This window comes from Bacteroides sp. K03 (assembly GCF_019734355.1).
GTDB classification, from domain to species: Bacteria; Bacteroidota; Bacteroidia; order Bacteroidales; family Bacteroidaceae; genus Bacteroides; species Bacteroides nordii.
In genome coordinates, this window is the sequence record NZ_JAASHC010000002.1 from 173015 (window position 1) to 230685 (window position 57671).

Consider the following 57671-nt stretch of genomic DNA (forward strand, 5'->3'; position numbering starts at 1 on the left):
CAGCCAAATAACTTGCCCTTTATTACCGATACAACGTACCCGTATCTGGGACGTTTTTGTTTCAGAATCGAGCATGCGGGAGAAAGCATTCCGGTAAGGAACAATGTCCTCCGGATAGGCATACCGATAGAAATCATCAATATCTTTAAAAATGATACCTGCCTCTTTTAATCCTAATATACGAAAGTAGTCATCTGTAAAACTACATTCACCTGTTGCAATATCATATTCCCACAGTGCAATTTGGTGTGCAGACAAAACAGAGGTCATTTTTTGAAATTTGTCTCTTAGTTTTTCAATATATTCTTCTTTGAAAAAAGAATCAGCTTCAGCTATCATAAAAGTACATTTTGTTTTGTTGTATGGATAGCAAAGATAAGAATAATAAAGAATAACTTGCATTAAAAGTTATTCCTTTTTTCTACAGAAAATCCTATCTTTGCCTTTCAAAATGAAAAAATAATGAATCAAGACACCATTTGTGCTATAGCCACCGCCCAAGGAGGAGCTATCGGAAGTATCCGCGTCTCTGGTCCCGATGCCATAACTATTACTGAGCGTATTTTCACTCCAGCTAAAGTAGGGAAGCAACTATCTGATAAAAAGCCATATACATTAACTTTCGGACATATATACAATGAGAAAGAGATTGTGGATGAAGTACTTGTCAGCTTGTTTCGTGCCCCCCACTCCTATACTGGGGAGGACAGTACTGAAATTACGTGTCATGGCTCTACCTATATTCTTCAGCAGGTGATGCAACTGCTTATCAAAAACGGCTGTCGTATGGCTCAACCCGGAGAATATACACAAAGAGCTTTTTTGAACGGCAAGATGGACCTCAGCCAGGCAGAAGCTGTGGCAGACCTGATTGCTTCAACCTCTGCTGCTACCCATCGTTTAGCCATGAGCCAGATGCGTGGCGGCTTTAGTAAAGAATTAGCTGACCTCCGTGGAAAACTTCTCGACTTCACATCTATGATCGAACTCGAGCTGGATTTCAGTGAAGAAGATGTGGAGTTTGCAGACCGTTCCGCATTACGCCATTTAGCAGATGGGATAGAACAGGTTATCACTCGCCTGGTTCATTCGTTCAGTGTAGGAAATGCTATAAAAAATGGTGTTCCGGTAGCCATCATAGGCGAAACCAATGCAGGAAAATCGACCCTATTGAATGTTCTGTTGAATGAAGATAAAGCCATCGTCAGTGATATTCACGGCACAACCCGTGATGTCATTGAAGATACTGTAAACATAGGCGGCATCACTTTCCGCTTTATAGATACTGCCGGAATTCGTGAGACTAATGATACTATCGAGAGTTTGGGTATTGAACGTACCTTCCAGAAATTAGATCAGGCCGAAATTGTGCTTTGGATGATTGATGCAACAGACGCGAAATCACAAATGGAAGAGCTTTCAGGTAAAATTCTCCCACGTTGCCAAAATAAACATCTGATCGTAGTATTTAATAAATCTGACCTGATCAGAGAAGAACAAAAGAAAGATATAATTTCTCTTCTATCAAGTTTCTCCAAAGAAGACGTGAGTTCAATCTTTATTTCTGCAAGACAACGATCAGGTACTGACGAATTACAACAAACACTGATCGAAGCCGCCCACCTCCCAACGATCACACAAAATGATGTAATCGTCACAAATGTCCGCCATTATGAGGCTCTATCCCGTGCACTGGATGCCATACACCGAGTACAAAACGGATTGGATGCGAATATTTCCGGAGATTTTTTAGCACAGGATATACGAGAATGTATCTTCCATCTGTCGGATATAGCAGGAGAGGTAACAAACGATATGGTACTTCAAAATATATTTCAGCATTTTTGCATCGGAAAATAGGTGGTGATTACTAACGATTAGCATAGATTACTATTGATTAATAAGGCGTTCATTTTGAGCGCCTTTCTTTTTGCTCGTATTAGCGATAGTTGAAAAGATGGAGTTTTTTGTCATTCCCCATCTTTTCACTTTTATATAGCGTAAATTTTCATATCTTTGTGGAATAACAGACGTAAACATCAAAAAATAATTTGATATAAACCGAATAAAAAAAGTCCTCGAAGAGAAAGGAATCAAGCAAACATAGCTCGCAGAGAAAATCGGCAAAAGTTTCAGTCAGACCAATGCGTATGTTTGCAACCGCCGCCAACCCAGTTTGGAGCAACTCTTCGAAATTGCTAAAATACTTGGTGTGGACGTGAAGGAATTAATTGATGATAAAAAAAGAAATAGATATGGCTACAAATAAGCATGCTGTAATTAGATATCAAGCCTTAGATAGATGCTTTAGCAATTTTGCACGTCGATTCTACATCAAAGACCTAATTGAAGCCTGTAATGATGCTATATATGACTTTACAGGGAAGGAAGATGGCATAGAACGTCGCCAACTATTCGATGATATTAAATTTATGGAGAGTGAGGCCGGGTATTCTATTGAGTTAGACAAAATAAAAGATGGAAAAAAGAAATATTACCGTTATTCAGATAAAAATTTCTCCATAAACAAACAACCTCTAAGCCTAACTGAAGCCGAACAACTAAAAGATACTATAATGATGTTGAACCGCTTCAAAGGGTTGCCGCAATTTGATTGGATGGAAGAGGTTTTGGCTCGTTTCGAAGATACTTTCAAACTGAAAGCGAATGTAGCCAGCGTTGTTAGTTTTGAACAAAACCCATATCTGAGAGGAATAGAACATTTTACGGCGCTTTTTAATGCAATAATCAACAAGCAAGTGCTTAAAATTGAATATAAAGCATCATTTGGTGAGTCTCAACAATATGAGATTCATCCATATTTTCTGAAGCAATACAATAACAGATGGTTTCTGTTCGGGATTAGCCAGCTAGAAGGACAAAACAAGTTGATGAATATGGCCATTGACCGTATTGTTGGTTTCGAACCTATGCATCAAGTAGAGTATATAGAAAACAAGGATATAGATTTTGTAGAGTATTTTGACGATGTAATTGGAGTTACTGTCCCAAATAACAAATCAATAGAAAAAATACGCCTTAAAATTGATAAAGCTAGATACAGCTATATTGAATCTAAGCCGATACATCCCACACAGACAGTAAAGGAAAAAAATGAAGAATATGCTGTAATTGAGTTAAAGTTAATACTAAACTATGAGTTTGAAACCCTTTTGCTTGGTTTTGCAGATAGTGTAGAGATACTTGAGCCAGAATCACTTCGAGAGACAATTTCTTCACGTGCAAGAAAGATTATTGAAAAGAATATTAGTTGTGCAGATACACCGCACGGCGATGCATAATCTTTGCCCTGAAAAAGTTGTTTAATTTAATATTTTATTTGTTATGGACCTTGAGATTAGAGAAAAAGAGTACAGAAATATAGCAATGCACCTCATACAGAGTTTGTATATGAGTGGTAGTAATGTCATTGCTACATTAGGTTTTTTTATAGCTCTGTCAAAAAAGGGACGGCTTTTTGACTATATAGATATAGCTAAATTTGATTATATCTATAATGAAACTATACAACTTGATCATGATACTACAATTAGACTATATGATGTGTGTGGTATGGTTCCTTTGAATAGCACTGTGCTAGCAATCGTAAGAGTTATGGATAGTATTCATAACATAGATCATGCAAGGTTATTTGAGGAGGTTATTGCTATATACGCTTCACAGGAGGAACGGAAACGAGATGTGTTTTTCCAACCTAAGGAGCTAACTCATCTTGTTTCGTCCATTCTAAAAGAAAATAATGTCAAGTATGTGTACAATCCTTTTGCAGGTGTTGGATCGTATCAGCTGGACAACAAAGATGTTTGCTATACTTCACAAGAGTTAAACCATGATACATGGATAATTGGTAAGCTAAGAATGTTTATGAATGATATCTACTATGATTATACATGTGAAGACTCAATATTGAAGTGGGCGGGAGAAAATAGAAAGTTTGATGCAGTTGTCGCAACACCTTCATTCAAAATGCTTCTGAGTAAAGAACAGGAGTCTATCCTTTATTGGGAAGATTTAGGCTTTCATCATAAAACAGTGGAAACGCTCTATTTTTCACGGGCTATTACAAGCATCAAAGAAGATGGAGTAGTAATTGGAGTTGTCCCAAGTAGTTTTCTTTCTGACACCACTTATGCTGCGCGTGGCTTCCGTCAGTATTTTATTGAAAATGGACTAGTACGAGAGGTGATACAGTTGCCTGCAAATATTTTTAATGCTACTGCTATCAGCACAGCCATAGTAGTTTTATCTAAGAGTAGCCAAAATCAAATTAGATTTATTGATGCTTCAGAATGTTATACTAAAAGAGGGAAAGGTAATATTCTCGACTGGGAACAGATTGTTGAACAGCGTAAGCACAGGAATAGTGAAAATATTCGCTTGGTGAATAATGTTGACGTATCTGAGCAAGGATGCGACCTAACCCCATCACGTTATTTTGAAATTGCAGATACTATACATGAGGGATATGAAGCAATACCATTAAAAGATCTCACTAGTATTCACACTGGGAATAGGCATGATAGCAGTGAAGGACATTTTGTCAATATTGGAGATTTGTCATCAGACGGACTTTATAGTACAGTCGAAATAGACAATCTGCCATTTGGAGAATTAAAATCAAACTTTAGACGTATCACATCTCCTGTATTATTGATTTCAAAGGTCCGATTCTTAAAACCCACATACATTGAGGCATCACCGACTAATCCTATTTATATTAGCCCTAACATCATGGCTCTTAGTGTAGACTCGACAAAGGTTTATATTCCATACTTGGCTTATGAGCTATCTCTCAAATCCGACAGATTGCATAAAGGAGCGGTTATTCCTAATTTTCAACGTAAGGATATTCTTAATCTGAAAATTGCCATCCCATCTCTATCTTCTCAGGGAGAGGTACTGTCTCAAGAAAGAGCAATTATTGAAAGCCTCACTCTCGCTGATAAAAATGCAAAAATTAAAGAGCATGGATTAGAGGAGATAATAAAGATGCGAGAGCAGGAGTTATTTAGGTTAATAAACCTTCGTAAGCATCGAATTAATCCTTACTTTTCGGGTATGCAAGACAACTTAGTCTTACTAAGAGATGAGTTTAAGACGTCAGGTGCTATTACTCTAAATCACAAAATTACGCCAAATTATACGGTTGAGGAGTTGCTGAATAATTTTGAAAGGCAGATTGCAGATGTGAAAAACCTTTTCAAAGATCTAACTTCACAACTTGATATTGGAAAAAGCAAGCCTTTCCCGTTTATCAATTTTATTCAATCATATAAATATATAGGCAAGAACCCTAATCTAAATTTAGTAGTTGAAATTAGAAGTGATGGCTCAATAACTGATTTAGAACGAGAAATAGTATCGTCAGAGAGTAGTTTGAAAGAGCTGATAGACATTGTAATTGAGAATGCTGAGCGTCATGCTTTCATTGGTCGCACTCATGGTAGTGTTGATATTCGATATGGAGAAGATGGTGATGGCATTTATATTCAGATTCTAAATGACGGAATACGTTTAGACAAAGATTTTAATGAAGAGTTATCATTCTCAGAAGGATATAAATATGGCAAGAGTGGGAATACTGGTAAGGGGTTATTTAGGGCAAAACAGATTTGCATTGCTTTAGGAGCTGATATAAGCTGGATAACTGACGATACGAGTGTTTTTGCAACAGGTATTTTAATCTCAATTAAAAATGTTTAGATTATGGAGATAAAAGTTTTATGGCTTGATGATGAGTTTGATTCAGAAGCGCTCAAATCAACGTTTATCAGAATGGAAAAGCATTTTAGATTGATTAAATGTTACACTAAGGATGAATTTCTTGATAAAATTGAGAGTGAGGAATGGGATGCAATTGTATTAGATGTGCTTGATACCAACGGTCGTGATTCTGGGTTTCAAACGGCCGTGAGGCGAATTCTTAAAGGATACAAAGATGAGCCGTGGTTTGTCTTTTCAGGACAGGAGAATGTTACCAAAAAAGAGAGCGATATTCGTGCTATGCTCGCAGAAGAAGATTGTCAAAGAGAATATGCTGACATCCTTTACATCAAATCTGAGCATAACGAGAAACTTATTAATGACATTAAGAATGCGGTGAGCGAAAAGTCTGCTTGGCAGTTAAAGAATAAATATAGCAATGTTTTGAGTGCTTTTGATGATAACATTCAAGGGAAAGAGCAGCTATTCGATATCTTACTAACGCTCCACGGCCATAAGCACCTTGATCATCAAACTTATTATACCCAACTGAGACTTATTTTGGAGTGGATGTTTCGTGATGCAAACAAAAGGGGATTATTACACGACAAGTGCATTGATGAGAAGAGAAAGGTTAACCTCACAGAATCAAGTTTATTTATGGCAGGCAAACCTACCAAATATCTTGATGTTTATTGCGATATTCCTCATTTTCCCAAAATAATAGCAGCTAATGTAAAAAGTATATTAGAGATAACAGGAGGTGCTTCACATACTGCTGAACCAGATGAAAAAGAACTCATTAATCTTCAAGCATACTGGGAGCAAGTCAATACACCTTATCTGCTATATAGCTTAACCTTTATGCTATGTGATATTTTAATATGGTATAAGGAATATGCGAATAGAAATAGTGACAACACAACGAATAGGTCGCATTGGAGAGAGATTGCTCAAAGTGGTACTCAACTTACAGGCAAGATTACAAATATAACCCAAAGTGGATTGGCATTTCTCAAACCCGAAGGCTCAAAAGACTCCAAAGAAAATTGTGGTATTCAACCTAAGCTGTTATATAACCTTTTAGGATTAGATACAAGCAAACTTCTTATCGTAGAGTATGAAGTTCAAAAAAAGAAGAAAAGAGATTCTGATGAGGAAGAAGATATACGTGTAGCAACGAGAATAATACGCAAATTTGAGTAGCTATGCAGTTGCAATGCACAACAAATAATTAACTTTGCAGAAAATAAATAGAAATAAATATGACTCCACAAGAATTAGCACAAATGATATGGAACATCAAGGAGATTATCCGAGATGATTATAATGACAAGAATGTTGATGAGGTAATTTTACCTTTTACGCTGTTACGCCGTTTGGATTGTGTAATGGATGTTAATAAAGATATTGTTAAACAAGTCATTGACACACTGCCAAACAATATCAAAAAATACGAAAAAGAGGATATTGAAAAGTATCACACTATGCTATCTAATATACTTAAGCCCAAAGGTGTTAGCTTTTATAATATTTCTGGATTTAGCTTGGCAAATATACTCGCCAACCCTAAAGCTTTGGGAGATAACTTCAAAACATACCTTGAAGGATTTAGCGAAAATGTAAAGGATATTCTCTACAACTTCACCGGAGGTAAAGAGAAAGGACTCTCTCCTATCTACGAAACATTGCTCCGTAAAAATCTTCTCTTCAATGTTGCTCAAGAGTTTGTTACTAAAGCTGACTTGCATCCCGATAAGGTAGACAACCATACTATGGGTACTATCTTCGAGATAATTATCCGTATGTCAAAAGAGAGTACAAACGAGACAGCGGGACAGTACTACACGCCTCGTGAGATTGTCAAATTGCTGGTAAGTTTGATTTTCTGTGGTGAAGAGAATGATTTGAAAAGTCCGGGCAAGCACTTCTCGATATATGATCCTTGTTGTGGAACGGGCGGTATGCTCACTGTTGCTAAAGATTATATGCAGCAGGTCTCTGGGCGTAATGATATGAAAGTTTATATCTATGGGCAGGAGATAAACGAGCAGACCTATGCGATTTGTAAGTCGGATGTGTTAATGAAGGGCGAGAATGCCGATAACGTAAAGCAAGGTAATACTATATCAAATGACCATCTAATTGGTAAGAAGTTTAGCTATATGATTACAAATCCTCCATTTGGCGTTGATTGGAAAAAGGATAAAGCGTATGTAGAAAATGAGGCGGAAAGTGCTGATGGTCGTTTCTCAGCAGGACTGCCAGATACGAGCGATGGTTCATTGTTGTTTTTGATGCATATGATTAGCAAGATGGACGAAGGTGGGTCACGTATCGGGATTGTTTTGAATGGCTCTCCGCTGTTTAATGGCGATGCGGGTAGTGGCTGGAGTAATATCCGCAAGATGCTGCTTGACCGTGATTTATTGGATTGCATTGTGGCTCTACCTAAGAATCTTTTCTACGGAACGGACATCACTACCTATATGTGGATATTAGATAACAACAAACCAGCATCACACATCGGGAAGGTGCTTTTAATCAATGCCAATCAACCTGAATATATATCACCATTGTCTCGTAGCTTGGGCAAGAAACGATATGAGATTAATGAATTGGGAATGGAGGACATTGTTAAGATTTACAGTGGCTATGAGGCTTGTAGTCGAGTATTCAAACGAGGTGAAGAGACCGAAACCATTGAGATTGCAAAGGTGATGAATATGGAGGATTTTATATATACCAAAGTGACCGTGGAGCGTCCATTGCGTTTGAAATATGATAATTTATTAGAGAAGATTGAAGCAGAACTTACTAATCCAAAGTTGTCGAGTGCTGACAAAGAGAAAATTGAATCTGTAGAAAAAGCGGTTCGTAAGGCTAATCTAAAGGAGGTTCTTTCTGACTCGGCTTTCTTTCAGTGGTTGAAGAAGAACAGTAAGTTGAAGCTAACAGCTGCTCTTATTAAAAAGCTCCGCTCTATACTAGGTACTACGGATGAGACTATGCCGGAGGTTACTGCAAATCCGTTTGATACGGAGTCTGGTTTTGTGCCTGATACGGATTTGAGAGATACAGAGAGCATTCCGTTGAAAGTTGATATTGAGGAATATTTCAAGCGCGAAGTATTGAAGTTCGCACCCGATGCATGGATGGATCGAGAGAAAGATAAGATCGGTTGCGAGTTTCCGTTTACCAAACTATTTTATGTCTATAAACCCCTACGTAGTGTAGAGGAAATTTTGAGTGAGATAATGATGTTAGAAGAGGATATGGACGGTGCGTTGCAACATATTTTAGAGGCATAAGTTATGGCGAAGCGTTATGAAAAATATAAAGATAGCGGTATCGCTTGGATTGGGGAGATACCGGAGCACTGGAGCGTAAAAAGACTTAACGATATTGGCAAATACAGAAAAGGACCTTTTGGTAGTGCATTGAAAGTAGATTCATTTATTGACAAATCAGATGATGCTATAAAAGTATATGAGCAACAAAATGCGATAAAAAAAAGTGCAATCATAGGGGCTTCTTATATTTCCAAAGAGTATTTTGAAAATAACATGAAAGGCTTTGAAGTATGTGCTAATGATATCATTGTGAGTTGTGCAGGAACGATAGGTGAGTTATTCGTACTCCCTTCCAATATCGAAAAAGGAATAATAAATCAAGCCTTAATGAGAATGAGGATGGATTGTCGCTATGTCAATTTGTCTTTTTTCTTATATATATTTGATATACTATTGAGAGTAGAATCTGAACAAAGCAGTAATGGATCGGCAATGAAGAATATTCCACCTTTTGATATACTTAAAAAGATTAGAATACCATTAGCTAATATTTCAGAACAAGAGCAGATAGCGAAGTATTTGGATTGGAAGTGTGGGGAGGTTGATAGGATTGTGGAGGTGCGTGAGCGGCAGATTAAGTTGCTTGACGAATTGCGTACATCGGTTATTAGCCGTGCTGTAACTCGTGGGCTCAACCCCAACGCTCCGCTAAAAGATAGTGGTATTGACTGGATAGGGCAAATCCCAGAACATTGGGAGATTTGCAGATTGAAGAATGCTTGTTCTCTCAAAGGACGCATTGGATGGAAAGGGTTGAGGTCAGAGGAGTTTGAGCAAATAAGCTATGCATATTTAGTGACAGGGCAGGATTTCCATTCAGCAATAATTGATTGGACTAAATGCTATCAGATTAGCAAAGAGAGATATGATGAGGATCCATACATTCAATTATCTAATGGTGATTTATTAATAACAAAAGATGGTACAATAGGAAAGATTGCAAAGGTAAGTAATATGGACAAACCATCTTGTTTGAATAGTGGAATATTTGTGATGAAACAAACAAAAGCATTATTTGAACAGTCATATTTGTATTGGTTGTTAGAATCCTCGTTATTAAAAGAGTTTAATAATTATACAAGCACAGGAACAACTATTCTACATTTATATCAGAATGTTTTTGAGAATATGCCATTCATTATCCCAAGTCTTTCCGAACAGCAACAAATTGCAGAGTACCTTGATAAAAAAACAGAGGAGATAGATAGCACCATCGATAAATTCAAAGTGCAAATAGATAAACTCAAAGAGTACAGACAAGCACTCATTACAGAAGTGGTAACAGGCAAGATAGATGTTAGAGGCATCGAAATACCTACACCCAAAAGCAACTAACAGATAAAGAACCCTCTAAACGATATATATTATGACTCAAAGTAACTATATGATAAACAACCCGACAGAGACGGTGTTTGAAGATGTTATTGCGGCTCACCTTGCCTCAAGTCCACTATATAATCTCCGTACATCGGCTGATTTTGACATCAACCGAATGTGTGACCCCGTGATGCTCCGTCAATTTATCGAAGAGGGGCAACCGGAAACGTGGGCAAAGCTCTCAAAACGATTTGGGACGGAAGCTCTTGATCAGGTGATTCGTGAATATAACCATCAGGTAGACAATAACGGAATGCTCAAAACGCTCCGTGACGGATTTACGCTACAAGGCATAAAAATTAAGCTGCTACAATTCAAGCCCGACCAGAAACGTAACACGCCATTTGTGGCTCTATACAATAAGAACTGCTTCTCTGTTGTGCGTCAAATGCGGTACTCTACCGCTACAAAAGACAAAGGTAATGAGCTTGACTTGGCGATACTCATTAATGGCATTCCGTTTATCACTTGCGAACTCAAAAACGAAGGTACGGGACAAAACATTGTCAATGGTATGGAGCAATACCGCAACCATAGAGACCCTAACAACAGAATGTTAAAAAGTTGCTTGGTGCATTTTGTAGCAGATAACAATCGTGTAATGATGACTACAAAACTGTGTGGAGAGAATACGATGTTCTTGCCCTTTAACATCAACACCGACAACCCTATTATCGAAGGCAAATACGCAACGAGTTATATGTGGGAAGATATATTTCAGGCAGATAGTCTGCTCAATATCATTCAAGATTTTATCAAGCAGTATATCCCCAGAAAAAGTAAAACACGAGAGAGAGTAACCATCTTCCCTCGTTACCATCAGTTGCGTTGTGTTCGCAGAATCATTGCCGACATTAAAGAGAAAGGTAATGGCGAGAGCTATCTCGTGCAACACAGTGCAGGTTCAGGCAAGTCGAAAAGTATTGCGTGGCTTGCTCATCAACTTAGCGACCTGTTTGATGTAGAAGATAAGCCCTCTTTTGACAGTATTATAGTGGTAACGGACCGAATTATCCTCGACAAGGCAATCGCCGACGAGATAGAGGATTTTGCAACTGTTGCCGGAGTGGTAAAATCGGTAAAAAGCGGCTCTTCAAAACTTGCGACGGCACTTGAGAATGGGAACCGTATCATAATCACCACGATTCAAAAGTTTGCAAATGTTCGCAAGCACCTTGGTGAACTCAAAGGTAAACGTTTTGCAGTTATCATTGACGAGGCGCACAGCTCGCAAAATGGCGAAAACGCTAAAGACGTGAAAATTACACTCACAGACAAAGAACTTCTGCAAACAATTGTAGAGGAGAATGATGCGGAGATAGAGAACGATACCGATCGCTTGTTAGCTGAAATTCAAGCAGCACGTGGACAAATGGATCACATTTCTTATTTTGCCTTTACTGCTACTCCGAAAAAACAGACATTGGCTCTATTTGGACACAATGGAGAGGCATTTGATATTTACTCAATGCGTCAAGCTATTGATGAAGGGTTTATATTGGATGTTCTGGAGAACTACACCACCTTCAAATCTATGTTTGAGATTGTAGGAAAACAGATGGAAGATGAGAACGACGAGGAATATGATAAGAAAAAAGCTATGAAGCTTTTGATGCAGCATGTAAACGACCATCCATATACTATCTCATATAAAGCCGATATGATGCTTACTCACTTTATGAATAAGACTATTCACAAAATAAACGGAAGAGCAAAAGCGATGGTTGTCACAAGTTCTCGCGCCAATGCGGTAAGATACAAACAGGTAATAGATAAAATCATCGCAGAGAAGTATGGAAATCTAATATCTACTCTCGTGGCATTTTCTGGCAGCGTTGAAATAAACGCCCATACATATACCGAAGAGAACATGAATGGCTTCGGTATCAAGGATGCTGCAATACGTGATAAATTCAATGACGATAAATGCAGAATACTTATCGTAGCCAATAAATTCCAAACAGGATTCGACCAACCTCTATTGCATACAATGTATGTTGATAAGCAACTAGGTGGGGTGCAAGCAATTCAGACGCTGAGCCGACTTAACCGCTGTGCCGAATGGAAACAGGACACTATGGTTATCGACTTTGTGAATGAACAGGAGGAGATTCAGAAGTCATTCCAACCATACTATCAAACAACACGTTTGAGCGAGCCTATTGATACGCAAAAGCTCTATGATTTTAAATCAGAAATAGATAAATACAAAGTCTTTACGGAAAAACAACTTAACGAAGCAATAGAGGTATTGATAGATAAATCGCAAAAGCCAGAAGTGCTTTCACCACTATTCAGAACTATTATTGAAGAGCGTGTTGATCCCATGGAGAACGAAGAGAAAGTGAAGTTTCGTAAGCTTGTTGATCGATATGTGCGTCAATATACATTCCTTTCGCAATTAATGACATTTATCGATCCTCAATTAGAAAAATATTACCTGTTCTGTAAACTGCTATATAAGTTCTTGCCATACACTAAAGAAACTCTCCCTCTTGATATACTAAACCGTATCAATCTCGATAAATTCAAGATAGAGGAGTCAGCTAGTGGAACTATTCTGCTTGATAAAGAGGATGGTAACTTAAAATCAGGCGGAGATGGACGAGTAAATGCACCTAAACCGGGAACGCTCGGAACATTACAAGATTTGCTCAAAGAGATCAACGAACCGTATGCAGGTTTTCTACAAGAGAATGATAAGTTGATATACTCTTTGTTGCTTGAGGTACTTCAAGATGAGGATATTCAAAAAGCCTTCAGTGCTCAAAATACAGTTGATGTGTTAATTGAACTTGTGAAAGACAAGTTTACAGCTAAAGGTTGGGATAAAATCAATGAATATGTTAGTCTTATGGAGGTTATGTCTGGTAATCAGGCTTTTTCAGAAACTTTCTTCAGAAAGGCATTTGAGTTCCTTGCTGCGGCAACAACCAAATCAAATAGACTTAGTTACGACGAAGTAGTTCTCAAACAATTGATGTACGACAATCTTATCGGGGAATTTGAAGAGCTGGCAGGAGTAACCTATCGTGATCTTGAAGAAGTTATAGATTGGCTCTTTAAGATATTTAATGCTACAACGATTGAAAGTCTTGACGGACTCAATGAAATAGTAAAAGAGACTTTCAATAATCTATATCGTGCAGAGAATAGAGATATTGATTTACAGATATATTTTCAGACATTGGTCACTAAGTACGAAGCACTGTTGCGCAAAATATATTATATGAAAGAAGGAAAAGAACTTGTATCCGATAAGACATCAACAGGTTTAGTAAATGTAGTATATCAATTCCCAGATATTCAACGATTGTATAAAAATAAGGACCCTAAACTGGCTAATATGAGTACATTCTATAACTTACTTTATCAATGGCGAAATGACCAGGCACATCAAGCTCCAATTTTAAAATCAGGTGAGTTATCACCTGCTTTACATGCAATTGCTGCAATGTATGTCTATGCTGCAATGGTGAGTGCAACAGATATAGAGGTTGCTGGATATTAGTATTCTCAAGTAGTACATAGCTAAAGAGTTCAAGTTTTCTTGAGCTCTTTTTTTATTATGCAGATTGAATGAATTCATCCATATCACCTTTGTTGTGAAATTATTAATCATTTAAACGGTGATATGAAAAAGATTCTACTCTCTCTAATTGCCGCTGTCTCTATAACATCGTGTACATTTGGTCCATATTTGACTTATAATGTCGGACTATCCAACGTGGAGGCTCCTGCTGATGCAAAAACACAGTATGGAGATACTAAAATTATTAAACTTGACGTAGAAGAAAAAAACAACTACAAGTACGAGGATGCCTACATTGATATAATGTGGATCGTCACTTAGTGATATTGTGATACCGAACGATAATGTATATTACGTCAACGGACAGTATGGTGGATGGCGCAAAGGCAAATTATTCAATTTCCCTATTGACAAAAATAATATTGAGGAGCCAAAACAACTTTTCATTGGTAAAACTGTCCGCATATTATTCCCTATAATCATTCAAGATGTAAAGAATGAGTATGTTTTTGAGTTTAGAGTCGAAGATATTATTCAGAAAAAGTAATCTGTGCAGATAGAATGCACAACAGCAATATATCTTTGTATCAAATCAATAGTTCAGGATTTTCAAATAAGTAGTTTGCTTATATCAGCCGTGCAGACTACCCTTAACACAAGCAGGTTGATTCATCTAATTCTTTCATTTTATGGATTATTATTACGTAAACAAGAATGCTCAATCAACGGGTGAGCATGAGGTGCACAAAAGCACATGTAGTTATTTACCTCACAGTTCAAATCTAATTGGACTAGGTTATTTTTCAAACTGTGCGGATGCAGTTAAAAAAGCAAAAGAGTATTACTCTAATGTAGATGGTTGCTACTATTGCTGTCCAAGTTGCCATAAACGGTAAACAATGCACCAACGGAGAAAACAGGTTTTCATTATACCTGTAAATAATGAACAGAGTGATCCTTTCTGGAAAATTTGGGGTTATTAAAACTTGAATGATATGAGAGCACCAATTGGTACTACCGCATCTACAGGGCAAAAATGTCCTGAGAGTGGCGTATGGCAAGTGGTTGGAACACCTTCAACAACCGCTCCTATAGCCAAAGGTAACACTATGCCTCCATACGGAGGAAGAGCTGTAACATGGAAACTCATCCAGTACGCTTAATGTGTTACACAATAAAAGGGATTGTTTAATTACTAAATGATCCCTTTTCTCTATTATCGTATTAAAAAGATGGAAGCTATCGGCAAGTAAGAGAATAGAATTTCAAAATTCTTACTTCATATCCTTGAGTCTATTTCTACGTTAACAGTATTCCGCTAGATAGTTTTTCTTGGTGTCGGGTAATAAGAATGAAGCTTCCATAAGTTGTTCGGTTAGTGGATCCATACGAACAATCTATTGCCTTTGTAAAGAACCATAGCGATATTTTCTGCGGAGATGTTTAAGAAGCTATCTTCATATCGTTTTAAAGAATACAGGAACAATCGTTTAAACAGCTTTGGGTGAATTTTCATCAGTAAATGGAGTTCTACATTTATCAAATGTCACAGCTGGTACCGGAGAACGTTCTTATATGAATTACTCTAAAATGTCGGTATAAACGAATAGCGCACATTAGAACTTATTCGAATTAATAATCGGATAACAGTAAAAGAGGTAGCAGACTCTCTCTCACTTTCCTTACGGCAGGGTGAACGTATTATGTCTATATTAAAGGAGAAAGACTTAATTAAACATATTGGCTCTAATAAGTCGGGATATTGGGAAATATTTGTAACAGTTCAAAAAGAGGGAGACAAGAGGTAGAACGAAAGATTGATTACTATAATCTTGAAATGATAATCTCAGTAGGATACCGTGTTAACTCCCTGTAAATAATACATGACAAAAGTATTTACGATAGACTAAACTGTACAAAAGCACTACAAATAATCAAATATGAAGTATGCTTGTACAAAAGTTCTTCACTTTCTTTGAAGCATTTGCTTTATTTTTCATACATTTGCCTCTGCAAAGCATTTGTAACCCCAATGCGGAAACACCCACTAAATCAACCCTCTAAAATTGATTGGAAACTTCCGCAAATGGACTGAAAAAATGCGGTACAACACGTATATCGAAAAGTATGAAAACCAGCACATTGAATTTCCCGGTACTTTCAATGTAATTGTAAAAATAAGGCTTGTACCGTTTAAAAGAGCAAAACGCTGACAATTAATAGTGCGAATATGCTGCATCGGGAAATAGGTGGTGATTACTAACGATTAGCATAGATTACTATTGATTATATGACAGCTAAGAAACCGACTACATTATCACATATTCCTTGTTATGACAGCAGAGAATAAAATAAAGTATTTTGAGAATCGAGAAGATTGGCGAATATGGCTTGCTGAAAATTTTGAAACTGCCAATGAAATATGGTTTGTATTTCCCAGTAAATCTTCAGGCAAAAAAAGTGTTACATACAATGATGCTGTTGAAGAAGCCCTTTGTTTCGAGTGGATTGACAGTACAATAAAGTCGCTTGACAAAGAGCATAAAATTCAGCATTTCACGCCTCGAAATCCTAAAAGTACATACTCACAAGCCAACAAAGAGAGACTCAGGTGGTTGATGGAAAACAGGATGATACATCCCAAATTTGAGGATAAGATACGAAAGGCATTATCCGAACCATTTATATTTCCCAATGATATAATGGACAAGCTGAGAGAAGATAAAGGATTATGGCAAAATTATCAACGCTTTTCCGATGCATACAAACGTATTCGTATTGCATACATTGAAGCCGCAAGAAAACGACCGGAAGAATTTGAAAGGCGATTACACAACTTCATCGACAAGACGAAAGATAATAAAAGAATCACAGGCTTCGGAGGAATTGATAAATACTATTAAATCCAAACAAAATATCAGCATAGAAATTAGATCAGTGGTCATAAAAATACGATCACTTTATATGTGGTCACATTTTTGTAATGTAACCTATTAATATATAGCAATAATCACTACCAATGAGTTATTCGACAGCTATATTCAGGTGACTAATTTCACCGTAAAATAATCTATTCCCCTCTTATAAGAAAGGCAATCAGCAAAGTATAGCTATTTGATTACTATCCTATTTGCAATAGTAATAATTTGTATCATCAGCAAATAATCAGAGATAACTTTGGAATGTACTAATCTCAAAATTGTGAAGCACGAAGCTGCCAGAAAGCTACAGCAGCCGCAGCGGCTACATTGAGCGAATCAACACCACGCGCCATGGGGATACGAACTACGTAGTCAGCCTCAGCAATCGTTTCACTCGAAAGCCCCTCCCCTTCGTTACCCATCACGATAGCCAATTTGGATTCACTCATCAAGACAGGGTTATCAATGGAGATAGAGTTATCCGTGAGCGCCATAGCAGCCGTACGGAAGCCCCATTTTCCCAAGTCACTGAGAGGACCATCCATCCAAGTCCATGGCACAAAGAAGACGGCTCCCATAGACACCCTGACCACACGGCGGTTCAACGGGTCGCAGGAATTACGCGTTAGTAATACAGCATCAATTCCAAGAGCGGCTGCCGAACGGAAGATAGCACCAATGTTAGCTGCATCGACAACACTGTCAATTACAACAATACGCCGGGCTTCCCGGCATACCTCTTCCATACTACGTGGAGCAGGGCGGCGCATGGCACAGAGAACGCCACGTGTCAGGACATAACCGGTCAGCGTAGCAAGCAATTCTCTGCTACCGGTATAGACAGGCACATTATCACAACGCTCAATAATTTCAGCAGCATCACCGACAATATGTTTGTGTTCACACAAAATGGCTAAAGGTTCATAGCCGGTATCCAAAGCTCGCTTGATAACCTTCGGACTTTCAACTATAAAAATCCCCTTATCAGGCTCGGTACGATTGCGTAACTGAGTTTCAGTAAGAGTGCTGAATACCTCAACTCCCGGATGAGATAAAGATGATATTTCGATAACAGGCATACTATTGCTTATAATTTTGAATTAAACATGCAATCGCTTCATTCACAAAACGATTCATTTATAAATGGCTACCTTAATAACTCCGTCCAACTTATTTTCAAATATACGATAGGCTTCCTCAATCTCCTTCAACGGAAATCTGTGCGTAATAAGAGAGGTTGTATCTATCTTACCTTCCTCAATCAGATTAAGAATCTCGGCACAGTCGCAGCCATCCACTCCACCTGTTTTAATAATCAAGTTCTTGCCATATATATCGGGCAAAGGAAGAAGTTGAGGTTTATCATAGAGAGCTACGATAGTAACAATGGCATTGGGACGGGCACACTCCCACGCCAAGCGGAAAGTATCTTCACTACCAGCTACCTCTAATACAACATCAGCACCACCATGGTCACTGTTTTGAATCACAAAGTCTTTGCAGTTTTCTGATTCCACTACCAACACATCAGGATAATGTTCACGCACGAACCGGATTCTTTCCGGAGACTTTTCACAGACAATAATACGCCGCGGCTTCTTCAACATCACACACAATAATGTACAGATTCCGGTAGGACCGGCGCCAATGATAAGAACAGTATCGTCCTCGGAAATCTCTGAGATACGGGTTGCCCAAAAACCTGTTGCAAGCACATCGCCAACAAACAAAGCCTGTTCATCACTGACTGTATCAGGAATACGGTTTAGCCCTTGGTCTGCATAAGGAATTCTGACATATTCTGCCTGACCGCCGTCAATGCGGCAACCTAAAGCCCAACCACCATTGGAGTCGGTGCAATTGTTAACATATCCCCGCTTGCAAAAGAAACATTCTCCGCAGAAAGTCTCGACATTCACAGTTACTCTATCGCCGGGCTTGACTAAAGTGACATCAACCCCCACCTCCTCTACGACACCCACCATCTCGTGCCCAACTGTTGTTCCAGGGATGGCACGCGGCACACTACCATGTTTGATATGGAGGTCACTGGTACAAATGCTGCCAAGAGTCACTCGTATGATTGCATCCCGTGAATTTATTATTTCCGGTTTTGGCTTCTCCCGCAATTCAAATTTTCCATGTTCAACGTATGTGTAGGTAAGCATAATATCCTTTTCATTAATTAATAGTTCCATTCCATTGCAAAGATAGTGATTTCACAGTAAAACACCGACCTTATATCACAGTCAATAACATCAAATAGATCACTCACTTTCAACTATCATACCACCACTATTTCCAATCAGATAACATTTAGTAAAAGATTACAATCTTACCGAATATGATTCTATATCCATCATCATACAACCAAGGAAGATGAACCGGAAAGAAACTATATCCGGCAATTATAGCGATACAAATAGGATGCAACGAAACAAAAATAAGCAGCCTCAGCTATTTAGTTAAAATTTGCCCAAAGTTTCCTTCGCAATGATAAAAGAACAAAGCGTTTATTGGACTACTATTGGAAATCCTCCTCTTTTCTGTATATTTACGCCCTTATTTTTAGTTCTCAAAATGAGCAAAACTATTCAAAACCTACTAAACAATAAAACCGATGCAGAAAATAAACGCAGTAATCACAGGAGTCGGAGGATATGTGCCTGATTATATCTTAACTAATGATGAAATTTCTAAGATGGTAGATACTACCGACGAATGGATTATGGGACGTATTGGTATAAAAGAAAGGCATATATTAAGAGAAGAAGGACTTGGAACTTCATATATGGCTCGCAAAGCTGCAAAACAATTGATGCAACGTACCCAATCTCACCCGGATGATATTGATCTGGTAATTGTAGCTACTACCACTCCTGATTATCGTTTACCTTCAACCGCCTCCATATTATGTGATAAACTGGAATTAAAAAATGCTTTTGCCTTTGATGTACAGGCTGTTTGCAGCGGATTCCTTTATGCATTGGAAACCGGAGCGAATTTTATACGTTCAGGAATATACAAAAAGGTTATTATAGTAGGAGCTGATAAAATGTCGTCGATAGTAGATTATACGGATCGTGCAACCTGCCCGATCTTTGCCGACGGTGCAGCCGCCTTTATGCTTGAGCCAACCACTGAGGAGCTGGGTGTTATAGATTCTGTTTTGAGAACAGATGGCAAAGGGTTGCCTTTTCTACATATTAAAGCAGGTGGGTCCGTATGTGCCTCCTCCTACTATACGCTGGATAACCATATGCATTATATCTATCAGGAAGGACGTACGGTATTCAAATATGCCGTAGCAAATATGTCGGATGCCTGTGAAGCTATTATTACAAGAAACAACCTGAATAAAGGTGAAATCGATTGGGTGATCCCACATCAAGCCAATCAGCGCATAATAAATGCTGTTACACAACGCCTGGATATGCCGGAAGAGAAAGTTATGGTAAATATAGAACGCTACGGTAATACAAGTGCCGCTACACTTCCTCTTTGCATATGGGATTATGAAAATAAACTCAAAAAAGGTGATAATCTGATTTTTACAGCATTCGGAGCAGGTTTTGCCTGGGGAGCCATTTATGTTAAGTGGGGATATGACGGCACAAGAAGATAATCTAGCGTTATTTAAGGCCTGTCTCTAATTTGATCAGAAATGAACTAAACTCACCACAAAGTTTCATAGAATTCACAGAGTATTATTTATCTGATGAAACGCGGATTAACACAAATGAACGCAGATTAAAAGACTGTAGTTCTTTATCTTTGATTTGTTTCCCTTTGCGAAAATCTACGTTAATCTGCGTTTCGATAAAAATTTAAAACTCTGTATTACTTTGTGGTGAAATCATTCAATATTTCTCTTTACGTTCAAACTCACCTTCTTCGGTATAATATTTCCATGTACCTTTGGGTTGGTTATTTGCATATTTCCCCCGGAATTTCAGCTTACCATTTTCATAATATTCACGATAACGCCCATGCCGTTTCCCTTCCTTGACTTCCGCTTCACTTTTCAATGCACCGTCGGGATAAAATTCCCGCAAGATATTTCCTTCAAACTTCTCGACATAAAAACGTTTTAGTTCGCTCATCTGTTCTTTCTCAGTGTCAGCATCTTCATTCATTTCTTCATCTTCTTCATCGGTGACAACTGCAACAACTTCTTCGGGTTGATACGGTTTATAATCCATCACATATTGCAAAGAGGCCGATTGGCTATTCCCTACAATCTGCATAGACCAGCAAGGAAACGAAAACAAAACATCTTTATTAGCCTGTATCTCATTCCACGTAGTAGCATTCATCATCGGTTTCAACTGAAAATAGAATTTATGCATATCCGTATATAGGAAAATGGTAGAATTTGAACTCAAATACGAAAACGCATTTCTAAATCCCGGATTATTTTTCAGTAGATTCTTTTGTTCGTAATCCTCTACAAAGGAGAGCAAAGATGAAGCCTTGTTACTGAAAACAACATAATCATCTACATACGTATAATATGGCTTTTCAAATTTATCAAATAATCCTCCAAAGAACAATCGGAAGAAGCCTTTCATTTCCACATAGTTAATTTCAAAATCCTTATAATTAACCGTTTTAATCTTAACCGGAGTACGTCGCTTAATCTTCTTTTCAATAAACTCCATGTTCTTACGGGCATCTTTCATGTTTTTAGCCCTGATAGCCAAAATTAATTCCGGTTCGTGCCCCAGCAAGCCTGGTTCGGATTGGGTAATGGCAAACTCTCCGGACATCCAACTCAGAAAATTCTCTTCCAAAGAGATACCAAATAATCCTTCGATCTTTTTACGGGAGCTTTCATAAGAACTATACAGCTGCTTATCATGGAGAGAAAGGGCGTTTTCTAACTCCTTGACAAAGGTTACAGGGTTATTGAAACCAATATTAGTATAAAGAGCCGTTCGCCCAGACAGAATCTCATGCGCTTTCATTTTGTGCCTTCCCGAATTCAGTAAAGCAGTTACATAAGGATCGGCTGTGTCTTTCCGGAATGTATACCCTTTTACCTCCATCCGGTCTTTATCCGTATTAAAAAAGAGTCCTGCAAAATTCATAGAGTTACTGAACATATCAACATACTCATTTTTGGCTCCCAGATAAATATTCATAAATTGTGGCAGATGTGCATAGTTTACAAAAACTCGGATAAGTCCTTTACCGGAAACCAGCTTTTCTGCTTCAATAAAAGCATGATCGAGTCCTATTTTAGGTTTACTACGTGAGTCAATGGCCGATTCAACAAGTCCGGACGTATAAGAAGCCACAAAATGATTATCTACAAAAGCACAATAAAAAATATCACGTGTATCCGGATCACGCATTTCGAGAATGTTAATGCCACTATATTGCCGGTTAGTAACCGTATTACCCGTCATTGCCAGCACCGTTTCAATCTGATCCTTTAATAAATCCATCTTGGATGCTTTCTGCATATCCAATATGATCAGAAAATCCCAGTCGGTTGCACGAACTTTATGGAGTGAAATAAGCATATCCCGTTTACCCACAAGTGACAGCAATACTTTGTTACTTTTAACTATTGAATCAAGCATTTCGACACTCTTTGTGACCTCTTCAAAAGATTTTGCTTTCTTCAGACATTTCCATGTTTCGCTTCCGCTGAATTTTTCCCAGTCGTTTACCGGAGCTGATGATTGAATGATAAACGCAGCGTCCTCCGGAACAAGATAAATTTGCTGAATATTATGATCGGGCGAGACAAATAGATGGACTATAGAATATACAATATATACTACCAATGCCAATCCTACCGTAACTAAAGTTCTTTTTACGATTTTTTGCGTGTTCTTTTTCTTTTCGGGTTCAGAATATTGTTCTTGCTGCCCGTTGTCCAATTCATTCATCATTAATATATTATTAACTTGATTGGACAAAACTACTAAAAAAAGATGAAAGATGAAATTATAGATACAGAAATACCGGGAAAACAATGTACATTTCAAAATTTTCCCGATATTTGCATTACATGAGTTCAGTGACTCAAAGATTGCGAAAGTATATAAAGTATATTTGGAATATTACTTTAATAAAGACTATTTATGATCGCAGACCTTACTTATATCGACAGTGAAACCATCTTCAGAAGGCATAAATTTGCCTTTTCTTTTAAGAAATTCTATCAATTCGTCAATATTCATATCGTCAGCAGAACAAGCGTAAAAATGTTGGTCTTTGCCAAACTTATTAATAATGGCTTCTTTTAAAGTGATTTCCGAATAACTGTTGCCTTCCATCATATGGAGGACTTCATGAGCATGTAACTGTTCCATAACTAATTTATTTTTGGGCAAAGATAACAGGATACACAGTTTAAAAGTAGTAACCTATGTTACAAAACCCAATATAAGTGAAGCAAAATAGTATTTTTTAAGATTATAAATACAGTTCTATAGATTTATAAGTTACCCAATAAGTAGAACAAACTTGTAACTATGGAGTTATATTAATAAAACAACTGTATCAAAATCAACTACAATAATAATAACTAATTAAAAAGAAGTATGAACACATATCAAAATTCATTTGATGGAAATATCCCGCAAGATGTAACTGCAAGACCGGGAGAGAACGCTATATTCATTGTCTACAGTCTAAAACACTCGGCAGATACAATCGAAAAAGTAAAAGATGTATGTGCCAACTTTTCTGCAATGATACGCAGCATGCGTAATCGTTTCCCTGATATGCAATTCAGTTGTACGATAGGTTTCGGAGCTGATGCATGGAGCCAATTATTTCCAGAAAAAGCCAAACCTAAAGAATTAAGTACCTTCAAAGAAATAAAAGGGGATAAATATACAGCAGTATCTACTCCAGGAGATATCTTACTACACATCCGAGCCAGACAAATGGGGTTATGCTTTGAATTTGCCTCTATTATTGATGAAAAGTTGAAAGGAGTTGTCGAATCTGTTGACGAAACTCATGGGTTCAGATACATGGACGGAAAAGCAATTATCGGTTTTGTAGATGGTACAGAATCTCCCGCCGTAGACGAAAATCCCTACTATTTTGCAGCCATTGGTAATGAAGATCCAGATTTTGCAGGAGGTAGTTACGTGTTTGTACAAAAGTACATTCATGACATGATTGCCTGGAATGCACTCCCGGTAGAAGCACAGGAAAAGGTTATCGGCCGTCACAAGTTCAATGATGTTGAATTGTCGGACGAGGAAAAACCGGAGAATGCCCACAATGCAGTTACTAACATTGGAGACGATTTGAAAATAGTACGAGCCAATATGCCATTTGCCAATACCTCAAAAGGAGAATACGGAACCTACTTTATTGGTTACGCCAGTACGTTCAGTACTACCCGGAAAATGCTGGAGAATATGTTTATAGGCAGTCCTGTTGGTAATACCGACCGCCTGCTGGATTTCAGTACACCGGTAACAGGGACACTCTTTTTCGCTCCCTCATACGATTTGCTTTCCGAACTTGGCGAGTGATTATTCCGGCATTATTGATTTTATAATAAGAACAAAGAGGATATTTATTTTTAAGTATCCTCTTTGTTCTTCATAACACAGTCCTATCGTTTTATTCATAATGATTCTCTGTCAGTTCTTTGTAGTTATAGAACTTTTGAGTACCTTTGTTAAGAAAGTCACTCAAATAAATTTACTTATCAAGAATATATATGAAAACCAATTTTGATTATAACTCAGTACCCGGTAACTTCACTCATTGCCTCAATAAGCAATGCTCACATGCAGCAGACTGTCTACGCCATCAGGTAGCGCTCCATATCCCATCTAAACGGGATACTATCAACATAGTGAATCCGGCATACGCAACTATTAACGGTGGAGAAAACTGTTCTTTTTTTAAGGTGGACCAGTTATTGCGTTATGCATCAGGTATCATACATTTACTGGATAAAGTTCCGCATAGTGATGCAGTCGTCATCAAACAACAGATGCTTGAACACTTCGGACGAAATGCTTATTACCGCTTCAGACGTAAAGAACAACTTATCACTCCCTCTGAACAAAAATACATCCGACAGTTATTCCGCAAAAAAGGGATAATGGATGAACCTGTATATGATGAATACGTAGAACAATATGAATGGTAAAACGAAATTTATTCTCAACCTATATGAAACAACTGTTTCAACATATTGAGAAAAGTTTCTCAATATGTTGAGAATAAATTCTCAATAGGTTGAAACTAGTTTCTCAACGTATTGAAATAGAATGAAACACTTTAAAAGCCCCTTTACTATATTTACTCATTGGAAGAAAGAACAGATATGGCAGATAATTATATAGAAAAGCAGTACGAACAATACGAAGCAAGAAAAGCAGCTTGGGAGAGAGCCCGGAAATATGGCAAGCCAACAAGTACAATGAACCGGAATAAACAGGTTAAGCCAGTCATGGAGAAGAAAAAAAAACGAGTATTCGTGACCGGAGGTGCCACAGGGATTGGTAAAGCTATTGTAATGGCATTTTGTACTGCAGAAAGCTACCAGGTGGCGTTCTGCGATAAAAATGAGACAGCAGGGCAACAAACTGCAAAAGAGACCGGAGCGACATTTTATCAGGTGGATATAAGTGAAAAAGAAGCACTCGAACATTGCATGCAACGCATTTTTATGCTCTGGGGCGATATTGATATTATTATCAATAATGCAGGTATCAGCGAATTTTCTCCCATTACCGAAACAAACATAGAAGATTTCGACAAGATACTCTCTGTCAACCTGCGTCCGGCATTTATCACATCTCGCCTGCTGGCTATCCACCGTAAAGCTCAAACCTCCTCGAATCCATTCGGACGAATCATTAATATTTGTTCCACCCGTTATTTAATGAGCGAACCAGGCAGTGAAGCTTATGCAGCATCCAAAGGTGGCATCTATTCACTTACCCACGCACTGGCACTCTCACTCTCTGAATGGCATATAACCGTCAATTCCATTGCTCCGGGTTGGATACAGAATCATAATTACGAACAACTTCGCCCGGAAGATCATGCACAACATCCTTCGGGACGCGTAGGAAAACCAGAAGATATTGCCCGGATGTGCCTGTTCTTAAGCCAGGAAGAGAATGACTTCATCAATGGTGAAAACATTACTATCGACGGAGGAATGACCAAAAAGATGATTTATATGGAATAAAAACATTCCACAACTTTTATTCTCCACTGAACGATATTAAACCTAGGCAGAAAAGAGTTTCAGCTACAATAGTACAATTCTTTTCTGCATTATGTCTTTTATCTGTGCCCGTAACTGGCGGGCATTAATCGGTTTGGGCATATATCCGTCGAAACCACTTTCCATCACACGTTGTTCATCCGAAGCATATGCAAATGCAGTAATAGCGATGATAGGTACTTTAGCCGAATATTTACGAATTTCCTGTGCAGCTTCATAGCCATCCATCACAGGCATATTGATATCCATCAGGATGATTTGCGGATCTTCTTTTCTAAACATATCTACCGCCTCTTGTCCATCCCAGGCATGAATCAACTGATAATCATTCTTCAGAATCGATTCAAAAAGCTTGTAATTACTATCATTATCTTCGGCAATCAGGATAGTCAGTTTATCCTTTTCCACAGATATAGGCTGATATTCCTTCTTTTCGCTTATTTCCTCCTGTCCCGCAGGCTTATAGGGCAATGTAAACCAAAAAGTTGACCCGTTACCTTCTTCAGATTCAACGCCAATACAACCTCCCATATGATTTACCAATGTCTGACAGATAGACAACCCCAGTCCTGTTCCCTGTGCAAAATTATTCAGCTTCACAAAACGCCCGAAAATACTCTCCTGCTTATCTCTCGGAATACCGCATCCGGTATCGGACACATAGAAGTATAACTCTTTTCCCTGCAATTCATAGCCAAAGCGAACGCTCCCTTCCGATGTGAATTTTATCGCATTTGTTATCAGATTGATTAACAATTGTGAAAGCCTGTTTTTCTCTATATGAACAGGGCATATATCCAATGACGGTACAAACTCCAGACAAACAGTATCCGATTTTAACCTCAACTGCAATACACTCTCCAGCTCCTTCATCACACTATTCAGTTCTACATTAGAATAATGAAACTCTAATGTTCCTGCTTCTATCTTCGACAAATCCAGAATATCACTGATTAGCTGTAGCAATAATTCATTATTATTCTCAATAATGCTGACATACTCCTGCTTTTCCTGTTCTTCTTCCGTAGAGGCCAGTATTCCCGAAAAACCGACAATTGCATTCAGCGGAGTACGGATTTCATGGCTCATATTGGCAAGGAAAGCAGATTTCAGGCGATTGGATTCTTCTGCACGGTTCTTTGCAGTAGTCAGTTCCAACTCCATCTTCTTACGATTGGTTATGACCTGTGACGAACCGATCAGTGTGACCGGGTTTCCTTCTTCATCACGTTCTTGCACGGCTGCCTGTGCTTCCACCCAATCTATCTTGTGCACATGGTTTTCTACATTTACCACCCTATACTCCTCTTTCACTTTATCCGATTTACCTTCTATCAGATCGTGATATGCCTGTTCTACCCTCTTACGGTCCTTTTTGTATATCTTCGAGAAGTATTGTGAATCGGGTACTGCCAACTGCTCTTCGGGCACATCACTTTCCACTGTACTCAATTCTATCGGCCTGTTGATATCACATAAAATAGTTTTGCTTATCAAATCCCACTTCCAGGGAACAATATTCGCCACATCAAGTGCCATCGCCAACTTATTGTTTGTAGTGCTCAGCTTCTGCTGTGCTTTATGCAAATCCGTACTATCCATACAAAATACATCGATTATCCCAGAATTACGAGTTCCTTTCAGCACCACATCATAAAATGTATCAATCTTCTTAAAATAATAAGGGAATGTGATTGCCCTGTTCTCAGTCAGTGCCTTCTGAGTAAAATGTAAAAACTCAGGAAGAGATTCGGGAAACAATTCACTTGCCTTCTTACCGACCGCATCTTCCCGACGAAAGAAGTTATTCTCAAAATGAGAATTTACATTCCGGTATATCATATCAACCGGAACTCCGGCCTTATTCAGCACCAATTCCTCCTGCATATAGAGTATAGGCATATTATTTACCAGATTCTTATAATCGGCCATCGTATCTATTTCTTTTTGCTGAATTTCTCTGAGTCTTTTTAATGTACGAATACGGAATGTAAAAAATAAAATGAGTACAAGAATACAAAATGAAGCCCCCAGAATGAAGTAATGATATTGTTCCCAAAAAGTAAGAGGTTTATTGAGAAAGTGCGTATTTTCAGGACACAAAGAAGGCGATATATCCTTTCGCAGTAAGGCTTTGTAATTAATAACCGGCACGCCATCCACAGAACGATAAAAAGGAATATTACGCGGTTGTCTGCCTTCAAGTACTTCTGACAAAATACGTATAAGCTCTTTATCATAACGTTCCCAGTCGTGCACATAGCCACCAACCATTCCACCGTCGGCAGTAACGCCAATTGTATTAAGAACAAACAAAGGGGCAGCCACTGTAGTGATCACTTTATGAGCATTTGTAACAAGCGAAGTATTACCTGCAAATGTACGCTTATAATACCATGAAGAAAATAATATTCCAGTAGTCTTTGCATTAACACGATACAACGAATCAACCAACAGATTTATAGGTAGTATCTGAGGAGATAAATATTCATATTCAACAGAAGGATATTTCTCTTTTATAACCTCTCTGACTTCGACCTCATTGATTACATTAATAAAACGTTCATCTCCTATAAAAATAAACTTTTTCATATCAGGAATCATTTGAGATATCAACTCCACATTTTTCTCTATATACAAATCCGAATACAAAAGAACCAAATTATACGGGTCTGCCAACTGAGTAATGGGAATACGTTCTGCTTGTGGAATTACTTTCTTATGCAAATAATATTTGTCGGGGCCTGTATAATCTTTTTCGGCACAAAGCACCATCGGGATATCTCCCCATACTCTTTTAAAATCTTCTTTTAACAATAGAGCAGGATCCCCCAGTAACAGTAGCAGACGTGGAGGATAAGCACCGTATCTTTCAAAAAGAGCCGATTTGAATTCTTCCAGATCGGTCGCATCATCATCTATCAGCATCATATTCATATGCTCGGTATAAACAGCCAACTGAGGATCTTCTGCCACAAACCGAGTAGTTGCCGAAATCATACGACTACTCCAGGAGGTTGCTTCTGTGTATGCATTGATAACAAGAATATAACCTTTCTTGTAGGCTGTATCGTTCTGGGCAATTATTAAATTTACAGATAGCAGGCATAAAAAAAGAAGAAGGCATCGTTTGATTACGACCACAGGAAAAGATTTAATGCAAGAAATAAGTATCATAAAAAATTAATATATCAGTTTGTCAGCTTATGCAGCGACAAAATTATCAAAAAAGAAATGAACGATGCAATATTCTTCCAACAAAAGCACTATACAATATACATTTTATTAATAATAAACACCAATCCAAACTAATATGCAAAGTTTACCGTATTTTATTCGATGATACTTGCAATACTGCTTAAATAGAATTTATTTTGCAAAGCGTTATAACAACCCGGAAACAAGAAACCATATGCTGCATCCTTTCATTCACAAAGTTACCCACTTGCCCCTGCCGGAGCAATTTACATATCCGTTTCATTATACGCCACATCCGCTCTGCCTGATAGCCACAGAAGAAGTACAGTACTATATCAAAACCCAGAAACAATGGGAACAGGAATTGCAGCAAGGAAAAATGTTCGGAGTATTAGTGGCACAAACCCCTGATGGTGAGATAGGCTATCTGGCAGCTTTCTCCGGAAACCTTGCCGGCAAAAACCTACACTCCTACTTCGTACCTCCTGTATATGATTTACTCCAACCCGACGGATTTTTCAGAATAGAAGAAGAAAAAATCTCTGCCATCAACATTCAGATCAGACAGTTGCAGGAAGATAATTATTATCTGGCACTCAAACAGAAACTGAGCGAAGAAAACATTCTGAACCGACAAGCTATAACTCAGGCTAAGGCAGCTTTGAAAGCAGCCAAAGAAGCACGTGAACTTCGACGTATAAACAATCCCGATGAGGCAGAACAAGCAGCTATGATACGCGAAAGCCAGCATCAGAAAGCAGAGTTCAAACGACTGGAAAAGCATTGGAAAGTTCGCATTACTGCCCTGCAAAAGGAAACAGATGATTATACAGCAAAAATAGAAGCTCTCAAAAACGAACGCAAAATGCGGTCGGCAGCCCTGCAACAAAAGCTTTTTGAACAATTCAAAATGCTGAATGCCAACGGAGAAATAAAAGATCTATGTACTATCTTCAAACAGACCATACAGAAGACGCCTCCTGCCGGTGCCGGCGAATGTGCTGCTCCCAAACTATTACAATATGCCTATCTGCACCAACTCAAACCCATTGCCATGGCCGAATTCTGGTGGGGCAACTCTCCAAAAGCAGAGATACGCCACCATGGTTACTACTATCCAGCCTGCAAAGGAAAGTGTGAACCTATTCTGAAGCATATGTTACAAGGGCTGAATGTAGAGCCCAATCCATTATCGAACGATCTTCACAAGAAGACAACACTCGAAGTTCTTTTTGAAGATGAGCAGTTGCTTGTTGTCAACAAACCCGCCGGCATGCTTTCCGTGCCCGGAAAAGGAGAAATAAATTCTGTCTATCAACACCTGAGAACCCAATATCCTGATGCTACAGGCCCAATGATTGTACACCGTCTGGATATGGCTACTTCGGGAGTGCTGCTTGTTGCCAAAACCAAAGAGACACATCAGAATCTGCAGGCACAGTTCAAAAATCGTACAGTAAAGAAGCGTTATATTGCTTTACTGGACGGAATCATCGCACCGGATGAAGGCATTCTGAATCTTCCACTCTGTCCGGATCCTCTCGACAGACCCCGGCAGATAGTAAATAAAGAGTATGGTAAAACCGCCATCACCAAATATCAGGTTCTCGAACGCAATGAATCTCAAACACGTATAGCTTTCTATCCACTCACCGGACGGACGCATCAATTACGTGTTCATGCCGCCCACCCGCTTGGTCTTAACTGCCCTATTACGGGAGACGAGCTCTATGGAAAGCAAGCAGACCGGCTTTATCTGCATGCCGAATACCTGGAGTTTGTACATCCGGTTTCCGGAGAGATCATTCGTATTGAAAGAAAAGCGGATTTCTAACATTTTCTGATCTGACAGGAAACCTCTATATTTACGCCACGCATTTATAAACGAAGACAATTATGATAAATCAAGCTAATACACAAGAATACGATGTCCTCCTCCAAATATGGGAAAGAGCAGTACGAAGTTCTCACCACTTTCTATCCGAAGAAGATATACGGTTTTATAAGCCCTTAGTACGCCATGAATATTTTCCGGCGGTACAACTCTACACGATCCGTAATCATTCCGGACAGATAACCGCTTTCATGGGATTGAGTGACAGCCTCATCGAAATGTTGTTTGTAGATCCTGATGAACAGGGACATGGATATGGCAAACAATTAATAGAATTTGCAATACGCCAAAAACAGATACATAAAGTAGATGTGAACGAGCAGAACGGGCAGGCACTCCGATTCTATCAGAACAGAGGGTTTGAAATCATCAGTCGGGACGATCTGGACAGTACGGGAAAACCATTCCCAATTCTGCATATGCAACTGAAAAACATCCGGTTAAGAAAAGCAGAGCCTGAAGACATTTGTGCCATGCATGCTACGTTTGAACAAAGTGTTCTCAACACCTGTTCGCTGCACTACACCGCTCCACAAATCCGTGCATGGCTTGAAAGAGCAACCCCGGAACGTTGGAGGGAACTACTTCAAAGTGATTTGTATTTCATACTCGCCGAAGAGACGAAACACTTCCAGACAGTTGGTTTCACCTCTATCAATGCCAACGGCTATCTGCACAGTATGTTTGTTCACCCGCAATTCCAGCATCAGGGCATAGCTTCTCTCCTTTTACGCCAAGCAGAAGAGTATGCTCGTCTCCATCAGGCAGTGTCTATCCACTCAGAAGTCAGTATTACCGCTCACCCTTTCTTTGAAAAACAAGGATATATAACAGAAAAAGAGCAGATAGTATCTATAGGCGATATTAAAATGACTAATTTTGTGATGTATAAGAGTTTGTAAGTTTGCAAGTTTGTGAGTCACAATATGAGAGTATACAACTAAAAAACTCATAAACTAAAGAACTAAAAAACTTATTTTTTATAGTTTTGTGTCCTGATAATCCAATAAAGACTTTAAATGTCAAAATTAAAATACCTGACTCTTCTCTTTGTCTGCCTGCTGGCCTCATCCGGTTTGCATGCCCAATTCATGGACTATGGTTCAGACCCCGCCCGGTTCAAATGGAATATAGTCCGATTGCCTCATTATAACCTGGTTTATCCGCAAGGAACAGATTCCATGGCCTACCGCTATGCCCTCTACCTGGAAAATGCTTATCCGCACATACAAAAAACAATCGGAAAACCCATAAAGGCAAAGTTTCCCGTTATCCTGCACCCTGCCAATATGATATCCAACGGCATGGTATCGTGGGCTCCCCGCCGTATGGAGCTCATCACTACTCCATCTTCTGATTTAGGTATTCAAAGGTGGGATAAACATCTGGTATTACACGAATCCCGGCACGTATTCCAGACAGGAAAAGTAATGCGTGGCATTTTCAAGCCATTCTATTATCTGATAGGCGAACAGGCTGCGGGAGTTGCTGCATTCTTCCTACCAGTGTGGTTTCTCGAAGGTGATGCCGTAGGTACAGAAACAGCCATGTCCAACGGAGGCAGAGGACGATTGCCTGAATTCAATATGGCTTACCGGGCACAAATGCTGGGAGGAAACAAATTCTACTCTTTTGATAAATGGCTGTTAGGTTCATACAAAAACTATACCGGTACATATTATGCACTGGGATATGATATGACTTCCTATGCCCGTCAGCGTTATGGAAGTGATATTTGGGATAAAAGTACAACCCGGTATACCGGTAATATACTTTTTGAAGGATCATTTAAACACTACACGGGAAGTAGTTTCAAACGACTCTATCACGACACATTCGACTTTTTAAGGGAAGGATGGAAAAAACAGGATACGGCTGTCATTGTTCCGGCATATCTGTCACCCGACAATAAAACCTACACATCTTACAGGTATCCTTTGGCTATCAATGACTCTGTTGTGATAGCTGTCAAATCGGGACTGAAAGATATTAATTCTTTAGTAGCCATCAGCAATGGAAAAGAAAAACGGTTGAGCTATATAGGCAGTATCAACAGCCGGTTAGATTTCCACAACAATCGTATCTACTGGACAGAAATAGTTCCGGGTATCCGCTGGACCCATGAAAACTATTCCGTACTGAAATACTACGATCTGGATAAAGACCGGATAAAAACGGTTGCTCCCCGCCAACGTTACCTCGCTCCTTCTATTGATAAAAACGGACAGATAGCCGCAGTTTCGCGAAGCACAATTGCCGGAAAGAATCAGCTTGTATTAGTCAACCTGGAAGATGGAAAAGAACTCCGGTCTTTTGACGTTCCGGAGAATGCGTTCATCAAGGAACTGACATTCGGAGCGGATGACAAGATTACTGCAATAACCGTTACGGATGCAGGAATCACTCTATTTCAATTTGATCCTTCCTCCGGTATATGGAAAGAACTACTACAAACCACCTCTGTCAATGTCACTTCACCAATCTGGAAGGACGGAAAAATCTATTTTGAATCGGGCGCCAACGGTACTAACAATATATATTGCTTAAACCCGGCAAATAATCAGGTATATCGCCTGACTAATGCACGATTCGGGGCATTCGATCCCTCATTTTCCAGATCGGACAATCGCTTATTCTTTGCCGACTATCAGGCAAATGGATACCGGATTGCTTCATTACCTGCAGACAGCCTGTTGTTTGAAAGGACCGATTTCGGGAAACCCGTCTCTATGCCTTTCACAGAGACATTGGCTGCACAAGAACAATTCAACCTTGACTCTGCGCGTCTGGAGGCAGTCGATTTCCAACCGGAGCGTTATCGGAAAGGAGTACATACATTCAAAATCCACAGCTGGGCCCCATTCTATTATGATGTGGCAGAAGCTATGAATACCAGTGCTTCGGATCTCAGCACAATTGTTAAGCCCGGGGCTACAATCATGTCTCAGAATACGCTGAATACTGCCATCATGCAGGCAGGCTGGTATTATCACAAAGGGTATCATCACGGAAAATTATCTTTTACCTATCAAGGATGGTTCCCGGTCATCGACCTTGCTGCCGATTATGGCGACAAGGCTTTTAATATGGCCTGGAAAAAGAATGAAAAGGGACAGGCTGTGACCCAAGGATATTATACCAACCGCAATCTGCTGGAAGCTGAAGCTCGTGTCTATCTCCCCTTTAATCTGACACGAAATCAACGGATCAGAGGTATACAACCAGCATTCACTTACTATTTTACCAATAATAAGTACCAGGAATACAGTACGCAGAAGTTTCGTAACTTTCAATACATCCTGCCGGAAGTCCTGTTCTATAATTACAGACGAAAGGCCCAGCGGGATATTCTTCCCCGGAACGGTTACCAGCTTCGGTTACAGTACCTGATGACACCCTTCAATACAGAAAATTATGGAAGTCTGTATGCTGCCCGGCTTACTACTTACTGGCCCGGCATTGTACGCAACCATGGCTTAATGCTCCGCTTCGGCTATCAGTATCAAGACCTGGACAACAAAGCATTGTATCTTCCCAAACACTTATTGGAAAAGCCACGCGGATATAATTTTCAATATCAAACCCAGCAACAATGGGCTTTCAAAGCTGATTATGCTCTTCCTCTCCTGTCACCGGATCTAAGTATCGGACCATTGATTTACATCCGCCGATTACGTGCTAACCTCTTCTACGATCTGTCACGCAATCAAGCCAGCCGTAAGAGCGCATGGACTACACAAAGCTCTTACGGTGCCGATCTTATATTCGACTGGAATGTATTACGCATGAGCTATCCACTTACTACCGGAGTACGATTAATTAAACCGATTGATTATGGAAACTTCCAGGCTGAAATGTTGTTTTCAGTTAGTTTCTAACGGATATTCTTTTTGAAAGAGTTAAAGTTAACCTCAACGACAGGAACCTACTTAAAGAAAATTAATGAAGCAATCCTGCAAAGATTAATAACCTATCTTTGCAGGCGTAAACCATAAGATAACAAAATGAGAAAATTACTTTGTCCCCAGTGTAAAATCGCTGGCATGTATGTTAAAAATGAACAAGGCGAACGCCTGTTAGTATATATTACCCAAGAAGGAACAGTGGTTCCCAAAGATGCAGAAGCTTCAACAGAAGGATTTGATATGACAGAAATATATTGCCTGGGATGTTCCTGGCACGGTTCTCCCAAGCGTCTGACTAAATTTTAATCACTTTCTTTTAGCTATAACTCTACAAGGCAAACCGCTCATCTCTGCAAAATTCATAGGATATGTATTGGCTATAAATTCAGCAGACTTCTCATCGCCAACCAATAACTGTCCCAAACGGCAGAGATTTTCTATGATAAAAACTCCTTTATCAGCACAATACTGGTCTTTAGGTGTATGCTCTTTCCCTCTTCTCACACCGGCAAAATCAATTCCTATTATAGAAATATGTCTGTCCAACAATCTCTCTATCAGTTCATCCGACAATTGCGGATGTTCTGAGAAATAGGCTTTACTACCATAACTTTCCCTTTCAATATATCCGCTATAAAAAGAAACAAACATATCGGGCCTCACTTTAGAAAGATCAATATCCTGCACCTCTATATCCCTGCCGGATATGGAACTCACATCAAAAACGATAGCTTTTCGTTCCGTATAGTTCAAAGGGAATTCTTTATTCATCACATCAAAATGAGTGCCTAAATGTCCTGTAAAAGCCTTGTTCTCATTACCCTGTGCATCTTTTATCATCTTCGGAGTGACCTTCAGTGTCAAATCAACCAATCTACTATTGTTACCTTCCCCCTGTTCAGGTACATTTTCAATCTTCCGAACCGAATCATTATAGAGTTCCTGCTTCAACCGTCTCAAATAAGGAGAAAACGCTACATTCTCTGCTCCATACTCCAGATTGGCAGTATATTCCAAAGGAATCCAGGTAGAGATATCCGCTTCATTGTGTTGAAGGATAGCTTCCATTTTATCCAAGGCCTTATATATCTTTGCTTCCAGCGTTGCAAGTTCCCCCATCTCCCGAAACAACGGCAATAGTTTATCCCGATAAAAAGGAGGTAGCGTATCAAACAACTCCTCAATCTTACGGTCTTCAACTTCTTCGTCTTTTTGCGTTTTATAGAAAGCAGGAATATCTCCTGTAATAGCCTCGCCCAAATCATGAAGAATACACATCTGAATCACTTTATTCATATCAGCCTCAGGAAATTCATCCTGTACAAAATATGCCAGTAAAGTAAGTCGCCAACTATGCTCAGCTACGCTCTCATGGCGATAGGTTGATGTCCACGAATGGCGTGTATTACACTTTAGTCTCTCGGCAACAGCCATAAAGTTGATAAGTTCTCTGGGTTCCATACGCATTTCTGTCTTTTAAAGAAACAAAAGTAACGTTTTTATGAGGTACAACAATAATTACTCCTATAAAATCACTTTTTTTATACTTCCTATTGAACAAAAAAAATCCCTTTGCGTTTATATTATGCAAATCAGCCTGAAGCTCTTTATGCATATGTGAATATCCATATCGCAGCATTCGCATGCCTCCCCGGCATAGACAGGTAAGATTGCATAGTAGTTTTGTCGTGTTTTATTTTGTGTTTGTGTTGTGACGGTGCTGCGATGTGAATCGGGGTACCGTTTTTTTATATGCTTTCCGTGAAAGTCCTCTTCTCTCAATAATACTATATCTATCTTTAATATTATAAAAACGGACAAGCAAAAGAAAACGAATAAAATGTTTCATAACAGAAAAAATTCATAATATCGTATTTTCAACTCTCTTCTCACGATTAATCAGAAAAAAACTCTCACATCCTTTTATCAATAAAATCTTATACCTATATTTGTAATTTTAAGAAAACTAATCTCTAATATATAATTTCAGAAAATAGGATAAAGCTATGCCTTTATATAAAAACACCTCTACTCAGTTATCCAATCTAAAAGAAAAACCTTTCAAATTGGAGCGTGAAATACAGCGATTATTTGAAAATAATCTATCTGCCATCATGGGACTTGAATTAGTAAAATCGGAATTTACGATCAAGAATAAACGTATTGATACGTTGGGATTTGATCCGCAGAGTAAGGGGTTTGTCATCATTGAGTACAAGCGAGAACGAAATAGTAGTGTTTTTGACCAAGGACTTACTTATTTAAGTTTAATGCTCGCCAATAAAGCTGATTTTATACTAGAATATAACGAGAATAAGCAAAGGAGTCTAAAAAGAACGGATGTGGATTGGTCGCAATCGCGCGTAGCATTTGTTACGCCAAGCTTTACTGAAAATCAAAAAGAGGCTGTAAACTTCAAAGACTTGGCTATCGAACTTTGGGAGATAAAACGATATGAAGGTGAACTCATTTTTATCAATCCCATCCACAAAACAAATGCTACAGAGAGTATCATGCCAATTTTACAAAGAAGCCCAAAGTATCAACAGATCTCTAATGAAATAAAAGCGTACACTGAAACAGAACATCTACAAGGAAAATCGGACCACATTGTAGAACTATATGAGAAATATAAAAACGCAATCCTTAATCTCTCAACAGATATTGAGGTAAAACCACAGAAACTTTATGTTGCTTTTAAAAAGAACAATAGTAATTTTTGTGATATAGAAGTACAAAAGAATAGTTTGAAAATATTTATCAACATGAGCAAAGGCAAACTTGATGATAGTAAATCATTGGCGCATGATGTATCTACTGTAGGGCACTGGGGAAATGGAGACTATATGATAAAAATAGAGAGTGATGTGAATCTGGAATATATAATGAGTTTAGTAAAACAAGCCATTGTATAAAATAAGAAAATAACACACAGTACAATAATGAATAAGAGTTAGTTCTCCAAAAGTATGTCTGTTATTACTAAGATTATTACGTAAATTAAGGTCAACAATAAAAGAGCTATGGATTTCGACAAAGTCACCAAAGAAGCAGTAATACATGCTATATCAGATATTGATAAAAATGGCATTCCTAAAAATGCAAATTCATCTACGTACGACGTCCTATATGATAATAAAAGATATCCACCAAAACTTATAATGGAATATGCATATAAATATTCTACTGGAACACAAATCAGCAGAAAAGATTTTGAAGGTGGAAACAAAACTATTTGTTTCAATAGGTTAAGAGCATTAGGGTTTACTATTGTTTCTAAAAAAAATGACTTTAATTTCTATGACACCCTAATCAAGTTTATAGAACAGTCTAAGACCAATAACTTAAAGACTCAAGGTTACAGAAATGAGATAGAAGATTTGTCTATTGCAATCAGTTTTGGAAAAGGGAATATTGCCCGGATACCATGGATTTCATTTTTATATGATGGACAAACAACTAGCCATGGAATTTACCCTGTATATCTTTATTATAAAGAATATGATATACTTATTTTAGCGTATGGTTTAAGTGAAACTATTCCACCAGAAATTAATTGGAGTTTCGATACACCACCTGAAACTATTTCTGACTTTTTCCAGAAAAAAGGAATTAAACCTAAACGTTATGGAAGTTCCTATATATTCAAGAGTTATAATATTAATGATTTAGATCCAACAATTATTAATGAAGACTTATTGGGAATCATACAATTCTATAAAAAACAAATGATTATACAGACAGAAACACCTAATACTAAAATGCAAAAGATTAATCTTCAGACCCACATAGACTATCATTCTATTCCAACTCACTTACGGCAATATATCACCGCTATCAAATCGAAGCCTTTTGTTCTACTTGCTGGAATCTCAGGTACAGGCAAATCTCGCATCATTAGACAATTGGCCTATGCAACTAGCAACGAAGATCCCGAAAAGACACAAAAACCGTTTAATTATGAAATTATATCAGTACGTCCTAACTGGCATGATTCCTGCGAACTATTAGGATATGTGACACGCGTATCTGGTCATCCTGAATATATAGTAACCGATTTTTTGAGATTTATAGCAAAAGCTTGGTTCTATGAGGAAACTCCCTTTTTTCTCTGTCTAGATGAAATGAATCTTGCCCCTGTAGAACAATATTTTGCAGAGTACTTAAGTGTGATAGAAAGTAGAAAATTAAGAGATAACAAAATAGTAACAGACACCTTAATTCCCCCTTTGATCACTTGGGATAAAACTGACCAGAAAACAAATGTATCAGATCAAATATTGAAGGAACTATTTCATAACTTCTGGACTAACGAAGGATGGAACGATTCTGCTGTAGCTACTAAAATAGAGAAACTGAAAAAACAATTTAAAGAACAGGGTATTTCGATTCCTCAAAACTTGATTGTGATGGGAACTGTTAATATGGATGAAACGACTTATAGCTTTAGCCGCAAAGTACTAGATCGTGCCATGACTATTGAAATGAATAATGTAGATTTAAAAAGTGGTCTCAGTAGAACAAAGGATACTATAATTCCTATCCCTGCAAAAGCATTTTTACCCGAAGCTGTTGAAGGATATGATGTATATGAAAATAATATAGAAGTATGCGATTCGATCATCGAATATCTCAAACAAATAAATAAGAAATTAGAAGAAAGTCCATTCCAAATAGCTTATCGCACACGCAATGAATTTCTGCTCTATATATTGGCTAACCTACCTTATCAAGGAACAAACACACAGGAACAGTGTATCGCTCGTGCACTTGATGAAATTACTTGTATGAAAATACTAAGTCGTATCGAAGGAGATAAGAACAAGATAGGTACAATACTTGATGATTTATACGATATCATACAAAAACAAATTGAAAAAGGAGGAATCAAACCAGAAGATTCTATCTCCTTGAAAAAGATAAAGAGAATGAAAAACAAGCTAGAAATGGCTTATTATTGCGATTTCTGGAGTTAATCTCTAAATACAAAATGGAAGAACTGCTTAGATTAGATCATCCCGACTATGAACTAATGGTTTATTGTCCTTCTTATAATAAAACATATAAGAAAGCACAGACTTGCATGCGAGTAGGACAAAATGATGAGGCACTTTACTCTATATATAAATGGGATAATAATGCCTCTTTGCAAATTAATGGAGAGCAGTTGAAGCAAGAGAAAAAATACCGTTCTATCTTTTTTGAAAATACTGATTATCAATTTTGGATAAGTTTTAAAAAGAAAGAAGTTGAAGATGCTTGGATTAATACTCCCTTAAAAAGTATTCAGGACAACTTTATGTTTAATCAGAATAATCGAGTACTTTTTGGACACCTAAACTATGGCAATGATATCGGTAAAGCAGAAATCAATATAGATTATAAACTAAAGAATGGGAAGATAAAACATTCACAACTCTGTTATGATGTTCTTTCCATTAAACTAAACTATCATAAAGATCTAAAGAAGATTATAAACGATATTGAAAAAGAATATCGAATGCTATCTATCGACTTTTTAAAGAAAACATATCATACTTTCGGAGTTGATAATACAGGAGAAACTCCAGATATTATTTGGTGGAATCTATTTAAAGATATTCAACATAACTTCATACAGGCAGTAAAAAGTATCATTGATAAGCCAAGGAATCAACTTGTACAACGAGAACTTTATTTAAGAGCTGATCAATTAAAACATCTAAGTCCACAACATGAAATGCAATTGGCAGAGCATCGCCAAAATCGAACCCATCTATATCGTACCGAAGTACCTTCAATTAGTATAAATACAGTAGAAAACCGTTTTCTGAAATATTGCGTAAACGTCATCTTAGAAAAATTCTCTGATTTAAAAAATAGAATTATTAAGGGATACAAGCAATTATCAGAAAAATATATTGCTAGTCTGAATGATCAAGAACATGAACTAAAGAGATTGGCTCATCATCCTTTATTTAGAACAGTAGGTGAATTTCATGGATTTACACAAGAGTCATTAGTTTTAAAGCAAGCTACTGGTTATTCTGAAGTTTATCATGATTGGATATTGCTTAGTTGTGGATATGATTTAAAAGAGGGAGCAAACAGTCTAGAACTAAAAGATATAGCCAAACTATATGAGATATGGTGTTTCATTGAACTTAAAAATATAGTCAAAGAATTACTTGGAAATGAGGTAGAAACCAATTATTCAAAAAAGCCAGAAAAGAAATTCATCACTCAACTAGGAAAGGGAGAATTATCAAAGGTAATATTTTCCAAGCATAATATTGAATTAGCCGAAATTTGCTATAATCCCAAAAACAATATTGAGAATCAAGATCAACAAGTAACTATCATTCCACATACTGCATCGTATACTGTATCTCAGCAACCAGATATTATACTGCAACTTACTAGACGTGATATAAAACAAGGTATAAAATTAACTTACCTATTTGATGCCAAATACAGAATAGAAAACACTAAAAATAATGTGGACACTCCACCAGACGATGCTATCAATCAATTACATCGCTATAGAGACGCTATTTTTTATAAGGATACAACTACAAATCAACTAAAAAAAGAAGTCATTGGAGGATATATTCTTTTCCCTGGAAATGGAGAAGATAGTGCTGTTGAAAAAATGAATTTTTATAAATCCATTGAAAAAGTAAATATAGGTGCATTTCCTTTACGCCCACAAGATAATGAGAGTAAAGAACTACTAAGAAAGTTTCTCAAAAAATTAATTTGGGAATGTCCAACCTATCAGATTCTAGAACAGACTTTTTCTCATAAAGAGATGATGTTAACTTTTAGTAAACCCGGAAGTATTTTATTAGTACCCATTTCTAAGGGACACTCCTATTTCAAAGATTTTAAAGAACGAAATACAGAAATACATTATTATTTTGGAAAGATCAAGATGGGAGGTGTTTATGAACATTTGAATTTTCAGAAATATGATTATTTTGTCCCAATAATCGAGGGAAAAATTAGAGACATGTATCGGATTGAATACGCATCTATAAGACATCGCAATGACATCCCAGGTATCAAAACAAAAGAAAATGTAAGTCCTACAGATTTTAGAGTTTACATGAAACTGACCTCTCCATCCTATTTAACAGGAGTGAAGCAGTTCGTTCCTATCCGATACTCCAATATTGATTATAAACTTTTCTTCAAAGAATATGATTCAATAACAGAGGTTATCAAAGAAATCTTATAGATTCAATCAAATAACAGAGCGATACGCTCTCAACTTAAAATTAGAATTATTATGATGACACTATCCAATTTTGAGAACTTTGTACCTCCACATATATGGATGCGAGGAGAGGAATACCTTGAAAGTGGTACAGTTACCGAACTGGAAGAAACAGAACCGGGTGAATGGATTGCGCAAGTAGAAGGAACAAAGGATTATGAAGTAGAGGTTTCTATAGAAGGCAAAGAAATTGTATATTGGGATTGTGATTGTCCGTATGATGGTGATATTTGCAAGCATGTAGTAGCCGTAATATTAGTAATTCGTGAAAACAAATCCAAAGAAAAACGTTTCCTGTCTGCTAAAGAAGTAAAGATCATGGAGAAACAAAAGAAAATATCGAAAGACACTAACGTAAAAGACATATTATCTTTCATTTCACCGAAGCAATTATCTAACTTCATATTGGAATATGCTTCCGGACATCCTGAATGCAAACAGGCGTTAATAGAAAAATTTCTCCCTGCACGGAACACAACGAATAAAACAAGTCTGGATTACCGGACAGAAATACAACAATGTTTCAACGTACCTTATAGAGAAACCGAAAATAGATACGGAAGATATCACGGACCAGAGACTGATTGGAACAAAGTGTCCTGTTACCTGGACGGTTATCTGAAAAAAGCAGAATTACTATGTGAACGACATAATTTTGCGGATGCTGCTTCAATTGCTTTGCAAATTTTACAATCTATTGGTGAAAACTATATAGAACAAGAATTACTGTATCATGACGGAATGGCTATTATTAATTTCTGTGACAGTTCAGGAAAAATACTAATGAATATAATCAAACACTCTGATGCATCCGCTACATTAAAAAAAGAAATTCTGAAGGAAGTCAGACTAATAGAAAAATTATCAGCTTACAGGGAGTATGACATTTATGATATAGAACAATTACTGGAACTGATAACATTAGAGACACAAACGAAAGAGGAGGCTTTATCATATGTGAATCAATTAATTGAAGAAAGAAAAGACAGTTGGGAACTTTATAAACTAATTGAACATAAAGTCGATATTTTACGTGCACTGCATCGTGAAGAAGAGGCACAAGCCACCATAAAGTTTTATCTCTACCTACCGGAAATCAGGAAACAGGAAGTAGAACGCTACATTGAAAACCAACAATATGATGAAACGATAAAAACACTGAATGAGGGAATACAAATAGCGCAAAAGAAAGGAGAGTTGGGAACGATAAAAGAATGGCTGGAATATAAACTGTCGATTTACGAGCAGACAGAAAATATTCCAGACCTTATAGATGCATGTAAAGAGCTGTTTATATTAGAAAACGGTGATCTTGCCTATTATCGCAAACTGAAAAAGTACGTGGCAAAAGAAAAATGGAAAACATTTTTAAATGCAATGATGAAGCAAACGAAATTCATCAAATATTATTTTGGGGGACAATGTAATGAAGCAGATATCTACGCAGAAGAAGAAGATTATGAAAGTCTGCTAAATTTGTTGTCCGACACATCCCACAGATCAATAGAGGCATTGCTCCATTATGCCCACCATCTGACAGAAATCTACTCCGGTGAAATTCTGCAACTTCTCCATAAAAGTATTTGCAAATATGCAGAAGAGAATGTAGGCAGAAACCATTATGAATACATTGCCCGAATTCTGAAAGAAACGATAAAACTGAAAGGTGGTAAAGCACTGGTACAGGAGATTGTTGAAGAATTCAGAGTTACCTATAAACGACGCCCAAGTATGATGGAAGTTTTAAGAAACTTCTGAGAAGGAATTTGTCCATCGCAAATAAAGAGACACAATCATCCAGGTTGTGTCTCTATCTTTATTACTTTATCAAACCGCTTATCAATACACGCACTCAGATCGGTCGTGACAAACTTCCCATTATAAAAAAGAGAAAATATTGTGGCCGGTGTAGGAGCTGTCTGTGCTTGTTCCAGAGTTTGTAACTTCACTATTTTCAATGGGATTCCCTTACTTTCAGCTACGTTTACCAAGGAATTACGAACATGATATTCCGCAAACGGACAACGATTGGTATAATAAACGACTACCCCATCTTTATCCTCACATTCTCCGGTTGACACACACACTTTAAACGAAGGGTTCAATGCATCCGGATTTATCTTCAGGACTAAAAGACTAAATCCGTAAGGAAGTTTATCTACAGTCTCAAACCCTTGTTTCAAGAGCCATTTTGTATCACTCATAAAATGAAATTTAGATGTACCGGCTACGGTAACCAGACCATGTTTTCCCTGTTCTTTTGCATCGTCAATGGCCGATTGCAGCAAAGCCTTACCATACCCTTTTCCCTTGTATTGTCCTGACACCCAAAAACAGTTTATCATTAAATAACCGGGAGCATCAACAGGTATCCATGCTTTTTCGGCAGGCACATATTCTATAAACACTTTAGCACGCTCATCAAGGCGTCTGAAAACAAATCCATTATCAAACTCTCTTTTCAACCACTCTTTTTTCAACTCATAACTTTCTTTACATTTTTTATCAGAGAAGGCACAACAAATATGCTCAGTCTCTATGTTTTCCTTTGTTAGAGTAAGATATTTCGTTTCCATATTTATTTTATTTTATTGGTATATGCAAAAATACGCAATTCATAATAACATAGCATCATCCTACTTCGCCAATTTAATAAATTATTCCATAATAATAAAACAGATTCTCCGTATCTTTGCCGCCATGACAGAAAGAAACGAATTACATAAAAGAAACAGGCACAACGGGCAGTATGATTTTTCGAAACTGACAGAAAATTATCCACCGCTCAAGAAGTTTGTTTCACCCAATCCATACGGAACATTAAGTATCAACTTTTTCAATCCGCAGGCAGTAAAGGCTCTTAATAAAGCATTACTAATAAGTTATTACGGAATCCGGTACTGGGATATTCCAAAAGGATATTTATGCCCTCCCATTCCCGGCAGAGCAGACTATATCCATTACATTGCCGATTTACTTAACTCCGGAAATCCATTAGAGGAAGTACCCAAATACAGATGTCTGGATATTGGTGTAGGTGCCAATTGTATTTATCCGATCATTGGTTGTACTGAATATGGATGGACATTTGTCGGTTCGGATATTGATCCTGTCTCAATAGAGAATGCCAGGAAGATTGTTACCTGCAATCCGGTATTAGTCCATAAGATAGAATTACGATTACAAAAGGACAACCGGAGTATTTTCAAAGGAATAATACAACCGGATGAATATTTCGATGTGACCATATGTAATCCCCCGTTTCACAGTTCCAAAGAAGAAGCGGAAGAAGGAACACTACGCAAGCTTAGCAGTTTGAAAGGAAAAAAAGTATCCAAAGCCCAACTAAATTTTGGCGGCAATGCAAATGAACTTTGGTGCAAAGGTGGAGAACTCCGCTTTCTTTTGGATATGATTATCGAAAGCCGGAAATATCAGAGGAACTGTGGCTGGTTCACCAGTTTAGTTTCTAAAGAGAAGAATCTGGACAAACTATATACCCGACTAAAATTAGAAGATGTAGCTGAATACAAAACGATCCGGATGCAGCAAGGAACAAAAAGCAGCAGGATATTGGCGTGGAGATTTTAACAGGGAAGTAACTATATAAAAAAGCTGATTTTCATTAACGTTGTTAACAAGAAAATTAACATTCAGTTTTCTATCGACAAGAGTGTACAGTTTGGTAGCATAAGAGTGTACAATATTATATGATAAAAGTGTACAATTAACACATCCTTTATTGTACACTTTTGCAATGGAGATATGTACGCCTCTCTCCTATTGATTCTCAACTATTTACAAGACAATTATTATACAAGGATTTATCTTCCCCTATACATTCTGACAAAACAAACTTCCTGTTTTATCAACTATAAAGAAACACTCTAAAATCAGCCATTGATTATCGGCGATGTAGCAACTGTATAAACAGATGATTTATCTTCTCCATTACAGATTTACCTACAACAATAAAAGTTACGGCAACAAGAATCATCAGAATCCCCAGCATCAGACGAGGTGTGAGTCGCTCACCAAATATCATTACACCGAAAAAAAGAGCAGTTACCGGTTCGAGTGCCCCCATAATAGCTGTAGAGGTAGAACCAATGCTATGTATTGATATGGCAGTACAGATCAGAGAGATAACCGTAGGCAAAAAAGCCATTGCAAGAATATTCCCCCAGGCCGGAAGAGAAGGAATAGCCTGTAACTCTGTACAAAAGTTGGAACGAACAATATAGATAGAAAGTCCGAAAAGTAAGGCATAAAAAGTTAGCTTAGCTGTAGACATCAGTTTAAGGGTAGAGTGATTGACTCCTACAATATAAACAGCATATGACAACGAAGAGAGAATAACCAGCAGCATACCCATCAAACTAAGAGTTTCGCCACCATCCCCTTTGTAAAGCATACCAATACCCGAAAGTGCCATCAAGATACAAAAGACAGTCAACAGAGATATCCTTTCACGAAAAAACAGAAACATAATGACGGCAACCATCAACGGATAAACAAACAGAATAGTAGAAGCAATGCCCGCATCCATATGCTTGTAACTCATAAACAGAAGCAAAGAAGAGGCGGAAAAGAGTAAACCTCCCACCACCAACGGAAGTATTTCGTTCTTCTTCAAAGCAAATGATTGCCCTTGTATCTTCATCAGGATACCAAGAATAAGGACGGCAAAACCGTAACGATAAAACAATACCGAGTCCACACTCATCCCTTCTTTATATAACGGGAGAGTAAACAACGGATTCATGCCGTATGTAGCTGCCGCCACGGCTCCACAAACAAATCCTTTCGCTTTGCTGTTAATATTCATAGCAATCCTCTTATTTTCGGGGTGCAAAGATACGTATCTTTTAGATATGTTGGTTACATTTGTAGCCATCTAACAAATAATAAATTTGAGTAAGAATCGTATTGACCGGGAGAAACGAATCGTAGAGTTAATGATCCGACTCTATTGCCGGAAAAAAGAAAAGAATAAATACCTTTGCATTCAGTGCGAAGAGTTGTTGCGTTATGCCTATGCAAGACTGGACCATTGTCCGTTCGGAGAGAATAAAAGTTCGTGCAAACAGTGTACCGTACACTGCTATAAGCCTGTTATGCGTGAACGGATGCGACAAGTGATGCGTTTCTCCGGACCAAGAATGCTCCTTTATACACCATGGGAGGCCATAAAACATCTATTTCAATAAGATTATTATTATCTTTGCATTATTACTTTATAATAATTATCTTTGCATAATAAAGAAACAAAGTTATGCCAATCATCAGAAATCCTTTTATTACAAGTGGATATATATCCCCTGCTTACTTTTGCGACCGGAAGAAAGAGAGCGAAATCCTCATCCGGGAAGTAACTAACGGAAACAATATAGCTATTATCTCCACTCGTAGAATGGGAAAAACCGGATTAATCCAACATTGTTTTCAAAATAAAGAGATTCAAAAACACTATTATACATTCTTCATAGATATCTATGCCAGCAAATCCTTACGCGATTTTGTATTCGCTCTCAGCAAAGAGATTCTGGAAGGATTAAAGCCCGCCGGAAAGAAAGCACTACAGGCTTTTTGGGAGAGTGTCAAGTCTTTACAGACAAGCCTGACTTTTGATATTAACGGTACTCCTTCTCTAAACCTCGGATTAGGAGATATACAAGCTCCTCCAACTACGCTTGACGAAATATTTCAGTATCTGAATCGTGCCGACAAACCCTGTCTTGTTGCCATTGACGAGTTTCAGCAGATAGCCGGATATGCAGAAGACAATATAGAAGCAACGCTGCGTACCTATGTTCAACGTTGTAATAACGCACACTTTATCTTCGCCGGAAGCCAACGGCATGTGATGGGTAACATGTTTCTTACCGCTTCGCGACCGTTTTATCAAAGTGTTTCGATAATGCATCTGGAAAGTATCCCTTTGACAGATTACACATTATTCGCCCAACGGCATTTCAATGAAGCCGGAAAGAGTATTACCAATGAAACCATCGAAACCATCTACCATCAGTTTGACGGTATCACCTGGTACATGCAAAAAGTGCTTCATACCCTCTATGATATGACAGCCCAAGGCACGATCTGTGAAGTAAAAATGGTGAGTGAAGCGATACGTCAAATTATAGATTCATTCAAATATACTTATTCCGAGATACTCTTCCGTTTACCGGAAAAGCAAAAAGAGTTACTCATTGCCATCACTAAAGAAGGAAAAGCCCAGGCAATCACATCGGGAGCATTTATAAAAAAATACAAATTATCTTCGTCAAGCTCCGTACAGTCTGCACTAAAAGGACTATTGGAAAAGGATTTTGTGACACAGGAACTGGGAACTTACCAGATTTATGATCAGTTTTTAGGAATATGGCTAAAAGAAAATTACTAAAGAGTTTTGTTTTTAATGACAGATTAACCAGATATAAATTATGAGTCTTAAACATAAAGAGTATAAAGAAGCAAACGAACGTTTTCTGAAAGAGAATCTCACCGAAGAAGAAGTAATGGAACTTCCCTGCGGAGTGCAGTATAAAATTCTGTTAAAGGGAAATGGCCCCGTGCCAACAGCCAAAAGTTCCGTAAAAGTACACTACCGGGGGACCCTCATTGATGGAAAAGTATTTGATGACTCCTTTGCCCGCAAACGCCCTGAAATCTTCCGGGTGAAAGATGTCATTGAAGGTTGGCAGGAAGCACTGAAAGTAATGCCCACTGGTTCGCGTTGGATCATTTATATCCCTTACGAGTTAGGATATGGTACACGGGCCTGTGGAAATATCCCTGCTTACTCAACATTGATTTTTGAAGTAGAACTGCAAGGAGTCAAAGGATAAATCTCTTGCTCCTTGGAAAGATTATCTATTTTTCCAAAATCCCGGATAGAACAGTAACAGTACACTGACTGCTTTTGTTCTCAATACGTATATTCCCTAATAATACTCTACCATAAACAGATAAACATATCAGTATCAATGATATATTTTCTTCATAATGCAAAACAGTTCATCCACCATCCTACCAAAATGAAAAAGAAGCTTTCCAAAATGGGAAAAAGGCCATTTCATTATGATATTATATTCATTTTAGGGAAAGAGATGGATAGGTTACATTAGAAATAAATTTCTATATTTGCATTATTCAGCCCAAAGGTGGATTAAAAAGCCAGACTTTTAATATATCAGACTATTTTTCAAAAGTTTTATCTACCTTTGCTTCTGCCAATCAAAATACTAATCTTACAAACAAGGGAATGAAAAAAGCAATTATCATTGGAGCCACCTCCGGTATCGGACAAGAAGTAGCCAAAGGGTTACTGCTACAAGGATGGAAAGTAGGCGTGGCAGGGAGACGCCACTCTTCGCTGGAAGCATTTCGAACAATTGCGCCAGATAACATAGAAACCGAAGTATTGGATATAACTAAAGATGATGCCACCGAAAAGTTGCACAAACTAATCGAGAAATTGGGAGGTATGGATTTATTTTTACTCAGTTCGGGCATAGGACATCAGAATATGGAATTGAATCCGGACATCGAGCTGCAAACAGTTAGTACTAATGTAGAAGGATTCACGCGAATGGTTACTGCTGCCTTCCAATATTTCCACTTACATAGTGGGGGGCATCTGGCAGTTATCAGTTCCATAGCCGGAACAAAAGGGTTGGGAGTTGCACCTGCTTACTCTGCTACAAAGCGATTTCAAAACACATACATTGATGCCCTTGAACAGCTTGCACACATGCAAAAGCTAAATATTTATTTCACGGATATCCGGCCTGGGTTTGTATCTACCGCCTTATTAAATGACGGTAAGAAATATCCACTGTTAATGAATCCCAGAAAAGTGGCTACTCACATTATACGGGCACTCAATCGTAAGCAACGGGTGGTAGTCGTTGACTGGCGGTATGCCCTTATCGTATTCTTCTGGCGAATGATACCACGCTGGATATGGAAACGATTATCGATAAAAACCAAATAACTTAAATACAAAAACTAATTATGGAACAGAAATTTTGCCAAAGCTGTGGCATGCCACTGAATGACACCGCCGTACTGGGAACAGAAGTAGATGGTAGCAAGAATGAAGAATATTGCTGTTATTGCTATGCTGACGGACACTTCACTACAGATTGTACCATGGACGAGATGATTAATCATTGCGCCCAGTTTGTAGATGAATTCAACAATGACTCTGAAATAAAGATGACGAAAGAAGAAGCAATTGCAAATATGAAACAGTTCTTCCCACAACTGAAGCGTTGGAAAGCAAATAAATAATCGTCATTTATTTCACAATTATAATTTAACTATTGGCAGAGAAGTGAGAACAGTTAATATTGTAAGTGAATTTGGAGGAGGAATATATTCTAAAACAGATAATACAATAGTTATAGCTCCAAGTGTAGGTACTGTAAATGTTACATTAGATCAAATGCAATTTGTAAATGGAGGAATAGGGTTTCCAACACAAAATGTCCTGCAAAATACCACTTCTACCTTGTTTCATGAAATCGGAGAACGGAATACATCTAATATCAATTTTAGGGGAGGTGTAATTGATTATGAAAACTATACAAGGAAGGTAATAGGACTTCCTGTTAGACCTTATGATTTAAATCATAGTAAAACGGTGAAAACTAACTATCGATGAAAACCTGTATTTATTTAATAATAATTTGTTTGAGTTTCCCATGTCATTTAAAAGCTCAAACAAATATTGCTGGACATGAAAAATATGACTCTTACAACCAGTACATTTATGTAGATAATTTAGATCAAAGATTAATTCCTGAAATCTTTAATACTACATATTATTCCAAACTAAAAGAAACAGATTATAGAGTTGATTCCCAAAAAATAGATACAATCCAACAAAAAAGGGAAATATATGTGTATACCAAATATGCAAAAGAGGGTTATTTATTTGTAAATAATAAAATTATGGACAAAATCAAAGAGTTGGATTGTTGTTTGAATGGGGTGAAAGTATCGTACATGTATAATGACAAGATTATATCCACAGAAAGCGATGTAAATAGGATTCTTAAATTGAAGCCAAAAAATATGGAAATCTCCGCTATTTTGTACGATAAAAAAATAAAAACTATATCTGTGTATCTTAAATCAAAATAGTTTTAGTAAGATACGGCGTTTTGTAGAAGGAATCTTTTATTTATCCGAACACAAAGGTATATTCCAAGAATAAGACGTCAAGGTTGAAATGAATTTTATCGGAAATCTTCCTTTCTCGTACCTCGAAAGAGTATTTCCAATAAAAGCCTTGCCTTATTTATTCTTTCCATAAGAGAGGTGTTTATCAGATAAAATAGATCTGAGATTTCAAAAAAATCACCTACCTTTATCTCCGAGTTATTTGACAGTATAGCACCGCAAAACGCTGAAATACGCACGGCTACTAACTCGTTACCTCTGAATTTCAAATACTCCGCTAAAAGTTTATTCTTCAATTGGTTATGTCAAACCGATAAAAATCTAAAACAAAAGGTGAAGCCAAAGCCTCACCTTATTATTAGAGAGTTAAATAAATGTTATCTTTATACTGCTCCTTTTGCCATCTCCGGATGACGTTGTAACCATGCAACAGCATACGAGCAGGTAGCCTTGGGCTTCAATCCGTTAGCAACGGCATAATCATATGCAGCCTTCACCAGCGCAGCAGCTATCCCTTGTCCTTCCAGTGGACGTGGAACGATTGTATGAATAATATCCAGACCTCCGTTCAACAGACGGTATTGTACAAAAGCTGTACGACCTTCTACTTCAGTCTTAAACAGCTTCTGTTCGGGCTGATGTTCTATTTTATATTCCATAATCTAATCTATTTTAAGTGTACTTTGGTTAATCCATATTAATAAGTTTATATCATATCCTCGCTGTAACGCAACAGTCAACAACCGTTTCTTTACCTCTTCGGGCAATTGAGGTGTCCGGCTTAATATCCACAAATACTTATCGGAACTGCTACCGATGAGAGCGTAGTTGTACCCTTCCTTATCCAGTTCTAATATATAATAATCAGAATAAAACCACAGAAAGAATGAAACTTTAAGTTTTCCGGGATGAGTAATATCAGGTATCTTTGCACGTCCTATAGCACGCTTGTACCTACCTCTGCCATGAGCATCTTGTTTGTATCCGGCATTTTCTACCCGGATACTTCCATCGGGAAGTAGCGTATAAGTAGCTGTCACCTCAGACATCCCACGTTCAAAACGATGATCGTAACGGGCTATTTCATACCAGCGCCCCATATAACGAGGCAAATCAAGTTCATTGACGGTACTATGGTCTATCCCCTGAAACAGCTGTTCCACCACAGCATCACTAAATTTAAATCCTGCTTCCAGTAGTTTTCCGGGACGTACATATTGCCCGGTTATAAGTGAAGTCGCACCTTCGCCATACATCAGTTGCACACATATATGAGGTACAATAATCGTCCCCCAGGCATGGTAGGCTTTGCCCAGTGCACGGGCAAAAGCATATTGCGTAATCTCTTGCGGAGATACAAAATTAAAAGTTCCCCGTAACGCATCATTCTCGATAATAAAAGCCATTGCACGGCAAAGATCATTAATACTAATCCACGGAAAAGGTTGTGTGCCCGGACCTATAGCAGCAGCCAATTTCATCTTTAAAGGACGCAACATTTGCTCCATAGCTCCTCCGTCCGGAGAGAGGACAACTCCAAAACGGGCTATCACAAGCCGCATTTCCGGGGGACAGCGTTTGGCTTCTTTTTCCCAGGCATAACAAAGATCAGCAAGAAATCCACTCCCCCGCGTATTGGTATATTCATCAAAAGTTCCCTCCAACGGATAATATCCTACGGCAGAAGCCGAAATCATAAGCTGAGGCTTCCGGCGTACTGCTCCCAAAGCACGAATGATGCGATGTGTCACATTGATCCTGCTATCATACAGCTCCCGTTTATACTCTGGTGTCCACCGCCTGCTGATAGGTGCACCGGCCAGGTTAATGACTACGTCACAATGAGACAATGCCTGTACCAGATACCCTAATGTACCCTCCCGGAACATAGGCCGCCCCAAAGGAACTACCCGGTGTCCCTGCTCCGTGAGAAATGCTGTAAGATGCCTGCCAATAAAGCCACTGGCTCCGCTGATTGCTATATTCATGTGACGTAAACTGTTTTTAATGTATAGTACAAAAACGTATTAAAAGCGGGAAAAGTTCTTTGAAGCTCGTAAAATGAGAGTATCTTTGCAGTAATTCATAAATCATAATTCATAAATCCCATGATCGAAGCTCCCGAAGCCCGTTATCTGTCCGAGCAACTGAACCGGACTGTAAGAGGAAAGAAGATTACCGATGTGTTTGCGCAATACACACCCCATAAATTCGCGTGGTTTTATGGCAACCCGGAAGAGTATCCCGAACGACTTGCCGGGAAAACAATTGATGAAATCAATCCCCGTGGCGGAATGATTGAGATAAAAGCCGGAGAAATGTTACTGATTCTTACGGATGGCGTCAGCCTGCGTTACTTTGCCCCCGGAGAAAGGCTTCCCGCCAAACACCAGCTACTCATTGGTTTCGAAGACGAGAGTTGCCTGGTAGCTTCCGTACGAATGTATGGTGGTTTGTGGTGTTTTCCCAACGAAGGATTCGATGCTCCTATATCTGCCTATTACGAAGCGGCGAAAAATAAACCGCAGGTGATGTCAGAAGAGTTCAGCAAAGAATATTTCATGGAGCTGATAAACGCCGAAGATGCACAGAAAAAAACGGCAAAAGCTTTTCTGGCTACCGAACAAACCATACCCGGATTAGGCAACGGAGTATTACAGGACATCCTGTACAATGCCCGTATCCACCCTAAAACTAAGATCAACGCTCTGTCTACGGAGAAAAGAGAAAACCTTTACGATAAGGTAAAGTCTACGCTCCACGAGATTTATGAACAAGGAGGACGCAGTACGGAAACAGATATTTTTGGAAAAAACGGAGGATATATACCACATCTGTCTAAAGACACAGCAGGTACCGCCTGCCCGCGTTGCGGAGAAACGATAAAGAAAGAAAACTATCTGGGTGGCAGTATCTACTATTGCAGTGGCTGCCAAGTGAACAATAATGTGCCAATGTGCTAATATGCCAATGTGCCAATTGGCTGCGCAATATTTTACGAAGATATGCCGAATGGTAATTGGCACATTGGCATATTTATTTTAATTATTAATTATGAAGTCAACTCGTATTACTCAAATATTAAGTATCATGCTGGCACTTTGTGCCGGTGCAACCTTGCCTATTCTCATTGGTAGTACACAACTGACAGAACCACACTCTGTGAAGTCTGAAGTACCCTATTGTGTCAGCCCTCCCAGTGTTCCTGAACAGGCTACCTTTGACGGTGAAACAATTGACCTTCGCCGCTATGACCGCCGCGAGCGTATGGATCGTGAAATGATGTCTTTCACCTATATGCACTCCACTACCATGTTAATGTTGAAACGCGCCAACCGCTATTTCCCGATCGTCGAGCCTATCTTAAAAGCCAATGGTATCCCCGATGACTTCAAATACCTCATGGTGATTGAAAGCAGCCTCAACCCCATTGCCCGTTCTCCGTCAGGGGCAGCCGGATTATGGCAATTCATGCCTGCCACCGGACGTGAATTTGGACTGGAGGTGAACGATAACATCGACGAACGTTACAACATCGAAAAAGCAACCATTGCCGCATGCAAGTATTTCAAACAGGCTTATGCCAAATACGGTGACTGGATGGCTGTTTCTGCGGCCTATAATGCAGGGCAGGGACGTATTTCGTCGCAGTTGGACAAGCAACTTGCAGATCATGCCATGGACCTTTGGCTGGTGGAAGAAACTTCCCGATATATGTTCCGTCTACTGGCAGCCAAAGAGATATTCAGCAATCCGCAACGCTTTGGTTTCTTGCTAAAACGGGAACACTTGTATCCACCTATTCCATACAAGAAAGTGACTATCACCAGTGCCATAGACAACCTGGACGAGTATGCCCAAAAGAACGGACTCACCTATGCACAATTGCGTGATGCAAATCCCTGGTTGCGTGAGCATTCACTGAGAAACAAAACAGGTCGTACATACGTTCTACATCTACCCACGCAAGAGGGAATGAACTACAATCCTAAAAAAACAATTCCGCACAATCCCAAATGGGTAATTGATTAACGCTGTGCTTTCCGTACGGGGAAGTGCGGTAAACAATGGAAAGTTTATATTGTTAAATTATGACAGTAAGAGAGCGATTTACACGTTTTTTACATAATAAGCCACTGAAACATAAGTTATATGTTATCATCTTTGAATCGGATACTCCAGCAGGAAAAATGTTCGATGTGGCGCTCATTGTATGTATTGCACTCAGTATTCTATTGGCCATTCTCGAAAGTCTGCAAGGAATTCCTTCCTGGCTTTCAACTCCGTTTATTATATTCGAATATCTGTTTACGGCTTTCTTTACTTTCGAATACGTTACGCGTATTTACTGTTCACCACAACCTAAAAAGTACATTTTCAGTTTCTTCGGTATCATCGACCTATTGGCAACCCTACCACTATATCTTGCCTTTTTCCTGCCGGGAGCACGTTATCTACTGGTTATCCGGGCATTCCGTATTATTCGGGTGTTTCGTATATTCAAGCTTTTCACTTTCTGGATGGAAGGAGAACGATTGCTCACTTCACTCAAAGAGAGCAGTAAGAAAATAGCAGTGTTCTTTCTTTTTGTAGTAATACTTGTGATCTCTATCGGCACACTGATGTATATGATTGAAGGTACTCAGCCGGATACACAATTCAACAATATACCCAATAGCATCTACTGGGCTATTGTCACTATGACCACAGTAGGATATGGAGATATTACTCCGGTTACACCTTTGGGTAAGTTGCTCTCTGCTTGCGTTATGCTGATTGGTTACACTATCATCGCCGTACCAACCGGCATTGTGTCCGTTTCAATGATGAAAGAATATAAGAAGCTGAAAGATATACAATGTCCCAATTGTCATAAAACGGGACACGATGAAAATGCTGTATACTGCAAACATTGCGGATATCCACTTTACAAAGAGAAAAGTACACCTAAAGATACCAGTGAGTCCGGTTCTTATAACCAATGAGCGATTGGGTCTCTCTTCTGTGCCGTACTATCCTACGTTCAATATACTCTATCAGCAAAAGTGCCAGACAACCTATCGCATAACAAAGAATATCTTTCCAATCGAAAGTTGATCCAAGTACAATTCTAGCCAATCCGTTTTCAGATAACCCCATCACATCTGCAAGCTGGAAGAACTGAAGTATTTCAATAAAACAAGCAAATGCAAAAACATATACCGGTAACCAGCGCAAAGACCGGGGAATAAAGATCCGAATAAAACAATAAATCAGTACGACTACCAGAATATCACCCACATAAGGACGAACAAAGGTATCGTGAACATATACGCCAATAATAATTTCTATTATCAGTATCGCGAGAAAACAGAGGGCATAAATAATTCTTTTCTTCATAATCAATCGTGTAAACCCAGCTACACCAATAGCCTGTTTAAATTTTACTCAAGAGCAATTTTCAGACTGAAACCATCTACCGACACTCCTTCCGAACGAGTTATAGCCAGCTTTTGTTCTTCAGACATTCCAATCGTTTCACCATCTCTCAGAGTTACATCACTTTCTAAAATATAATATACTACATCATACAAAAACTCACTTAACTCTTCCGGACTCATTCTACTATCTAATATTTCCAATTCGTCTTTACCAAAGGCAGTCATCCCATACGTATAAATACCCGGCCCCTGTTTTCCTCTTGTAAAACCAAAATAAATCCAGTTCAGAATGGGCAACGTATCCTCTTTCATTACAGTTGACGCTTCTATATAAAACCCTGGCTCAAACACAGTACCCGAAGCGTAAAAACCAATCGCATTTTCCAGCTTCAAACAAGAAGAGGCTCCTTTAACAAACAGTTCCCCCGCTTCAACGACAGGCACATTCCGCCTCAGTACAGCTATACACAGTTGGGCCACATGTGTTTTCGTCACTTCAACAGCTTCCGACCACAGATAGTTGTTTTCGGCATTATACTCAGCTTCTTTATCGGGAACCGGAGCATCAAAATAGCTAAGACAAAGCATCATATCATCAACCTCAAACACCAGTGCGGATCCTTCTTTAGTAACTTTTCCCCAATCAACATCTTTCCAGTCGGCCTTCAGGT

The 57671-nt window shown here is 38.3% G+C and carries 47 protein-coding genes and 1 pseudogene (2 of these 48 running past the window's edge); 35 read left to right on the top strand and 13 right to left on the bottom strand.

Annotated features, from left to right (window positions below; all coding sequences use genetic code 11):
- Window positions 1–339: the start of an ATP-binding protein gene (locus HCG69_RS01820; RefSeq protein ID WP_221648620.1), read on the bottom strand. It extends 1545 nt beyond the left edge of the window; only the first 339 of its 1884 coding nucleotides appear in the window; it begins with the start codon at window positions 337–339; the stop codon falls past the left edge of the window.
- A 123-nt stretch (window positions 340–462) separates the two neighbouring features.
- On the opposite strand from HCG69_RS01820, the gene mnmE reads away from it, so the two are divergent.
- The 12 genes and pseudogenes from mnmE (at window position 463) to HCG69_RS01880 (ending at window position 16889) form a co-directional block, all read left to right on the top strand.
- The gene (gene mnmE, locus HCG69_RS01825) at window positions 463–1860 is read left to right on the top strand and encodes a tRNA uridine-5-carboxymethylaminomethyl(34) synthesis GTPase MnmE (RefSeq protein WP_221648621.1); all 1398 of its coding nucleotides are present in this window, start codon (window positions 463–465) and stop codon (window positions 1858–1860) included.
- Window positions 1861–2056: 196 nt separating this feature from the next.
- Window positions 2057–2269: pseudogene (locus HCG69_RS01830) on the top strand (helix-turn-helix domain-containing protein).
- Window positions 2256–3302, top strand: a complete 1047-nt coding sequence (locus HCG69_RS01835; RefSeq protein WP_221648622.1) for a YafY family protein — start codon at window positions 2256–2258, stop codon at window positions 3300–3302. Before HCG69_RS01830 ends, HCG69_RS01835 begins: the two are co-directional and overlap by 14 nt.
- A 43-nt stretch (window positions 3303–3345) precedes the next feature.
- Window positions 3346–5724, top strand: a complete 2379-nt coding sequence (locus HCG69_RS01840; RefSeq protein WP_221648623.1) for an N-6 DNA methylase — start codon at window positions 3346–3348, stop codon at window positions 5722–5724.
- 3 nt (window positions 5725–5727) lie between these two features.
- Window positions 5728–6930 (top strand): hypothetical protein, encoded by a 1203-nt coding sequence (locus HCG69_RS01845; RefSeq protein WP_221648624.1) that lies wholly within the window; start codon window positions 5728–5730, stop codon window positions 6928–6930.
- 59 nt (window positions 6931–6989) lie between these two features.
- On the top strand, window positions 6990–9035 hold the full coding sequence (locus tag HCG69_RS01850) for a class I SAM-dependent DNA methyltransferase (RefSeq protein WP_221648625.1): 2046 nt from the start codon (window positions 6990–6992) through the stop codon (window positions 9033–9035).
- A 3-nt stretch (window positions 9036–9038) separates the two neighbouring features.
- Window positions 9039–10412 carry a restriction endonuclease subunit S gene (locus HCG69_RS01855; protein WP_221648626.1) on the top strand — a complete coding sequence of 458 codons (1374 nt, stop codon included), beginning with the start codon at window positions 9039–9041 and terminating at the stop codon, window positions 10410–10412.
- 31 nt (window positions 10413–10443) lie between these two features.
- Window positions 10444–13965: a type I restriction endonuclease subunit R gene (locus tag HCG69_RS01860; protein ID WP_221648627.1), complete on the top strand. Its 3522-nt coding sequence runs from the start codon at window positions 10444–10446 to the stop codon at window positions 13963–13965.
- A gap of 123 nt (window positions 13966–14088) precedes the next feature.
- A complete protein-coding gene (locus tag HCG69_RS01865; RefSeq protein WP_221648628.1) occupies window positions 14089–14307 on the top strand; it encodes a hypothetical protein in 219 nt (72 codons plus the stop codon).
- 674 nt (window positions 14308–14981) lie between these two features.
- A complete protein-coding gene (locus HCG69_RS01870) occupies window positions 14982–15149 on the top strand; it encodes a hypothetical protein (protein ID WP_192916946.1) in 168 nt (55 codons plus the stop codon).
- 599 nt (window positions 15150–15748) lie between these two features.
- Complete coding sequence (gene rhuM, locus HCG69_RS20605; protein WP_370634102.1) at window positions 15749–15862, top strand: RhuM family protein; 114 nt, start codon at window positions 15749–15751, stop codon at window positions 15860–15862.
- A gap of 457 nt (window positions 15863–16319) precedes the next feature.
- Window positions 16320–16889: a YdeI family protein gene (locus HCG69_RS01880; RefSeq protein WP_221648629.1), complete on the top strand. Its 570-nt coding sequence runs from the start codon at window positions 16320–16322 to the stop codon at window positions 16887–16889.
- 290 nt (window positions 16890–17179) lie between these two features.
- Here HCG69_RS01880 and HCG69_RS01885 read toward each other — a convergent pair whose 3' ends face one another.
- Together HCG69_RS01885 and HCG69_RS01890 are read right to left on the bottom strand one after the other, a co-directional pair.
- The gene (locus tag HCG69_RS01885; protein ID WP_221648630.1) at window positions 17180–17986 is read right to left on the bottom strand and encodes an RNA methyltransferase; all 807 of its coding nucleotides are present in this window, start codon (window positions 17984–17986) and stop codon (window positions 17180–17182) included.
- A gap of 54 nt (window positions 17987–18040) precedes the next feature.
- The gene (locus HCG69_RS01890) at window positions 18041–19075 is read right to left on the bottom strand and encodes an alcohol dehydrogenase (RefSeq protein WP_221648744.1); all 1035 of its coding nucleotides are present in this window, start codon (window positions 19073–19075) and stop codon (window positions 18041–18043) included.
- Between the two features lie 452 nt (window positions 19076–19527).
- On the opposite strand from HCG69_RS01890, the gene HCG69_RS01895 reads away from it, so the two are divergent.
- Window positions 19528–20532, top strand: coding sequence for a beta-ketoacyl-ACP synthase III (locus HCG69_RS01895; protein WP_221648631.1), 1005 nt, complete (start codon window positions 19528–19530; stop codon window positions 20530–20532).
- Window positions 20533–20767: 235 nt separating this feature from the next.
- Here HCG69_RS01895 and HCG69_RS01900 read toward each other — a convergent pair whose 3' ends face one another.
- Together HCG69_RS01900 and HCG69_RS01905 are read right to left on the bottom strand one after the other, a co-directional pair.
- On the bottom strand, window positions 20768–22807 hold the full coding sequence (locus HCG69_RS01900) for a toxin-antitoxin system YwqK family antitoxin (RefSeq protein WP_221648745.1): 2040 nt from the start codon (window positions 22805–22807) through the stop codon (window positions 20768–20770).
- Window positions 22808–22996: 189 nt separating this feature from the next.
- Entirely contained in the window at window positions 22997–23233 is a 237-nt protein-coding gene (locus HCG69_RS01905; RefSeq protein ID WP_221648632.1) for a YecH family metal-binding protein, read from the bottom strand.
- A gap of 231 nt (window positions 23234–23464) precedes the next feature.
- On the opposite strand from HCG69_RS01905, the gene HCG69_RS01910 reads away from it, so the two are divergent.
- From HCG69_RS01910 to HCG69_RS01920, 3 genes are all read left to right on the top strand, one after another.
- A complete protein-coding gene (locus HCG69_RS01910) occupies window positions 23465–24415 on the top strand; it encodes a Dyp-type peroxidase (protein WP_221648633.1) in 951 nt (316 codons plus the stop codon).
- Window positions 24416–24606: 191 nt separating this feature from the next.
- Entirely contained in the window at window positions 24607–25044 is a 438-nt protein-coding gene (locus HCG69_RS01915) for a DUF6078 family protein (protein WP_221648634.1), read from the top strand.
- A 177-nt stretch (window positions 25045–25221) separates the two neighbouring features.
- Window positions 25222–26094: an SDR family NAD(P)-dependent oxidoreductase gene (locus HCG69_RS01920; protein WP_221648635.1), complete on the top strand. Its 873-nt coding sequence runs from the start codon at window positions 25222–25224 to the stop codon at window positions 26092–26094.
- Between the two features lie 63 nt (window positions 26095–26157).
- On the opposite strand, the gene HCG69_RS01925 is transcribed toward HCG69_RS01920, so the two are convergent.
- Complete coding sequence (locus HCG69_RS01925) at window positions 26158–29310, bottom strand: ATP-binding protein (RefSeq protein ID WP_221648636.1); 3153 nt, start codon at window positions 29308–29310, stop codon at window positions 26158–26160.
- 235 nt (window positions 29311–29545) lie between these two features.
- Here HCG69_RS01925 and HCG69_RS01930 point away from each other — a divergent pair, with 235 nt between their 5' ends.
- The 4 genes from HCG69_RS01930 (at window position 29546) to HCG69_RS01945 (ending at window position 35436) form a co-directional block, all read left to right on the top strand.
- Window positions 29546–31165, top strand: a complete 1620-nt coding sequence (locus HCG69_RS01930) for an RluA family pseudouridine synthase (RefSeq protein ID WP_221648637.1) — start codon at window positions 29546–29548, stop codon at window positions 31163–31165.
- A gap of 62 nt (window positions 31166–31227) precedes the next feature.
- On the top strand, window positions 31228–32127 hold the full coding sequence (locus HCG69_RS01935; protein ID WP_221648638.1) for a GNAT family N-acetyltransferase: 900 nt from the start codon (window positions 31228–31230) through the stop codon (window positions 32125–32127).
- 117 nt (window positions 32128–32244) lie between these two features.
- Entirely contained in the window at window positions 32245–35103 is a 2859-nt protein-coding gene (locus HCG69_RS01940; RefSeq protein ID WP_221648639.1) for a hypothetical protein, read from the top strand.
- A 126-nt stretch (window positions 35104–35229) separates the two neighbouring features.
- Window positions 35230–35436 (top strand): hypothetical protein, encoded by a 207-nt coding sequence (locus HCG69_RS01945; RefSeq protein ID WP_025867890.1) that lies wholly within the window; start codon window positions 35230–35232, stop codon window positions 35434–35436.
- Here HCG69_RS01945 and HCG69_RS01950 read toward each other — a convergent pair whose 3' ends face one another.
- The gene (locus HCG69_RS01950; protein WP_255585281.1) at window positions 35437–36591 is read right to left on the bottom strand and encodes an HD domain-containing protein; all 1155 of its coding nucleotides are present in this window, start codon (window positions 36589–36591) and stop codon (window positions 35437–35439) included.
- A 545-nt stretch (window positions 36592–37136) separates the two neighbouring features.
- On the opposite strand from HCG69_RS01950, the gene HCG69_RS01955 reads away from it, so the two are divergent.
- The 4 genes from HCG69_RS01955 to HCG69_RS01970 all read left to right on the top strand — a co-directional run bounded on the left by HCG69_RS01955 (window position 37137) and on the right by HCG69_RS01970 (window position 44146).
- Window positions 37137–38045 carry a DUF5655 domain-containing protein gene (locus HCG69_RS01955; RefSeq protein WP_221648640.1) on the top strand — a complete coding sequence of 303 codons (909 nt, stop codon included), beginning with the start codon at window positions 37137–37139 and terminating at the stop codon, window positions 38043–38045.
- Between the two features lie 108 nt (window positions 38046–38153).
- Complete coding sequence (locus HCG69_RS01960; protein WP_221648641.1) at window positions 38154–40106, top strand: MrcB family domain-containing protein; 1953 nt, start codon at window positions 38154–38156, stop codon at window positions 40104–40106.
- Between the two features lie 14 nt (window positions 40107–40120).
- Window positions 40121–42349 (top strand): restriction endonuclease-like protein, encoded by a 2229-nt coding sequence (locus HCG69_RS01965; protein ID WP_221648642.1) that lies wholly within the window; start codon window positions 40121–40123, stop codon window positions 42347–42349.
- Between the two features lie 51 nt (window positions 42350–42400).
- Complete coding sequence (locus tag HCG69_RS01970) at window positions 42401–44146, top strand: SWIM zinc finger domain-containing protein (RefSeq protein WP_221648643.1); 1746 nt, start codon at window positions 42401–42403, stop codon at window positions 44144–44146.
- Between the two features lie 35 nt (window positions 44147–44181).
- Here the strand turns inward: HCG69_RS01970 and HCG69_RS01975 are convergent, their stop codons facing one another.
- On the bottom strand, window positions 44182–44964 hold the full coding sequence (locus HCG69_RS01975; protein ID WP_221648644.1) for a GNAT family N-acetyltransferase: 783 nt from the start codon (window positions 44962–44964) through the stop codon (window positions 44182–44184).
- A gap of 124 nt (window positions 44965–45088) precedes the next feature.
- On the opposite strand from HCG69_RS01975, the gene rlmF reads away from it, so the two are divergent.
- On the top strand, window positions 45089–45979 hold the full coding sequence (gene rlmF / locus HCG69_RS01980; protein WP_221648645.1) for a 23S rRNA (adenine(1618)-N(6))-methyltransferase RlmF: 891 nt from the start codon (window positions 45089–45091) through the stop codon (window positions 45977–45979).
- A 313-nt stretch (window positions 45980–46292) separates the two neighbouring features.
- Here the strand turns inward: rlmF and HCG69_RS01985 are convergent, their stop codons facing one another.
- Complete coding sequence (locus HCG69_RS01985; RefSeq protein WP_221648646.1) at window positions 46293–47216, bottom strand: DMT family transporter; 924 nt, start codon at window positions 47214–47216, stop codon at window positions 46293–46295.
- 85 nt (window positions 47217–47301) lie between these two features.
- Here HCG69_RS01985 and HCG69_RS01990 point away from each other — a divergent pair, with 85 nt between their 5' ends.
- The 7 genes from HCG69_RS01990 (at window position 47302) to HCG69_RS02020 (ending at window position 51541) form a co-directional block, all read left to right on the top strand.
- Window positions 47302–47598 carry a nitrous oxide-stimulated promoter family protein gene (locus HCG69_RS01990; protein WP_221648647.1) on the top strand — a complete coding sequence of 99 codons (297 nt, stop codon included), beginning with the start codon at window positions 47302–47304 and terminating at the stop codon, window positions 47596–47598.
- Between the two features lie 65 nt (window positions 47599–47663).
- Window positions 47664–48794 carry an ATP-binding protein gene (locus HCG69_RS01995; protein ID WP_221648648.1) on the top strand — a complete coding sequence of 377 codons (1131 nt, stop codon included), beginning with the start codon at window positions 47664–47666 and terminating at the stop codon, window positions 48792–48794.
- A gap of 40 nt (window positions 48795–48834) precedes the next feature.
- Window positions 48835–49239, top strand: coding sequence for an FKBP-type peptidyl-prolyl cis-trans isomerase (locus HCG69_RS02000; protein WP_221648649.1), 405 nt, complete (start codon window positions 48835–48837; stop codon window positions 49237–49239).
- A 416-nt stretch (window positions 49240–49655) separates the two neighbouring features.
- Window positions 49656–50387: an SDR family oxidoreductase gene (locus HCG69_RS02005; RefSeq protein ID WP_221648650.1), complete on the top strand. Its 732-nt coding sequence runs from the start codon at window positions 49656–49658 to the stop codon at window positions 50385–50387.
- 20 nt (window positions 50388–50407) lie between these two features.
- Entirely contained in the window at window positions 50408–50686 is a 279-nt protein-coding gene (locus tag HCG69_RS02010; RefSeq protein ID WP_221648651.1) for a zinc ribbon domain-containing protein, read from the top strand.
- Window positions 50687–50729: 43 nt separating this feature from the next.
- On the top strand, window positions 50730–51059 hold the full coding sequence (locus HCG69_RS02015) for a hypothetical protein (RefSeq protein ID WP_221648652.1): 330 nt from the start codon (window positions 50730–50732) through the stop codon (window positions 51057–51059).
- Window positions 51056–51541, top strand: coding sequence for a hypothetical protein (locus HCG69_RS02020; RefSeq protein ID WP_221648653.1), 486 nt, complete (start codon window positions 51056–51058; stop codon window positions 51539–51541). The genes HCG69_RS02015 and HCG69_RS02020 overlap by 4 nt, the downstream gene beginning before the upstream one ends.
- 422 nt (window positions 51542–51963) lie before the next feature.
- Here the strand turns inward: HCG69_RS02020 and HCG69_RS02025 are convergent, their stop codons facing one another.
- Window positions 51964–52239 (bottom strand): GNAT family N-acetyltransferase, encoded by a 276-nt coding sequence (locus tag HCG69_RS02025; protein WP_221648654.1) that lies wholly within the window; start codon window positions 52237–52239, stop codon window positions 51964–51966.
- A gap of 3 nt (window positions 52240–52242) precedes the next feature.
- The gene (locus HCG69_RS02030; protein WP_221648655.1) at window positions 52243–53568 is read right to left on the bottom strand and encodes a TIGR01777 family oxidoreductase; all 1326 of its coding nucleotides are present in this window, start codon (window positions 53566–53568) and stop codon (window positions 52243–52245) included.
- A 120-nt stretch (window positions 53569–53688) separates the two neighbouring features.
- Here HCG69_RS02030 and HCG69_RS02035 point away from each other — a divergent pair, with 120 nt between their 5' ends.
- The 3 genes from HCG69_RS02035 (at window position 53689) to HCG69_RS02045 (ending at window position 56565) form a co-directional block, all read left to right on the top strand.
- Window positions 53689–54543, top strand: a complete 855-nt coding sequence (locus tag HCG69_RS02035) for an endonuclease VIII (protein ID WP_221648656.1) — start codon at window positions 53689–53691, stop codon at window positions 54541–54543.
- Between the two features lie 91 nt (window positions 54544–54634).
- Window positions 54635–55612, top strand: a complete 978-nt coding sequence (locus HCG69_RS02040; RefSeq protein WP_221648657.1) for a lytic transglycosylase domain-containing protein — start codon at window positions 54635–54637, stop codon at window positions 55610–55612.
- Window positions 55613–55671: 59 nt separating this feature from the next.
- Window positions 55672–56565: an ion transporter gene (locus tag HCG69_RS02045; RefSeq protein WP_221648658.1), complete on the top strand. Its 894-nt coding sequence runs from the start codon at window positions 55672–55674 to the stop codon at window positions 56563–56565.
- Here HCG69_RS02045 and HCG69_RS02050 read toward each other — a convergent pair.
- Window positions 56528–56959, bottom strand: coding sequence for a DUF2809 domain-containing protein (locus HCG69_RS02050; RefSeq protein ID WP_221648659.1), 432 nt, complete (start codon window positions 56957–56959; stop codon window positions 56528–56530). The two genes, HCG69_RS02045 and HCG69_RS02050, sit on opposite strands and share 38 nt — an antisense overlap.
- Window positions 56960–57003: 44 nt before the next feature.
- Window positions 57004–57671, bottom strand: partial view of a DUF4261 domain-containing protein gene (locus HCG69_RS02055; protein ID WP_221648660.1) — the 3' portion only. It continues 148 nt past the right edge of the window; the window shows 668 of its 816 coding nt (coding positions 149–816); the start codon falls outside the window, past its right edge; its stop codon occupies window positions 57004–57006.

Coding starts and splice junctions, on each gene's coding strand:
- mnmE (WP_221648621.1), top strand. CDS start 463: ATGAATCAAGACACCATTTGTGCTATAGCCACCGCCCAAGGAGGAGCT.
- HCG69_RS01835 (WP_221648622.1), top strand. CDS start 2,256: ATGGCTACAAATAAGCATGCTGTAATTAGATATCAAGCCTTAGATAGA.
- HCG69_RS01840 (WP_221648623.1), top strand. CDS start 3,346: ATGGACCTTGAGATTAGAGAAAAAGAGTACAGAAATATAGCAATGCAC.
- HCG69_RS01845 (WP_221648624.1), top strand. CDS start 5,728: ATGGAGATAAAAGTTTTATGGCTTGATGATGAGTTTGATTCAGAAGCG.
- HCG69_RS01850 (WP_221648625.1), top strand. CDS start 6,990: ATGACTCCACAAGAATTAGCACAAATGATATGGAACATCAAGGAGATT.
- HCG69_RS01855 (WP_221648626.1), top strand. CDS start 9,039: ATGGCGAAGCGTTATGAAAAATATAAAGATAGCGGTATCGCTTGGATT.
- HCG69_RS01860 (WP_221648627.1), top strand. CDS start 10,444: ATGACTCAAAGTAACTATATGATAAACAACCCGACAGAGACGGTGTTT.
- HCG69_RS01865 (WP_221648628.1), top strand. CDS start 14,089: ATGAAAAAGATTCTACTCTCTCTAATTGCCGCTGTCTCTATAACATCG.
- HCG69_RS01870 (WP_192916946.1), top strand. CDS start 14,982: ATGAGAGCACCAATTGGTACTACCGCATCTACAGGGCAAAAATGTCCT.
- HCG69_RS01880 (WP_221648629.1), top strand. CDS start 16,320: ATGACAGCAGAGAATAAAATAAAGTATTTTGAGAATCGAGAAGATTGG.
- HCG69_RS01885 (WP_221648630.1), bottom strand. CDS start 17,986: ATGCCTGTTATCGAAATATCATCTTTATCTCATCCGGGAGTTGAGGTA.
- HCG69_RS01890 (WP_221648744.1), bottom strand. CDS start 19,075: ATGCTTACCTACACATACGTTGAACATGGAAAATTTGAATTGCGGGAG.
- HCG69_RS01895 (WP_221648631.1), top strand. CDS start 19,528: ATGCAGAAAATAAACGCAGTAATCACAGGAGTCGGAGGATATGTGCCT.
- HCG69_RS01900 (WP_221648745.1), bottom strand. CDS start 22,807: ATGAATGAATTGGACAACGGGCAGCAAGAACAATATTCTGAACCCGAA.
- HCG69_RS01905 (WP_221648632.1), bottom strand. CDS start 23,233: ATGGAACAGTTACATGCTCATGAAGTCCTCCATATGATGGAAGGCAAC.
- HCG69_RS01910 (WP_221648633.1), top strand. CDS start 23,465: ATGAACACATATCAAAATTCATTTGATGGAAATATCCCGCAAGATGTA.
- HCG69_RS01915 (WP_221648634.1), top strand. CDS start 24,607: ATGAAAACCAATTTTGATTATAACTCAGTACCCGGTAACTTCACTCAT.
- HCG69_RS01920 (WP_221648635.1), top strand. CDS start 25,222: ATGGCAGATAATTATATAGAAAAGCAGTACGAACAATACGAAGCAAGA.
- HCG69_RS01925 (WP_221648636.1), bottom strand. CDS start 29,310: ATGATACTTATTTCTTGCATTAAATCTTTTCCTGTGGTCGTAATCAAA.
- HCG69_RS01930 (WP_221648637.1), top strand. CDS start 29,546: ATGCTGCATCCTTTCATTCACAAAGTTACCCACTTGCCCCTGCCGGAG.
- HCG69_RS01935 (WP_221648638.1), top strand. CDS start 31,228: ATGATAAATCAAGCTAATACACAAGAATACGATGTCCTCCTCCAAATA.
- HCG69_RS01940 (WP_221648639.1), top strand. CDS start 32,245: ATGTCAAAATTAAAATACCTGACTCTTCTCTTTGTCTGCCTGCTGGCC.
- HCG69_RS01945 (WP_025867890.1), top strand. CDS start 35,230: ATGAGAAAATTACTTTGTCCCCAGTGTAAAATCGCTGGCATGTATGTT.
- HCG69_RS01950 (WP_255585281.1), bottom strand. CDS start 36,591: ATGGAACCCAGAGAACTTATCAACTTTATGGCTGTTGCCGAGAGACTA.
- HCG69_RS01955 (WP_221648640.1), top strand. CDS start 37,137: ATGCCTTTATATAAAAACACCTCTACTCAGTTATCCAATCTAAAAGAA.
- HCG69_RS01960 (WP_221648641.1), top strand. CDS start 38,154: ATGGATTTCGACAAAGTCACCAAAGAAGCAGTAATACATGCTATATCA.
- HCG69_RS01965 (WP_221648642.1), top strand. CDS start 40,121: ATGGAAGAACTGCTTAGATTAGATCATCCCGACTATGAACTAATGGTT.
- HCG69_RS01970 (WP_221648643.1), top strand. CDS start 42,401: ATGATGACACTATCCAATTTTGAGAACTTTGTACCTCCACATATATGG.
- HCG69_RS01975 (WP_221648644.1), bottom strand. CDS start 44,964: ATGGAAACGAAATATCTTACTCTAACAAAGGAAAACATAGAGACTGAG.
- rlmF (WP_221648645.1), top strand. CDS start 45,089: ATGACAGAAAGAAACGAATTACATAAAAGAAACAGGCACAACGGGCAG.
- HCG69_RS01985 (WP_221648646.1), bottom strand. CDS start 47,216: ATGAATATTAACAGCAAAGCGAAAGGATTTGTTTGTGGAGCCGTGGCG.
- HCG69_RS01995 (WP_221648648.1), top strand. CDS start 47,664: ATGCCAATCATCAGAAATCCTTTTATTACAAGTGGATATATATCCCCT.
- HCG69_RS02000 (WP_221648649.1), top strand. CDS start 48,835: ATGAGTCTTAAACATAAAGAGTATAAAGAAGCAAACGAACGTTTTCTG.
- HCG69_RS02005 (WP_221648650.1), top strand. CDS start 49,656: ATGAAAAAAGCAATTATCATTGGAGCCACCTCCGGTATCGGACAAGAA.
- HCG69_RS02010 (WP_221648651.1), top strand. CDS start 50,408: ATGGAACAGAAATTTTGCCAAAGCTGTGGCATGCCACTGAATGACACC.
- HCG69_RS02020 (WP_221648653.1), top strand. CDS start 51,056: ATGAAAACCTGTATTTATTTAATAATAATTTGTTTGAGTTTCCCATGT.
- HCG69_RS02025 (WP_221648654.1), bottom strand. CDS start 52,239: ATGGAATATAAAATAGAACATCAGCCCGAACAGAAGCTGTTTAAGACT.
- HCG69_RS02030 (WP_221648655.1), bottom strand. CDS start 53,568: ATGAATATAGCAATCAGCGGAGCCAGTGGCTTTATTGGCAGGCATCTT.
- HCG69_RS02035 (WP_221648656.1), top strand. CDS start 53,689: ATGATCGAAGCTCCCGAAGCCCGTTATCTGTCCGAGCAACTGAACCGG.
- HCG69_RS02040 (WP_221648657.1), top strand. CDS start 54,635: ATGAAGTCAACTCGTATTACTCAAATATTAAGTATCATGCTGGCACTT.
- HCG69_RS02045 (WP_221648658.1), top strand. CDS start 55,672: ATGACAGTAAGAGAGCGATTTACACGTTTTTTACATAATAAGCCACTG.
- HCG69_RS02050 (WP_221648659.1), bottom strand. CDS start 56,959: ATGAAGAAAAGAATTATTTATGCCCTCTGTTTTCTCGCGATACTGATA.